General features: G+C 72.2%; 33 protein-coding genes and 1 pseudogene. 13 read left to right on the top strand and 21 right to left on the bottom strand.

What is annotated here, in order from left to right; translation table 11 throughout:
* Together VGZ32_RS19565 and VGZ32_RS19570 are read right to left on the bottom strand one after the other, a co-directional pair.
* A partial coding sequence (locus tag VGZ32_RS19565) for a carboxyl transferase domain-containing protein (protein WP_326887537.1) occupies nucleotides 1-802 on the bottom strand: 802 nt, incomplete at its 3' end.
* 238 nt (nucleotides 803-1,040) lie between these two features.
* Nucleotides 1,041-2,960 carry an AfsR/SARP family transcriptional regulator gene (locus VGZ32_RS19570; protein ID WP_326887538.1) on the bottom strand — a complete coding sequence of 640 codons (1,920 nt, stop codon included), beginning with the start codon at nucleotides 2,958-2,960 and terminating at the stop codon, nucleotides 1,041-1,043.
* Between the two features lie 252 nt (nucleotides 2,961-3,212).
* Here VGZ32_RS19570 and VGZ32_RS19575 point away from each other — a divergent pair, with 252 nt between their 5' ends.
* Entirely contained in the window at nucleotides 3,213-4,133 is a 921-nt protein-coding gene (locus VGZ32_RS19575; RefSeq protein WP_326887540.1) for a TetR family transcriptional regulator, read from the top strand.
* Here the strand turns inward: VGZ32_RS19575 and VGZ32_RS19580 are convergent.
* Nucleotides 4,105-4,728, bottom strand: coding sequence for a ScbR family autoregulator-binding transcription factor (locus VGZ32_RS19580; protein ID WP_326887541.1), 624 nt, complete (start codon nucleotides 4,726-4,728; stop codon nucleotides 4,105-4,107). The two genes, VGZ32_RS19575 and VGZ32_RS19580, sit on opposite strands and share 29 nt — an antisense overlap.
* Nucleotides 4,729-5,110: 382 nt before the next feature.
* Here VGZ32_RS19580 and VGZ32_RS19585 point away from each other — a divergent pair, with 382 nt between their 5' ends.
* Together VGZ32_RS19585 and VGZ32_RS19590 are read left to right on the top strand one after the other, a co-directional pair.
* Nucleotides 5,111-6,229, top strand: a complete 1,119-nt coding sequence (locus VGZ32_RS19585) for an AvrD family protein (RefSeq protein WP_326887542.1) — start codon at nucleotides 5,111-5,113, stop codon at nucleotides 6,227-6,229.
* Nucleotides 6,226-6,927 (top strand): AAA family ATPase, encoded by a 702-nt coding sequence (locus VGZ32_RS19590; protein ID WP_326887543.1) that lies wholly within the window; start codon nucleotides 6,226-6,228, stop codon nucleotides 6,925-6,927. The genes VGZ32_RS19585 and VGZ32_RS19590 overlap by 4 nt, the downstream gene beginning before the upstream one ends.
* A gap of 220 nt (nucleotides 6,928-7,147) precedes the next feature.
* Here VGZ32_RS19590 and VGZ32_RS19595 read toward each other — a convergent pair whose 3' ends face one another.
* From VGZ32_RS19595 to VGZ32_RS28805, 5 genes and pseudogenes are all read right to left on the bottom strand, one after another.
* The gene (locus VGZ32_RS19595; RefSeq protein WP_326887544.1) at nucleotides 7,148-8,095 is read right to left on the bottom strand and encodes an NAD(P)-dependent alcohol dehydrogenase; all 948 of its coding nucleotides are present in this window, start codon (nucleotides 8,093-8,095) and stop codon (nucleotides 7,148-7,150) included.
* Between the two features lie 401 nt (nucleotides 8,096-8,496).
* The gene (locus VGZ32_RS19600; RefSeq protein ID WP_326887545.1) at nucleotides 8,497-9,363 is read right to left on the bottom strand and encodes an Fpg/Nei family DNA glycosylase; all 867 of its coding nucleotides are present in this window, start codon (nucleotides 9,361-9,363) and stop codon (nucleotides 8,497-8,499) included.
* Between the two features lie 200 nt (nucleotides 9,364-9,563).
* Nucleotides 9,564-10,358 (bottom strand): hypothetical protein, encoded by a 795-nt coding sequence (locus tag VGZ32_RS19605; protein WP_326887546.1) that lies wholly within the window; start codon nucleotides 10,356-10,358, stop codon nucleotides 9,564-9,566.
* Entirely contained in the window at nucleotides 10,352-11,362 is a 1,011-nt protein-coding gene (locus VGZ32_RS28800) for a PmoA family protein (protein WP_349263668.1), read from the bottom strand. The genes VGZ32_RS19605 and VGZ32_RS28800 overlap by 7 nt, the downstream gene beginning before the upstream one ends.
* A gap of 72 nt (nucleotides 11,363-11,434) precedes the next feature.
* A pseudogene (locus VGZ32_RS28805) lies at nucleotides 11,435-12,535 on the bottom strand (Gfo/Idh/MocA family protein); the annotation flags it as partial.
* A gap of 337 nt (nucleotides 12,536-12,872) precedes the next feature.
* Here VGZ32_RS28805 and VGZ32_RS19615 point away from each other — a divergent pair.
* The 4 genes from VGZ32_RS19615 (at nucleotide 12,873) to VGZ32_RS19630 (ending at nucleotide 18,773) form a co-directional block, all read left to right on the top strand.
* Complete coding sequence (locus tag VGZ32_RS19615) at nucleotides 12,873-13,676, top strand: YqcI/YcgG family protein (protein ID WP_326887548.1); 804 nt, start codon at nucleotides 12,873-12,875, stop codon at nucleotides 13,674-13,676.
* Nucleotides 13,677-13,710: 34 nt separating this feature from the next.
* Nucleotides 13,711-15,123, top strand: coding sequence for a hypothetical protein (locus tag VGZ32_RS19620; RefSeq protein ID WP_326887549.1), 1,413 nt, complete (start codon nucleotides 13,711-13,713; stop codon nucleotides 15,121-15,123).
* Nucleotides 15,124-15,235: 112 nt separating this feature from the next.
* Complete coding sequence (locus VGZ32_RS19625; RefSeq protein WP_326887551.1) at nucleotides 15,236-16,537, top strand: MFS transporter; 1,302 nt, start codon at nucleotides 15,236-15,238, stop codon at nucleotides 16,535-16,537.
* Between the two features lie 13 nt (nucleotides 16,538-16,550).
* Entirely contained in the window at nucleotides 16,551-18,773 is a 2,223-nt protein-coding gene (locus VGZ32_RS19630) for an ATP-binding protein (RefSeq protein ID WP_326887552.1), read from the top strand.
* Between the two features lie 50 nt (nucleotides 18,774-18,823).
* Here the strand turns inward: VGZ32_RS19630 and VGZ32_RS19635 are convergent, their stop codons facing one another.
* From VGZ32_RS19635 to VGZ32_RS19650, 4 genes are all read right to left on the bottom strand, one after another.
* Nucleotides 18,824-19,048 (bottom strand): MbtH family protein, encoded by a 225-nt coding sequence (locus VGZ32_RS19635; protein ID WP_326887553.1) that lies wholly within the window; start codon nucleotides 19,046-19,048, stop codon nucleotides 18,824-18,826.
* 56 nt (nucleotides 19,049-19,104) lie between these two features.
* Nucleotides 19,105-24,645 carry a non-ribosomal peptide synthetase gene (locus VGZ32_RS19640; protein WP_326887554.1) on the bottom strand — a complete coding sequence of 1,847 codons (5,541 nt, stop codon included), beginning with the start codon at nucleotides 24,643-24,645 and terminating at the stop codon, nucleotides 19,105-19,107.
* Between the two features lie 79 nt (nucleotides 24,646-24,724).
* Nucleotides 24,725-25,990 (bottom strand): ATP-grasp domain-containing protein, encoded by a 1,266-nt coding sequence (locus tag VGZ32_RS19645; RefSeq protein ID WP_326887555.1) that lies wholly within the window; start codon nucleotides 25,988-25,990, stop codon nucleotides 24,725-24,727.
* Nucleotides 25,991-26,064: 74 nt separating this feature from the next.
* Entirely contained in the window at nucleotides 26,065-26,376 is a 312-nt protein-coding gene (locus VGZ32_RS19650; RefSeq protein WP_326887556.1) for a phosphopantetheine-binding protein, read from the bottom strand.
* A gap of 219 nt (nucleotides 26,377-26,595) precedes the next feature.
* Between VGZ32_RS19650 and VGZ32_RS19655 the strand changes: the two genes are divergently transcribed.
* Nucleotides 26,596-27,882, top strand: a complete 1,287-nt coding sequence (locus VGZ32_RS19655; protein ID WP_326887557.1) for an AMP-binding protein — start codon at nucleotides 26,596-26,598, stop codon at nucleotides 27,880-27,882.
* Nucleotides 27,883-27,939: 57 nt separating this feature from the next.
* Here the strand turns inward: VGZ32_RS19655 and VGZ32_RS19660 are convergent, their stop codons facing one another.
* Nucleotides 27,940-28,662 carry an MOSC domain-containing protein gene (locus tag VGZ32_RS19660; RefSeq protein ID WP_414642568.1) on the bottom strand — a complete coding sequence of 241 codons (723 nt, stop codon included), beginning with the start codon at nucleotides 28,660-28,662 and terminating at the stop codon, nucleotides 27,940-27,942.
* 113 nt (nucleotides 28,663-28,775) lie between these two features.
* Nucleotides 28,776-30,047 (bottom strand): glycosyltransferase, encoded by a 1,272-nt coding sequence (locus tag VGZ32_RS19665; protein WP_326887559.1) that lies wholly within the window; start codon nucleotides 30,045-30,047, stop codon nucleotides 28,776-28,778.
* Nucleotides 30,048-30,552: 505 nt separating this feature from the next.
* Between VGZ32_RS19665 and VGZ32_RS19670 the strand changes: the two genes are divergently transcribed.
* Complete coding sequence (locus tag VGZ32_RS19670) at nucleotides 30,553-31,602, top strand: 2,3-butanediol dehydrogenase (protein ID WP_326887560.1); 1,050 nt, start codon at nucleotides 30,553-30,555, stop codon at nucleotides 31,600-31,602.
* Nucleotides 31,603-31,733: 131 nt separating this feature from the next.
* Here VGZ32_RS19670 and VGZ32_RS19675 read toward each other — a convergent pair whose 3' ends face one another.
* Complete coding sequence (locus VGZ32_RS19675) at nucleotides 31,734-32,585, bottom strand: isocitrate lyase/phosphoenolpyruvate mutase family protein (protein WP_326887561.1); 852 nt, start codon at nucleotides 32,583-32,585, stop codon at nucleotides 31,734-31,736.
* 180 nt (nucleotides 32,586-32,765) lie between these two features.
* On the opposite strand from VGZ32_RS19675, the gene VGZ32_RS19680 reads away from it, so the two are divergent.
* Both VGZ32_RS19680 and VGZ32_RS19685 read left to right on the top strand, forming a co-directional pair.
* Entirely contained in the window at nucleotides 32,766-34,301 is a 1,536-nt protein-coding gene (locus VGZ32_RS19680) for an AlkA N-terminal domain-containing protein (RefSeq protein WP_326887562.1), read from the top strand.
* A gap of 210 nt (nucleotides 34,302-34,511) precedes the next feature.
* Nucleotides 34,512-35,186: a TetR/AcrR family transcriptional regulator gene (locus tag VGZ32_RS19685; RefSeq protein WP_326887563.1), complete on the top strand. Its 675-nt coding sequence runs from the start codon at nucleotides 34,512-34,514 to the stop codon at nucleotides 35,184-35,186.
* Between the two features lie 55 nt (nucleotides 35,187-35,241).
* Here VGZ32_RS19685 and VGZ32_RS19690 read toward each other — a convergent pair whose 3' ends face one another.
* The 6 genes from VGZ32_RS19690 to VGZ32_RS19715 all read right to left on the bottom strand — a co-directional run bounded on the left by VGZ32_RS19690 (nucleotide 35,242) and on the right by VGZ32_RS19715 (nucleotide 42,252).
* Entirely contained in the window at nucleotides 35,242-36,666 is a 1,425-nt protein-coding gene (locus VGZ32_RS19690; RefSeq protein WP_326887564.1) for an AI-2E family transporter, read from the bottom strand.
* Between the two features lie 434 nt (nucleotides 36,667-37,100).
* Nucleotides 37,101-37,565 carry a hypothetical protein gene (locus VGZ32_RS19695; RefSeq protein ID WP_326887566.1) on the bottom strand — a complete coding sequence of 155 codons (465 nt, stop codon included), beginning with the start codon at nucleotides 37,563-37,565 and terminating at the stop codon, nucleotides 37,101-37,103.
* 112 nt (nucleotides 37,566-37,677) lie between these two features.
* Nucleotides 37,678-38,268, bottom strand: a complete 591-nt coding sequence (locus VGZ32_RS19700) for a TetR family transcriptional regulator (RefSeq protein WP_326887567.1) — start codon at nucleotides 38,266-38,268, stop codon at nucleotides 37,678-37,680.
* A gap of 27 nt (nucleotides 38,269-38,295) precedes the next feature.
* Nucleotides 38,296-39,294, bottom strand: coding sequence for an aldo/keto reductase (locus tag VGZ32_RS19705; RefSeq protein ID WP_326887569.1), 999 nt, complete (start codon nucleotides 39,292-39,294; stop codon nucleotides 38,296-38,298).
* A 268-nt stretch (nucleotides 39,295-39,562) separates the two neighbouring features.
* Entirely contained in the window at nucleotides 39,563-40,321 is a 759-nt protein-coding gene (locus VGZ32_RS19710) for a response regulator transcription factor (protein WP_326887570.1), read from the bottom strand.
* Between the two features lie 131 nt (nucleotides 40,322-40,452).
* Nucleotides 40,453-42,252, bottom strand: a complete 1,800-nt coding sequence (locus tag VGZ32_RS19715; protein ID WP_326887571.1) for a sensor histidine kinase — start codon at nucleotides 42,250-42,252, stop codon at nucleotides 40,453-40,455.
* 326 nt (nucleotides 42,253-42,578) lie between these two features.
* Here VGZ32_RS19715 and VGZ32_RS19720 point away from each other — a divergent pair, with 326 nt between their 5' ends.
* Nucleotides 42,579-43,118 carry a CrcB family protein gene (locus tag VGZ32_RS19720; protein ID WP_326887572.1) on the top strand — a complete coding sequence of 180 codons (540 nt, stop codon included), beginning with the start codon at nucleotides 42,579-42,581 and terminating at the stop codon, nucleotides 43,116-43,118.
* Nucleotides 43,115-43,486 carry a fluoride efflux transporter CrcB gene (gene crcB, locus VGZ32_RS19725; RefSeq protein WP_326887573.1) on the top strand — a complete coding sequence of 124 codons (372 nt, stop codon included), beginning with the start codon at nucleotides 43,115-43,117 and terminating at the stop codon, nucleotides 43,484-43,486. Before VGZ32_RS19720 ends, crcB begins: the two co-directional genes overlap by 4 nt.
* Nucleotides 43,487-43,732: the final 246 nt, after the last annotated feature.

Genomic DNA, 43,732 nt, shown 5'->3' on the forward strand with positions numbered 1-43,732 from the left:
CGACGCCGGAGACGCGCGCGTGGGTGTCGGCGCCGCCGAGTTCGTCCATCGAGATCTTCTCGCCGGTCACCGCCTGCACCACGTCGGGGCCGGTGATGAACATCTGCGAGGTGCCGCGCACCATGAACACGAAGTCGGTCAGCGCGGGGGAGTAGGCGGCGCCACCGGCGCAGGGCCCGAGGATCACGCTGATCTGCGGGATCACCCCGGACGCGCGGGTGTTGCGCTGGAAGATCCCGCCGTAGCCGGCCAGGGCCGTGACGCCCTCCTGGATCCGGGCTCCGGCGCCGTCGCTCAGGCTGACCAGCGGCGCTCCGGCGGACAGCGCCATGTCCATGATCTTGTGGATCTTCGCGGCGTGCGCCTCGCCCAGCGCCCCGCCGAAGATCCGGAAGTCGTGGGCGAACGCGAACACCGTGCGGCCGTGGACCCGCCCCCAGCCGGTGACCACCCCGTCGCTGTCCGGCCGGTTCTTCTCCAGCCCGAACCCGGTGGCGCGGTGCCGGCGCAGGGTCTCGATCTCGGTGAAGGTCCCCTCGTCGAACAGCAGCTCGAGCCGGTCGCGCACGGTCAGCTTGCCCTTGGCCCGCTGCCGCTCGGACGCCTTGGGGTCTCCCTCGTGCACCGCCGCGATCCGCGTGCGCAGCTGGGCGGTGGCAGCACGCAGGCTTCCGGGCTCCCCCGTGTCCGGCGCGGGCGGCCGGGGCGGGATCGGCTCGGGCGAGCCGGCCTTCCCGCCAGCCTTCCCGACCGTGGGCTCCAGCTCGTCGAGGACCTCGGGAGCTTGGGAGAGGACCGTCATCCTGGCTCTCCGATCGTCGCGGTTGACCGGCCTGATCACCAGGGGCCGGGCGATTGCGTCATCAGGGTGCGTGGCTGACCTTGTGAGCCCCTTAAGGGCTCATCGGGCCTGACCAGTGTTGATAGCTCTTCGACCTTGACCGGGGCTTTGGGGCGGCTGTAGATCGCGCGGCGGGGAGAAAAGCGTTCCCCGCCGCCCCGGTCAAGGCCGAAGAGTGCAGTGTCAGAGGAGGTGCGTTCTACAGGTGGCGCTTGGCCAGCCGAGTCGAGCAGGTGCAGCGGGGCACGATCGCGGTGTTCGTCATCGGGCGCGCCTGATGCCGGCAGCGCACGTGGTCGGGCTCGCGCGGCGATTCGTGCGGCGCCGCCCCGTCGGCCCACGCCAGGCGCAGCAGCGTCGGCACCCGGTACCGCCGCGAGAGCCAGGGCCAGGTGTCGTCCTGGCCGGTGTAGATCTCCTCGAGGAGGTTCAGCTCGAGCAGCCGGTTGACGATCTGCTGCGCGGGCCGCTGGTCGGCCGACAGGGCCTTGGCGGCCTGCTCCTGTCCAAAGCCGGCCGGGCCGATCTCGCCGAGCCGGCCGAGCGCGCGCCGGTCCGACCGGTCCAGCCGGCGGCACGCCTCGCGCAGCCGCTGGCGCACGTCCAGGCCGCCGATCCGCAGCTCGCCGAGCCGGTCCTGCTCCGGGCGCATCGCCGCGGCCAGCTCCGGCAAGCCGAGCATCGGGTGCGCGGCCAGCTTCTCCGCCGCCACCCGGATCGCCAGCGGCAGGTTGTCGCACAGCTCGAGCAGTTCCAGCGCGGCCTCGGGGTTTTTGAGCACCCGGGCCTCCCCGGCGAGCGCGGCGAGCAGCTGGAAGCCGTCGCCGGGGTCGAGCGCGCCGAGCCGGACCGTCCCGGCGGACGGCAGGCCGGGCAGCGGCCCGCGGCTGGTGACCAGGGCGGCGCAGCCGAGGCCGTTCGGCAGCAGCGGGGCGACCTGGGCCGGGGAGGCCGCGTCGTCCAGCACGACCAGGACCTTGCGGTCCGCGGTCCAGCTGCGGAACCGGCAGGCGGCCGCCTCCAGCCGGGACGGGGGGTCGGCGTCGGACACCGCGCGCAGGAAGTCCCGCAGGACGCGCAGCGGGTCGGCCGGGGCGCCGGCGCCGGTGTGCAGCGCGGCGTAGAACTGGCCGTCCGGGAACCGGTCGCGCAGCCGGTGCGCGGCGACCAGGGCCAGCGCGGTCTTGCCGACGCCGGGCGCCCCGCTGATCACCGCCAGGCCCGGGGAGGCCGAGTCGGGGCGGCGGCGCAGCGCGGCCCCGATCCGGGCCAGGTCGTGCGCCCGCCCGACCAGGGTGTGCGGGCCGGCCGGCAGCTCGCTCGGCGCCCGGTCCTTGGCCGGCGCCGGCGGCTCCTCGAACCCGAGCGACGGCGCGTCGATCAGCACGTCGTGGTGCAGCCTGCGCAGCCGCTCGGAGGGCTCGAGCCCGGTCTCGTCGACTACGGTGCGGCGCAGCCGGTCGTACGCGGTCAGCGCCTCGTCGCGCCGTCCGCACCGGTAGGCGGCCAGCATCAGCTGGGAGCAGAACTCCTCGTGCGCCGGATACCTGAGCACCAGGGTCTTGAGTTCCCCGATGAGGTCGCGGTGCCGGCCGAGCCGCAGGTCCGCCTCGATCCGGCGCTCCAGCGCGTCGCGCCGCACGTCTTCGAGCCGGCTGGCCTGCGCGGAGAGCACCGGCCCGGGCAGCAGGTCCATCAGCGCGTCACCGCGCCAGAGTGCCAGGGCGTCGCGCAGCGCGGACGCCGCGCGGGTCGCGTCGCCGCCGGCCAGCGCCTCGCGTCCGGCCCGGGCGCGGGTCTCGAAGACCGCGGCGTCCAGCTCGTCCGGCTCCAGCAGGATGCGGTAGCCCTGCGGGCGGGTCTCGAGCAGGTGCCGAGACCCTCCGCTCGGCCCGGACGCGAGCGCTTTTCGCAGCTGGTAGACGTAGGTCTGCACGGTCTTGCGGGCCAGTCGCGGCGGATCGGCGTCCCACAGTTCCTCGACCAGCGTGGGGATGGACACGACCCGGTCCTTGTTCAGCAGCAGGGTGGCCAGCACCCGCCGCGGCATGGCAGCCGCCGGAGTGACGTCGACGTGCTGGTCACGGACCTCGATGGGTCCGAGTACGGAGAAGTCCACGGTTCCCCCTCGCCGTCGAGCGTCTAGAAAAAACCAGATGAGTGGTTTTTTATCACTGAGTGCGAGGCTAGGCAAGCATCCTGCCTGTTACATACCTGTTGCAGGGCTGGTGAGATCAGTGTCCCGCGCGGGCTTGCCAGGAAAAACCGCTTGGGTGGTATGATTTCTGTGAAGGCGGTTATCCCGACACCACGTCGGAAAATATCCCGCGGTGGGGCAGTGCCGCCCCGCCGGGCGAACTCGGAGAGGGCCGTGGCGAGACAGGAGCGGGCTGAGCGCACACGCGAAGCGATCATCCACGCCGCCGCTCGGGTTTTCGAGCGCGAAGGCTACGAGGCGGCGCCGCTGGCCGACATCACCCGCAGCGCCACCGTCACCAAGGGAGCGCTCTACTTCCACTTCCCGTCCAAACGCGATCTGGCATACGCCGTGGTCAGCCAGGCCCGGGGCAGCCTCGACGCCCTGATCGGCCCGCTGCTCGCGCGCCGGGGCGGAACCGAGCTGCCGGTGCAGCTGCTGATCGACCTCAGCCATGTCGTGCTGCTGCGGCTGGCCGCCGACCCGGTCCTGCGCGCGGGACTGAGCCTCGGCGCCGACCCGGCCCTGTTCCCCGATCCGGGCTCGGGCCTGGCGATCGACTGGCCGGGCCTGATCGAGCAGCTCGCCACCGGCGGCCCGGACGACCCGCCGGACTGGCCCAGGCCGCTGGGCTCCCTGCTGACCGGGCTGGAGCTGGTCTTCCGCAAGTACCCCGAGCACTACGACCAGGCCCTCCTGTCCTCGGTGTGGCGGCTGATGCTGCCCGGGGTGGTCCCGGCCGACGAGGCGGGACTCTACGAGCCGGCCGGCCGGATCGCCCCCGCGCCGGACCGCGACACAAGCCCGCCGGCGGCTGACGCAGTGTCAGACATGACTGACGCGGTGTCAGAAAAAACTGACGTGGCGTCAGAAACCGCCGAGGCGGGCGGTGCAGTCGTTCAGGGTGATGTCACGCGGGGCGCCGACATGAGCGCGGGGACGGACCAGGGCCGGGCGCTGCTGCCCGCCCAGACCCGCGAGGAGCGCGAATCCGCCGAGCGCGGGCGCGGAACCGCGGGCGGAGCCGACCGGCATCCGCCGAACACCACCCTGCGCGGGCCGGACGTCAGCGATAGGGACGCGAGAAGAAGATGATCGGATTGCCCTGCGGCACCAGCCCGACCAGCAGCAGCTGCCACATGTTCTCGACCCGCCTGACCAGGTCTTTGTAGCCGGAGGTGGCGTACGAGACGATCTGCGCCCCGGTGAAGGCCGCGACGATGAACTCGGCCAGCGCCTTCACGTCGACGGACCGCTCGAGCTCGCCGCGCTCCTGGGCATCCTTCAGCAGGAGGCTGGCGACCTGCTCCCAGGGATCGTACGAGTTCGGCACGTCCCGGCTGTATGTGCCCTGCTCGACGATCAGGCGCACGTTGGCCCGCACGATCGGGTCGGTCTGGATGTACGAGGCCCAGCGGATCGAGATGTCGATGAGTTTCTGCAGCGGGGGAGCATCGCTGGCCAGCACTTCCTGGACCACCACGTTGCCCAGTTCCTCGCCCGCGCTGATGACGGCGAACGCCAGCTCCTCCTTGGAGGAGAAGTGGAAGTAGAGCGCACCCTTGGTCACCCCCGCCCGGGCGAAGATGTCCGCCATGCTCGTGCCGAGGAAGCCCTTCTCGGCGAAGGCCTCACCGGCCGCCCGCAGGACGGTGTCGCGGGTGCGCTGTGCTCGCTCTTGCTGTGGCATCAGGTCAGGGGCCGCCTTAGGGTGTCACGCGGTCTTCAAAACCACGCACGCGGTATGTCGAGTGGGTGAGGGCTCACCCCCGTGATGCGCTCCTACCCGGTTACCTGTCTTGTCAAAATGCTAGCGCTCTTCGGCCCGACCAGGCCAGGGCGCAGAGGGTGTCCGAGCACCCTTGCCACAAAAAAATCCTACTGGTAGGTTTGTTTGCTGTAGGCGCCACCAGCCAAGACACGGGGAGGCTTTATGCGGCGGCTACTGCGAATGGCACAAAGCACCATGAACTCCTTCGCCGCGGCCTGTGTTCACGTGTCCGCTTCTTGACCCGAAGGGTCAATCCTCCCGCACCACCGCAGTATCCGATTGGTCAGGGAAGGAAAGTTCGATGCTCTGTTCCTCCACCCATGGTCTTCTCGGCGGCGTCAGCCGTCAAACATCAGTCACCGTCGATGCGATCGACGACCTGCTCGGCCCGGCCCGCGACCGCTTCTTCGGCAGCGGCTACCGGAGAGTGGACCACCGCCTGCGCGACGTCGAGATCGAGACGGCGGGGGATTCCTCCGCCCGCGTCAGCGCGTCGGCGACGGTCGGCTACCCCGGCGACTGGGCCCGCAAGGACGCGACCGCGGTCCACGCCCCGCACGTGAGCTCCGTCGACACCCTCGTGCTCGGCGTCTCGCTGTGCGAAGCGTATCTGGCCCACCGCTACGGCCTCGACGACGCACAGCGCGCCCGGATGTGGCTGCGCCGCGTCGACATCCGGGCCGGCTCGCGGCCCCAGGAGAACCTCGCCGGGTTCACGGTCAACGCCAGGCTCAAGGCGACCGGACCGGTCGAAGGCGGGAGGCACCGGATCCGGATATCCGTGTTCGAGTGCGTCATCGGCACCATGAAGCTGCGCTGCGCGGTCATGCACGAGGTCACCGACCGGTCGCCGGCCGACGCCTCGTACCGCGACGTGGACGACTTGCTGGGCCCGGCGGACGACCGCTACTTCGGCAGCGGCTACCGCAACAACCAGTACGACGTGCGCGATGTCGGGCTCGACACCGCCAACACCTACGCCGAGGCGGCGGTGCGTTCCGCGCCCGAAGCCGGGCGCGAACCGGTCGGCGGCCTCGAGGGGGCGTACCAGCCCGCTGTCTCGATGATCGACAGCATCGTGCTGACCGCCCAGCTGGCCGAGGTGATCCTCTACCGCACCGACGGGCTCCAACGCGGCCAGACCGACACGATGTGGTTGCGCTCGATCTCGATGGAGAGCCCGGACCCGTACCGTCCGGCGCCGGGACAGTTCTCCGGAGCGCTGGCGGTGACCAAGAACCGGACCGTCGAGCTCGACGGCGCGCGGTGGCGGATCCTCGACACCGTCGCGTTCTGCCACGGCATCGAACAGACCGGCTCGGTCGCACACCGGCTGCCCGACTGGGTGTCGGATCGCGCAGAGGCAGAGCGGTCCGCCAACCCGCACCGGGCTGTGACCCTCATCGGGAATTCCCGATGAGACTGGCCGTTTCCGGTACCTACTCCTCCGGCAAGACGACGGTCGCGGTCGGACTCGAGATCCTCACCGGCATTCCGCGCACCCAGGCCAAGACGATGCGGGAGATCCTCCCGTACGCCGTGCCGGGCAAGCGGCTGGAAGAGTGCGACGCCGGCGAACTGGTCGAGCTGGGCCTGCGCCGCCTCGTCGACCGGGTCGCGCGCGAGAGCCAGCTGCCCGGCGACTTCATCTCGGACGGCTCCTCGCTGCACGAGTGGGTCTACGGCAAGGTGCGGGTGCGCTTCGGCCTCAACCCGGAGGGCGCGCTGCCGGCCGACGAGCCGCCGCAGATCGAGAACGGCTTCTTCGAGCAGGTCATCGATCACATGGGCGCGGTGATGAAGGACCACGCGGTGCGGTCCTACGACGCCTTCGTCCATCTGCCGATCGAGTTCCCGCTGGTGGCCGACGGCCACCGGCCGATCTCCGAGGGGTTCCGCCGGTTGTCCGACGAGCTCCTGCTGGCCACGCTCGAGCAGCTGGGCATCCGGTACGACCTGGTCGGCGGCACGATCGAGCAGCGGCTCGACACGATCGCGCGGATCCACGGGCTGCCCCGGCTCATGCCGGTCGAGGAGGCCGCACGCACCGCGGTCGCCCTCGTCGAGAAGATGGGCATCCCCCAGGAGACCGGCCGCGCACCCGCTGCGGCACAGTGAACCCGGCGCTCGTCCGCGAGACCGGCAGCAACGCGGTGTAAGACCAGGAACGGTGTAAGACCAGGAACGGTGTAAGAACAGGAACGGTGTAAGAACAGGAACAGAATGTAAGACAAGGAACACGGCGTGAGGCACGAAATGAAGGCGTTGCGGCACCCCCGGCCGGTTCCGGCCGCCGACCGTTTCCCCACGACGGCGGCCCACCGGCGCCGCGCGCGCCTCATTCGTGGCTGACGACCACCCGGCCGAAGCGACGTCCGGACAGGAAATAGTCGCAGGCCTCGCGGGCCTCCTCGAACCCGAAGACACGGTCGAGGACCGGCCGCAGCAGGTGCTCCTCGACGGCGAGGTTCATCGCGGCGAACTGGCTGCGGCTGCCGATCGCGACGCAGCGGACCAGGCAGCCGGAGAAGAACAGGGTCGCGCAGTCCACCGGCCGCGCGTCCGGACCGGCCAGCCAGAACCCGATGTACGACACCTGGCCCTCCAGAGCCACCGCGCGTAGCGACCGCCGCAGGTCGCCGGCGACCTCGACGACGTGGTCGGCCCCCCGCCCGCCCGTCAGGGCTCTGACGACATCGGGCCAGTCCGGCACCTTGTGGTAGTCGACGGTCGCATCGGCCCCCATCTCCCGCAGACGCTCGGCCCGCTCCTCGCACGAGGTGGTGACGATCACCCGCGCCCCGGCCAGCTTCGCGAACTGGAGTGCGAACAAGCTCACGCTGCCCGAGCCCAGGATGAGCACGGTCTCGCCTGGGCCGGGCGCGCGTACTCCGGTGAGCGCGTTCCACGCCGTCAGCGCTGCCAGCGGCAGCGCGGCGGCCTCCGTGTAAGAGAGATGCTCCGGGATGTGCACCAGGGCGTCCTCGTCCAGGACCGCGTACTCGGTGAGCAGCCCGTCGACGCTGCTGCCGAGCTGGTCGGTCACCTCCCAGCGCAGCGGCCCGTCGATCCACCTGGGGAAGACGTTGGCCGCCACGCGCTCGCCTGGGCGCACCCGGCGCACCTCCTCGCCGACGGCGACCACCTCCCCGGCCCCCTCGCACAGCGGCACGAGCCCCGGCTTGACCGGCAGGGGGTAGGTGCCGGACAGGATCATCCCCTCCCGGTGCGAGATCGCGTTCGCCCGGACCCTGATCAGCACCTGTCTCGGCCCGGGTCTGGGCACGTCGTGCTCCCGGATCACGAGCCCCGAGGGACCTATACAGGTATCGAGGTGATAGCTCTTCATGCGAGTCCGCCCCCTGGTCTGGGTTCGACTGTTCGAAGACATGTTTGAGCCCGAACCGTCGAATGTCATCGCTGGGCCACGGCACGCCGTGGCTCAGCAGTGCCGTGGGCGGTGCTGAAGTGCGTGTGAGCAAGGATGAGCCGTCGCGCGCGTGCTCGGCGGTCTCTCCCAAGACCTCCGGGCGCCCGCGCTGCGCGAGCTTGGATGTTATCTCGTCACATCCGCGCCCTGGGTCACACGCGTATGAACGGCAGCGGTCCCTACGGTGCGCCCGGACGGGGCGTCAGGCGGATGCGGGGCGCCGGGACAGCGCCCTGACGACATAGTGCCGTGGAACGTCAGTCCCGGATGCCGAATTTCGACAGCCGCCGGTCGGCCAGCGGCACGCCGCCGGTCTGGCAGGTGGGGCAGTACTGGAGGGCCGAGGAGGCGAAACTCACCTCGCGGATCGTGTCGCCGCACACCGGGCAGGCCTCGCCGGTGCGCCGGTGCACTCGCATCCCGGACCGCTTCTCCTCCTTGAGCGTCGCGGCCTCCTGACCGATGCTGCGGTCGATCGCCTCGGTCAGGATCGCGATGATCGCCGCGTGCAGCCGCTCGGTCTCCTCGGCGGTCAGCGTGTCGGCCAGCTTGAACGGGGAGAGCTTGGCCATGTGCAGGATCTCGTCGCTGTAGGCGTTGCCGATCCCGGCGATCGTCGTCTGCTCGGTGAGCAGCCCCTTGAGCTGCTTGCGCCGTCCGGCCACGATCCCGGCGAGCGCCGCGACGTCGAACGCGGGGTCCAGCGGCTCGGGCCCGAGTTTCGCGATCCCGGGCACCTGCTCCGGGTCCGCGACGATGTAGACGGCCAGCCGCTTCTCCGTGCTCGCCTCGGTCAGGTCCCAGCCGGAGTTGTTCTCCAGGCGCACCCGCAGCGCGAGCGGGCCTCTGCCGAGGCGCGGGGGAGTGGTCGGCAGGTCGTCGCGCCACTGCAGCCAGCCGGACTTCGCGAGGTGGAAGATCAAGTGGACGGTGCCGAGGTCGACCGTGACGAACTTGCCCCGGTGCCCGGCGCCGACCACGGTGAGGCCGGACAGTGCGGAGGCCGGCGGGTCGAAGGTCTTCATGGCGTAGAAGGCGGCCGGATCCACTCGCGCCACGGCGAGTCCGGCCGCCCGCCGGTTCAGGAAGTCGGCGAGCGCGGTCACCTCAGGAAGCTCGGGCATATCCCAAGTCTGCGCACATGGCGCGATCCGGTCCAGCCGGGGCGGGCCACCGGTCGGCCGTCCGCGTCGGCCGGTTTTCCGCAGGGGCGCCGGTTAGCCGCGAAACTTTCACCCAGCGTGAGCTTCGCCGCTGTGAGCTTCACGCAGTGTTGGCTTCACTGCTGTCAGCTTTACCGCTGTTGCCTTCACCGGTGTCAGCTTCACCCCGCGCTCGGGACCGTCCGCAGTTCATAGGTGTCCAGCCGTCCGCACATCCCGAACGCCCGATCCTCTGGCTCAGGGGCCTGCCGGACCTGCATCGCCGCGGCCATCAGGTGCGCGACGTCGCCGCGTTCGAGGGCGCCGAAATGCTCTGCGGTGCGGTCGACCGCCTGGGCCGGGCCCTCGCGCCAGATCTTCCACCACGCCTCGATCCGATCCCGGCGCAGCGCCACAGCCTGCCGATAGAAATCCGCGAGGGCGGAGGCGTCGCCCGCGCTGGTGCGTTCCACCAGCCGGCCGAATCCCTCGACCGCGAGGTCTCGCCGCGCGCGGGCGGACGTCTCGTCCACCGCGTGCGAGACGCCGCCTGCCGCGAGCGCGGCGGCGCGCCGGTAAGCCTCCGGGTCGGCCAGGATCTCCGGCGGAAAGGTCAGGACCGCGTCGCCCGCCTCGGGCAGGCCCGCGTTCTGCATCACGACGATCGCGCGCAGCCGGCCGTCTCCGTTCACGGCGCGGTGGATCGTGCCGGGTCCGAACCAGGCGACGGTGCCCGGCCGCAACGGAGTCTCGGTCAGCCCGGCCGCGGTGAGCGTGTGCAGCGTTCCCTCACCCTCGACCACCACGTATGCCTCGGTGCAGGCCAGGTGCGCGTGCGGGGAGCCGCCGCACAGGTCGTCGGCGGCGGGCCACGGGTAGACCTGAAGGCCGGAGACCGCTGTGCCGCCGGGGAAGATCGGCACCTGCGTGGCGAGGCCGGCGGTTCCGGACCGGTCCTGATCGGGCTGGCTCACCATGGGTGCTCCGCGACGTAGGCTTCGATCCGCTCGTGATCCCATTCTCCGTCCGCCACGACCAGGCGGTAGCGGCGGCTCAGGGTCTCGCCCGCGGCCAGTTCCAGGGGCGTGTAATACGCGAGCGACGGGTTGACCACGGGGAACGGCTCGGTGCGCACGAACCAGTACGGCTCGCCGCCGGGATTGTCCGGGTCGGGGACGAACAGCAGCGTGGCCGATCCGTCGATCTGGTCGAACCGGCCGGTGAAGGCCAGCCACGGCGAGGTCTGGCCCATGGCGGTCGGCTCGCCTTCCCGCCCCTGGGCGGCGCGGACCGTCCCTCCGGTGAACGAGCGCGGCCCGCGCCAGAAAAAGCCGCAGTAGCCGGCCAGTTCGCGCCCGAACACGGTCGGGCTGCCGAACTCCAGCGCCGAGCCGCGCACATTGCGCAACTCGGTCGCGAACTCCAGCGCCCAGCTGCCGTCGCGCGGGTCCACGTCGCGGATGCGCGCCCGGCGCCGTTCGGTGATCCAGAGCTCGCCGTCCGCGGCCCGCCAGGCGACCCGCTCGGCGAAGCCGTCGCGCGGCCCTGTGTCATCGAATGCTGCATCATCGAACACTGCATCATCGAGCGCTGTGTTTTCGAGCGCTGCGTCGGCTGGGGCTGAGTCCTCGAAGCCGTCCTCGAAGCCCACGTGGTCGAGCCGCCCGACGTTCGGCAGGTCGACGTAACCCGAGCCGGACGCGTCGTGCACATAGGTGCCGCCGCCCCAGAAGTTCTGGCCCGTCAGGTGCGACGCGGTCATCGCCAGGCCCTTGTGCCACCGGTGGTCGTGCGGGCGATTCGCGGTGACGACGCCGCCGGACAGCGTCCGCAGCGGATGGAAGTAAGGGCTCGGGCATTCGGACTGGGGGAGGTCGGGCCGGTAGTGGTAGCGCAGGATCTCCACCTCGCCGACCCTGCCGCTCAGCACCGAACTCGGCTCGCGGTGCAGGACTGCGGCGCCGTCAACACTGGAGACCACGCCGCCGTCCGCAGCGCCGCGCCGCGGCAGTTCCGGCTCTGATTCCCGCGTCGCGTGCGCCGACGCGGTGTGCGGCGCCCAGCCGGGGATGTCGCCGTGCAGCCGGTGGTAGAAGGGGTCTGACGGTCCGATCTCGCCGCGAAGCACCGGCGTCCCGGTAAACGCAGACCGGTAAAGCGCGGTGATCAGCTCCAGCGCCGCCCGCCCCGCGTGACCGCTCGTCGGCGGCCGCTCGCCGCGCTCCAACGCGTCCAGGACGTATGTGAGCTGCGCCGCGTGCGAGCTGTCGACGCTCCGGTCCGGCGCGGTCCACGCGGCGACGCGGTCGGTGTCGGCGGCCACACGCGGGCTCGGCGTGTACTTCCAGTCGGCATCGGTGTAGCCGTAGAGGTGGGTGACCTCCACCGTGGCGTCCTCGAAGTCGAACCGCAGGAGGCTCTCCTCCCGCGGCGACAGCACGCTGTTGACCACCGACGCGAGCGCGCCCGACTCGAAACGCACCGACGCCAGCGACACGTCCTCGGTCTCCACCGCCCGGTCCAGCCGCCCGGCCATCGCACGCACCTCGGCCCAGTCGCCGAGGATCGCCAGCAGCAGATCCATCTGGTGGATCCCGTGTCCCATCGTCGGGCCGCCGCCCTCGCTCGCCCACGTTCCGCGCCACGGCACCTGGTAGTACGCGGCATCGCGATACCAGGCCGTCACGCACTGGGCGACCAGCGGCCGCCCCAACTGTCCCGCGGCCGCCAGCCGGGCCAGCCGAAGCGCCCCCGAACCGAACCGGTGCTGATACACCACGCTCGCGTACGGGCCGCCCGGCCGCTCAGACCGCTCGATGCGGTCGTATTCGGCCAGCGACAACACCGGCGGCTTCTCCACGAGAACCCACGCCCCGGCCTGTAGGCACTCGATCACCGCGTCCACGTGCGCCGCGGGCGGCGTGCACACATGGACCAAATCAGGTTTCTGCTTCTCCAGCATCTCGGTGAGCGACCTGTACGCGCCCGCGACGCCGTGCTCCCGGGCGAACGCCGCGACCCGCTCCGGGTCGACATCCACCGCCGCGACCAACTCGACCCGCTCCGCGTGCGCGCGCAACGCCGGCAGATGCGCGGACTCTGCGATCGCCCCGGCGCCCACGATCGCGACCCGGAATCTGCGCGACTGGCTCAAGGATCCTCCCGGTGGGCGGCCTTGCGTGACGGGCGCGGCCGACCCCGCGGTGGCCCGCGCCCCGAAGCACTGCGCCGATCCCCGCTCGCCCGCGCCGATCACGCTAAGGCCGCCCGCCGGGGCCGTCAATCGGGACCCCGCCCGCCGCCGCGGCCCGGCTGCTGTCCTGACCAGCGCGTTGCACTAAGCCGTCCGCATGCGCGACTTCAGCGCCTCTATGACTCCCGTTCGTACCTTCTCTTGACAACTCCCTAGAAAAAGTCCTCGTCGCCGGCCGGCCGGAGGGGACTTGGACATGGTGCGCACCCGCGCACGACGGCGTGACTTTGGAGGCGCCATGACGTCGATCACGCAAACACCGCTGCTCGATGCGGTGACCAGGCTTGAGAACTATCGCGTCCGCATGGTGGACACCACGACCGACGAACGCCCCGCGGACGAGCCGGAGTGGTACAAGCGCGCACTGGCCTCCTTCCGGCTGAACGTCGGCCAGGTGGAGTACCCGTGCCACTTCGGCCGCAACGCCATGGAATGGGGACTGCTCTACACCACCTGGCTGGAGACGGGGCGGCACGACGACCTGGCCCCCGCGCTCGCCGCGTTCCTGGACTACGCGCAACCGGAGGCCGAGCTGCGCAAGGTGTTCGCGATCTTCGTCGAGCCCGACGGGATTCCCAGGACCCACAAGGAGTACGGGCAGCAGTTCTGGCGGCTGCTCAGCAGCCTGAACGCCGCGGACACCCAGCCCTGGCCGCACGACGTGCCGAAGCTGCCCGAGGACCCCAACTGGGAGTTCAGCTTCCACGGCCACCCCCTGTTCGTCTTCGGCGCGGCGCCGACCCACAGCGTGCGCCGCTCCCGCAACCTCTGCGACACCCTGGTCCTGCTGTTCCAGCCCCGCACCGTGTTCGAGGGCATCGAGGGCGGCACACCGGCCGGCACCGTCGCCCGCCGCCGGATCCGCAAGCGCCTGCTCGCCTGGGACAACGCCCCCGCGCACCCCTCGATGGGCGACTACGGCGACCCGTCCAACTTCGAGTGGCGCCAGTACTACATCGCGGAGGACGACTCGGACGTCTTCCCCACCTGCCCCTTCGGCTTCGGCGCCGCCGCGGCCGCCGCCCGCCCCAGCACGTCCTGACCTGAGCCAAGTCCTCTAGGAGAGGCCACCTTCGATGACCACCGCAACCGTTGTCGGCGCGCCCGCGCCCGTCGAGCTGCCGGACCCGCACGCCCTGGTCCGCGCCTTCGCCGCGAACCCGGCCTTCCGCGCGGCCGAGTGGAGCGAACTGTCCACCCCGGACGTCCCGTTCCGCCGCCCGGTGCGGCCCGACGATCTGTCCTGGCTGGACTACAGCGTCCCCATGCCCGAGGCGGACTGCCTCAAGCTCAGCGCCCTGCTGGGCCACCGGATGCTGCGCAACGTCCACGACCTCGACCAGCTCATGGTCCCGGCCGGCGACAGCGCCGCCGCTGCCGCCGAGCACCCGTTCTTCTACAACGAGTCCAACCGGCTCAACGCGGTGCTCGCCGGTCCCGTGCTCGAGCGCCACCTGTTCACCTTCCTCGAGGCGCGCCGCCCCGAGAGCGCCGGCATCACGGCCGCCGGCCTGAAGCAGCGCGTGCTGGCCGAGTACGACCGCCGCACCGCCGAGCCCGGCCGCGCCTTCAAGGCCGCGCTCTCCACCAAGGGCCGCCGCGAGTCCGCCACGTTCACCATGATCCAGTACAGCGCCTTCGCCCCCGCCGCCTGGGCGGCAGTCGGCCGCAACGCGGTCGGCGAGCACGGCGCCGTCCCCGGTGCGCTGCGCACCTCCCTGCTCAAGCCGTACCTGGACCGCGCCGAGCTGTCCGCCCAGTACGCCGACCTGCTCGACCTGGCCGGCATGACCACGACCCCCGGCGGCTACTGGCAGCTGAACCTCGGCTCCTCGCTGGCCCGCGGCAACCACCTGCACACCCTGGCGGCCAAGCGGGAGAACGCGTTCGCCTTCCTCGGCGCGTACCTGCACCTGCTGGTCGACGAGGCGGCGACGGCCGCGCGTTTCGCAGAGGTCTTCGAGGACGGGCTCGGCACCCGCCCGGCCTACTTCGACAAGCTGCCGGTCCTCTCCCGCGCCGGGATCGGCGACCTGACCGACACGATCTTCGGCGCCGTCGCCGCCTACGGCGACGCCGCGGCCGAGCAGGCCGCGGCCGGGTTCGCCGACGCCGCCTCCCTGGCCGAGATCTGGGACGGCGACCTGGCCGACCAGCTGGAGTGGGCCGACGACATCCCCGCCTGCAAGGACCTGGCCGAGCGGCTGCACGCGCACATCGAGGCCGAGAAGATCGAGATCGACCTGGACACCTTCGTGGAGAGCCACGAGGAGACCTCCACCACCCACGTGCACGACGACCACCGCCTGGTGGTGATCGAGGCCGGCCAGATGCACTTCTGGAACAACATCACCCACCGCATCGACCTGGCCACCGGCGACAAGGTGTTCATCCCGCTGTCCCGGCTGCACGGCTCGACGGTGCTGTCCGGCGAGTGCACCTACCACCAGCCGATCATCCCCGAGGAGATGTACCAGCGGTTCAAGTGAGCGGATCCGGGGCGGCGGCGCGTGAGCGCTCCGCCGCAGCTCCACCGGCCGACGACGGGGGCGTGCGCCGACGCGGCGCACGCCCCCGCGAGGCCATCACAGGAAGGCCATCATGAAACTGGGTTCACTGGCGATCGACGCCACGCCCCTCAAGCGCAACCGCGACTTCCGCTACCTGTTCTTCGGCCGGCTGGTCTCGATCGTCGGCAGCAGCATCACCACGGTCGCGGTCGCCTACCAGGTCTACGTGCTGAGCCACTCCTCGCTCCAGGTCGGCGCGGTCACCCTGGTCGGCGGCCTCACCGCGGTGGTCGGCATGCTCTACGGCGGGGTGCTGGCCGACCGGCTCAACCGCCGCGGCATGCTGCTGATCACACAGTTCCCGCTGGCCATGTGCTCGGCCGGGATGGCCCTGAACGCCATGACCCACCATCCGGCGGTGTGGCCGCTGTACCTGCTCGTCGGGATCCAAGACCTGCTGTTCGGGATCGGCGCGCCGGCCCGCATCGCGATGGTCCCGGCCATGGTCGGCCCCGAGCTGTACCCGGCCGCAGCCGGCCTGTCGTCGCTGGTCAACACCCTCGCCGGGCTGCTCGGCCCGGCCGTCGGCGGCCTGTTGATCGCCCGCGCCAGCCTGCCGGTGGCCTACTGGTCGGACACCGCCGCGTTCTTCGTCTACGCCGCGGGCATCGCCGCGCTCTCCTCCCCGGAGCAGCCGGCCGCCGCGGCGGAAAAGCGCTCGGTCCTGCGCTCGCTGGGCGACGGCCTGAAGTACACCCGGCAGAACCCGGTCATCGGCTCCATCCTGCTCATCGACATGAGCGCCACGTTCTTCGGCATGCCCAAGGCGCTGTTCCCCGCACTCGGCATCGGGGTGTTCCACGGCGGCGCGACCGCGGTCGGCCTCCTGTACGCCGCCCCCGGCGCGGGTGCGCTGATCGGCGCGGTGGCCAGCGGGTGGACGAGCCGGGTGCGCCGCCCCGGATTCGTGGTGCTGCTGTCCGTGTGCGCATGGGGCATCGCGATCACCGTGTTCGGATTCGCCCGCGCACTGCCGTTCGCCCTCGTAATGCTCGCCGCGGCGGGGATGGCCGACGTCTTCTCCGAGATCCTGCGCAGCACCCTGCTGCAACTGCTCACCCCCGACGAGCTGCGCGGCCGTATCAGCGGCCTGTGGCTGGCTCAGGCCAACGCTGGACCCGCGTTCGGAAACGCCGAGGCGGGCGCGGTCGCCGGGGCGCTGGGCAACCAGTTCTCCATTGTCTCCGGCGGCATCCTGTGCATCGTCGGTGCGCTGCTCGTGGTCTGGCGCGTCCCGCAGTTCCTGCGCGTCACGATGCCCACCTCGCAGCCCGAGACCGGGCAGGAGACGCAGACGGAGGCCGAACCGCAGTCGCAGCCGGCCGCGGCGTGACGGACCGGGACCGATGGACCGTGAGCGAACCACCGAGCACGACCGGTACTTCGGCTACCAGGAGCAGCTCGAGCAGATCTGCCGGCTGACCGCGCAGCGGCGCCTGGTCACCGTCGTCGGCCCGGGCGGCGCGGGCAAGTCCCGCGCCGCCCGCCGGGCCGCCGCGGCCCTCGTCGCCGCGCGCCGGTTCGCCGCCGCCGGCCGGGTCGCCCCCGGCCGGCGCACCGGCGCCCAGGACCTGGAGAGCGCCGCCCGCGGGATCGCCCGCGGCGGCGCGCCGGTGCTCCTGGTCGTCGACGACTGCGAGAACGCCCTGCCCGGCTGCGCCCCCGCGTTCTCCCGCCTGGCCGCCGCCGAACCCGGCCTGCACCTGCTCGTCACCAGCCGAGAACCGCTGCGCGTAGTCGGCGAATCGGTGTTCGTCCTCAGGGGACTGCCGTGCCCGCCCGCCCCGCACAACCTGCCCGACGTCGCCGTTGTCTCCGCCTCCCCGGCGGTGCGCCTGTTCCTGGACCGGGCCGCGAGCGCCGGCTGGCCGGTAGCCCTGACCGAGCAGGATGCCGCGGCGATCGCCCGCATCTGCCGCGCCCTCGAAGGCAACCCGCTGGCCATCGAGATGGCCAGCGCCCTGACCGCGGTCCTGGCGCCGCAGGAGATCGCCGCGCGGCTCGAGCAGAGCGTCGACCTGCTCACCCGCGGATACCGCACCGCCCGGCTGCGCCATCACAGCCTGCGCGCGAGCCTCGTGCACAGCGTCTCGGCCCTGTCCGGCCCGGCCCGCGCGCTGCTGCGCAGCCTCGGCGTGTTCCCCGGCGAGTTCACCCTCGACGCGGTCGAGGCGGTGTGCGCCCCGCCGCGCGCGGAGACCGGCGGCCGCCCCCTGATCGACGTGCTCGCCGAACTGGTCGACAAGCATCTGGTGCTGCGCTCCCACGACTGGTTCCGGCTCACCGCCCCCGCGCGCCTGGACGCCCGAGCCCGGCTGTGCCGTGACGGCGGATGGCCCGAGGCCGTCGCCGCACACGCCGCCTGGTGCGCACGGCTCGCCGACCGGATCGGCGCGTCGCTCGGCACGGGCGCCGCCGCGGCCACCCTGCCGCTGCTCGACCGCAACAGCACGAACCTGCTCGCCGCGCTGCGCGCCGCCGACGAAACCGCCGACCCGGCCGGGCCCGCCGCGATCGCCGCGGTGCTGGTCCGCTACTGGCTGCGGCACGACTGCGCGCACCGCTTCCGCGGCGGCCGCGGCCCCGCCCTGCCGTCGCAGGCCGACAGTCACACAGTCGACGATCACACGGCTGACGGTCAAACACGCGACTTCACCCTCGCCCGCCGCTGGATCGAGCGCGCGGCGGATTCCGGGCTGCTGCCCGACGACAGCCGGACCCCCGAGCGCCTCGGCGTGTTATCAGCGCTCGAGGGTGACTTCCCGCGGGCCCGCTGGCTGCTGAACATCGCCGTCGAGCGCGCGGGCGCGTCCCGGCGAGGCCGCGAGGCCACCTCAGTCCGGTGCTCGCTGGCCGTCGCCGTCCTGCTGGACCCGGCCCCCGCCGACCCGCCGCTCAGCCCCGAGGCGGAACTCGAGGCGGCGCGCACCCAGTACCGGGCCCGCAGAGACGCTCTCGGCGAGGCGTTCGCCGCCGTGTGGCTCGCGCTCGCCGCCGCGCGCACCGACCCGGCCGGGCGCGCCCCGGAGGCGATCGCCGCCGCCTGCGGCCTGGTCGCCGACAGCGGTGACGAGGCGCTGGCCGCCGCGCTGACCGGCGCCCGGGCCACGGTCGAACTGGCCCGCGGCGAACCGGCGCGGGCGCTGGAGCTGGCCGGGGCCGAGGCGGCGGCGTGGGAGCGGATCGGCGTGGGCGCCGTCCGCAGCGGCCCGGTTCTCGATCCGGCTCTCGCAGAGGCCTGGCAGGCGCTCGGCGCTGCCGCGGCGTTGCGGCACTGGGAGCGCGGCATATCCGGTTCCCCGGCCGAGGCGGGGTTGCCGGTCCGGGAGGCGCACGACACCGCTGGCGCTCGCCCCCGCTCGGAGCGGGAAGCCCTCGCCCTGCTCAGCCCACGCGAACTCGAGGTGGTGCGCCGGGTGGCCCGGGGCCAGACCAGCGCGCGGATCGCGAAGGAGTTCGTCATCTCCCCGCGCACGGTCGACACCCATGTCGACCACGTGCGCACGAAGCTCGGCCTGCACTCGCGCGCCGAGGTGGCGGCGTGGGCCGCCAGCCTCGGCATCGCGTGACCGCAACGCCCTGAATCCCAGAACCCCTTGAATCCCCGGCCCGCCCGCCGTTACCGCGCGGGCGCCGCAGACCCCTGCTGGGCCCGCAGCGTCGCGGGCCGCAGGTCGGTCCACGAGCTCTGGATCCAGGCCAGGCACGTGTCCCGGGCGCCCGAGACGCCCGCGTCGCGCCAGCCCGGTGCGTTGCCACGGTCGGCCGGCCAGAGCGAGTACTGCTCCTCGCCGTTGACGACCACCTTGTAATCCTGCCCGGCCTCGTCCCGCACCGCGCTCACCTCGTCCCCTTCCCTGTCAGTTCACGTTCTTGCTCGGTAGCCGTTCTATCGGTACGTCAGCGAGCTGCGTCGGTCCGCGGACCCAGGCCCAGGTGGGGCAGCAACAGGTCGGCCAGCGCCTGCACGTTCGGCGGCTCGACGATGCTGTAGTGGTCGCCCGGTATCACGTGCCGCGCGGTGCGCCCGCCGACGAACTCCGGCCATCCGAGGGTGCGGTCCGCCGCCGACTTGGTCTCGCACGCGATGGACAGCAGGTCGCCCGGATAGCCGCCGGGCTCCGGCCGGTACCCGGCCGCCGCCCGCATGTTCGCCCGGAAGACCAGGTAGAGGGCGTGCACGTGCGGGATCCAGTCCGCCGCGCGGTCGCCGCGCCGCCGGGCCAGTTCACCCGCGACCAGCTCGGCGACGCCGTCCGGTCCCGCGCCCGCCAGGTCCTCGGCGGTCAGCTCCAGCGGGCCGCGCGGCTCGGTGCGGCCCACCTCCGCCGCGAACAGCACCCCGAGCAGGTCCTCGCTGGCCAGGGTCCTGCCGCCGGGCGCCGCTGAGTCGATGACGCCCAGCAGCTCCACCTTCCGGCCCTGCCGGGTCAGCCGGGCGGCCATCTCGTAGGCGACCAGCCCGCCGAACGACCAGCCCACCAGCCGGTACGGCTCCGCCAGGCCGCGCGCGTCCATCGCGGCCAGGTACGCCTCCGCGAGTTCGGGCACTGACTCGAGCGGCGTGGCCTCCCCGGACAACCCGGGTGCCATCAGGCCGTGAACTGCCGCCGTCCCGCCGAGGAGCCGCGCCAGGTGCGTGTACCCGCGCGGGCTGCCAGTGACCGGGTGCACCAGCACCAGTTCCGGCGCGTCCGTCGCGCCGGCGGCGAGCAGGAGCAGGGGGTCCTCAGCCGCTACCGCCACCGAGGCGGCACCGGCGGTCTGCCGCTCCTCGGCGGCAACTGGCGCCGACTGCTGCGGCGGTCCGTCGACCACGCGCCGCACCGCCTCCTGCCACGCCTCGGCCAACCCCCGCACCGTCTCCGGGCGGATCAGGTCGCTGCGATACGTCCAGGTCGCCGTCATCTCGTCGTCGACCGCGGCGACCGCCAGGCTCAGCGGGTACTCGTGGTGCGCGGCGATCAGCCGGTCGCCGTCGTCCGGCAGCGGCAGCTGGCGGACCAGCGGCGGGCGCCCGTCCCCGGACCGCGTCGCGGTGGGGGAGTCGAACCGGCCCAGGTAGTTGAAGCTGAGCTGCGCCGGCGCGGCCGCCTCCAGCGTGCGGGAGACCGTGTCGTCGCGCAGGTGCCGGATCACCCCGTAACCGATCCCGGTCTCGGGCACGGCCTCCGCCCGCTCGCGCACCGCCCGCACCCGCTCGTCAGGGCTCTGCTGCGGGTCGACGTTCAGGTGCAGCGGGTAGACCGCGGTGAACCAGCCGACGGTCCGGGACAGATCCAGGTCGTCGGCGATCTCGGTGCGGCCGTGCGAGTCCAGGTCCACCTTCAGTTCAGCGGCGCCGGTCCAGCCGGACACAGCTTCGGCGAACGCCGCCAGCAGCACGTCGCGCGCCCCGAATCCCTTGGCGGCGGGGATGCCGTGAAGCAGGGCGTCGGCCATGTGCCGATCGATCGCGCAGGTGAGAGCGTCGACGCGAGCTCCGCCGTCCCCGGCCGCAGTTTCCAAGGGGAGCGGCGGGACGGGCGCCGCCTGCTTGGTCCAGAACACTGCTTCGGACCGCAGCCGCGGCGAGCGCGCGTAGTCGGCGACCGTCGCGGCCCACTTGGGGTACGAGGTCGTCTTCCCCGGAAGCTCCGGAGTGCGGCCCGCGAGCAGCGCCTCCAGCGCCGACTCCAGGTCCTCCGCGAGCACCCGCCAGGAGACGCCGTCCACCACCAAGTGGTGCGCGACCAGCAGCAGGACCGGCCCGGCCGCGCCGCCGCGCCGGCACACCGCCGCGCGCAGCAGACCGCCGCCGAGATCCACCTCCTGCCGCAGCTGCGCCGCCAGCTCGCCCAGCCGGGACGAAAGCTGACCGTCCGTCACCTCCGTGAGGTCCGCCTCGCGTACCGGCACCTCCCGGCCGGGCGGGGCGATCTCCTGCCGCCACGAGCGCCCGGCGCGGGTGAACCCGGCGCGCAGCATGTCGTGGTGGTCGGCGAGCGAGTTCACCGCGGCGCGCACGTGCTCCGTCGTGGCGGCCGGATCCAGCTCGAACGCCTGCTCCTGGGTGTAGCCGGACAGGTCGTCCAGCCGCTGGTCGAACCACCGGTGCTGGATCGGCGTCAGCGGCGCCTCACCCGAGACCGCCTCGCCCGAGACCACGGACGCTGCCTCCGGCTTCGCCCCGTCACCCAGGCTCGCGGCCAGTTCCGCGACCGTCTGGTGCTTGAACAGTTCCCGCACGGTGAACTCCAGCCCGACCCGCCGGGCCCGGGAGACCACCTGGATGCTCAGCAGCGAGTCGCCGCCGACGTCGAAGAAGTTGTCGTGCACCCCGACGTCGGCCACACCCAGCACCGCGCACCAGATCGCGGCCAGCCGCCGCTCGGCGTCGGTGCGCGGCGGGGCCTTGACCGCCGCGCCGGTGCGCCACTCCGGCTCCGGCAGCGCTCCACGGTCCAGCTTCCCGTTGGACAGCCTCGGGAAATCGTCCATCACGACCACCGCGGCCGGCACGAGGTAATCCGGGACGCGGGCGCGCAGAAACTCGCGCACCGACTCCTGAGTCACCGTCACGCCCGCGCCGCGCCGCGCATAGGCGACCAGCCGCACGGCGTTCGCCCCGGACCCGCCGGTGCGTACCAGTACGGCGGCCTCGTCCACCCCCGGGCAGCCCGACAGCACCGCCTCGACCTCGCCCGGCTCGATCCGCAGGCCCCTGATCTTCACCTGGGCGTCGATGCGGCCGAGGAACTCCAGCTGCCCGTCGTGCCGCCACCGGGCCAGGTCGCCGGTGCGGTAGAGCCGCCCGCCGGGCGTGCGGGAGAACGGGTCCGGCACGAACGCCTGCGCCGTCTTCACCGGGTCGCCCAGGTAGCCGCGGGCCAGCGGCACCCCGGCGATGTGCAGATGCCCGGGCACCCGCGCCGGCACCGGCTCCATCTTCTCGTCGAGCAGGTAGATGCTGCAGTTCGGCATCGGGCCGCCCAGCGGCACCCGCTCCTCCTCGCTCTCGCCGCTCGACAGCCACGCGGTGACCGCGATCGCCGCCTCCGTCGGGCCGTACAAGTGCAGCAGGTCCGCGCCCAGCAGCCGGAAGAACTCGTTGTGCGTCTTGACCGGCAGCGCCTCCGCGCCGCACATCACCAGGCGCAGGCTCCGGCACTGCGCCACCCCCGGCTCGGCCAGGAACGCCTGCAGCATCGACGGCACGAAGTGGGTGACCGTGATCCCCTCGTCCCGGATCAGGTCCCGAAGATACGCCGGGTCCCGGTGCCCGTCGGGGTGCGCCAGCACCAGCCGCGCGCCCGCCAGCAGCGGCCAGAACAGCTCCTTGACCGACACGTCGAAGGTGAACGCGGTCTTGTGCAGCAGCCGGTCCGCCGCATCAAGCGGCCAGTCCCGCTGCATCCACAGCAGGTTGTTGCAGATCGCGCCGTGCCCGACGACGACGCCCTTGGGCCGCCCGGTCGAACCCGACGTGTAGATGACGTACGCGGCGTTGTCCGGCAGCACCGGGACTTCCGGGTCGGTGTCGGGCAGGTCGCCGTCCGCAGGGTTCGCGCCATCGCGCCCCACCGTCAGCAGCGGTACCTCCCCGGACAGCCCGTCGAGCAGCTCGGCGAACTGCCCCTGCGCCACGATCGCGGCCACCTGCGCGTCCTCGATCAGGTAGCCCAGCCGCTCCCGCGGATACGTCGGGTCAAGAGGCAGATACGCGCCGCCCGCCTTCAAAACTCCCAGCGTGCCGACGATCATCGCTAGCGAGCGCTCGGCGCAGACCCCGACGATGTCGTCCGTCTTGACGCCCGCCGCGATCAGCCGCCGCGCCACCCGGTTCGCGAGCACATCCAACTGCTGATACGTCAGCGTCTCGTCCGCGAACTGCACCGCGACCGCGTCCGGCGTCGCCCGCACCTGCTGCCCGATCAGGTGGTGCAGGCAGGACAGCGGCCCCTCCAGCACGCCACCCGAGTCGCTCCACTCCCGGGTCAGGCGGCGCCGCTCCGGCGCCTCCAGCATCGGGATGCCGCTGATCGGCTCCTGGGCCCGGTCGGCCATCGCGCCGAGGACCGTGCCGAGGTGGCGGGCCATCGCCGCCATCGTCTCCGGGTCGAACAGGTCCGCGTTGTACGCGAGCGCGGCCGAGCCCGGGCCGTCCGAGCCGGCCTGGAACCGCAGCGTCAGGTCGAACTTCGCCGAGGCGTCGGTGTCGGAGTCGTTCGCCAGGCGCACCCGCAGCCCCGGGAACTCCGGCTCGGCCGAGTCGCCGCCGAGGAACGAGAACAGCACCTGGATCAGCGGCGTGTAGCTCAGATCCCGGGTCGGCGCGATCTCGTCCACCAGCCGCTCGAACGGCACCGCCTGGTGCTCCAGGGCGCTGAGCGACGCGTCCCCGACCCGGTCGAGCAACTGCTCGACCGTCGGGTCGCCGCGCAGATCCGCCCGCAGAACCAATGTATTGACGAAGAAGCCGATCAACCGGTCAAGCTCCGGCACCGCCCGGTTCGCCGACGGCACCCCCACCAGGAAGTCGTCCCGCCCGGTGTACCGGGACAGCACGACCTGGAACGCCGCCAGCACCGCGCTGAACATGGTCACCCCGTGCGCCCGGCTCAGCACGCGCACCCGGCCGACCACGTCCGCCGGCACTTCGAACTCGTACAAGCCCGCCCGGAACGTGCGCTCCGCCGGACGCGGCCGGTCCGTCGGCAGCTGCAGCACCGGGTCCACCCCGGCCAGCTGCGCCCGCCAGTAGTCCATCGACTCCTCGAGCGCAGAACCCTGCTCCGCCCGCTGCCAGACCGCGTAGTCGCCGTACTGGATCGGCGGCGCCGGCAGCCTGGCCTCGACACCCGAGACCCGCGCCCCGTACAGCGCCCCCAGCTCGTCGAAGAAGACCGAGCGGGACTTCGCGTCGAACACGATGTGGTGCAGGCACAGCAGCAGCAGATGCTTGTCGTCCTCGATCCGGATCAGCTCGGCGCGCAGCATCGGACCCTGAGCCAGGTCGAACGGCGTCCGGGTGACCCGCTCCACCGCCCGCGCCACGACCGCGTCCGCGTCCTGCGTCCCGCGCACGTCGAGCACCGGCACCGGCAGCCCGGACCAGGGCAGCACGAACGCGCGCGGCCCGTCGCCGTTCTCCCGGAACACCGTGCGCAGCACCTCGTGCCGCCGCACGATCTGCCCCAGCGCCCAGGTCATGGCCGCGGTGTCCAGCGCGCCCCCGAGTTCGAGCACGAACGGCACGTGGTAGGTGTCGGTGTCCGGTTCGAGCTGGGCGAGGAACCAAAGGCGGTCCTGCGCGTGAGACAGCGGCAGGTCACCGCCGCCGCCGCGCGGCCCGATCACCTGCCGCGCGGCGGGCAGGGTGAACCCGCCGCCGGGCATCTCGATCAGGGCCGTCGTCGCCTCGGCCGACGGCGCCCCGACGCTCCGGCTGAGTTGATCCATGCGCTTACTCCTGTTCCTCGACGGCGCGCGGCTGTGGCCGCCCGCCCCCCTTATGTCAGATCCCTGCCAGTGCGCCGCGTCAGTCCTCGTCGAACTCGGCCCAGTCCAGCGACGCGACCCGGCCGACCAGCGCCGCCAGCTCGTCGTGCGAGGCCGCGACACCCGCGACCGCGGCGACCGACCCGGGGTCGGTGCCCAGCCGCCAGTCCACCCGCTCGCCGGGCCGCTTGAGCACCGTCACCCGCTCGACGCCGTCCAGCTTCCGCAGCTTGGCCAGCCCCGACAGCGCGCGCACCCGCGTCGCGGCGACCGGCGAGGCGGCGACGTAGTTGTACGCGATGCGCTGTGCCTTAACCACCGGTACCGCAGGCAAGCCGAGCACCTGGCTCAGCACCGCCTCCGCCAGACGCCCGATCCCGCTGCGCACCGCCAGGTCGTCCACCCAGCCGCCGAGCCGCCCGTTGACCTCGATCACCCGCGGACCGTTCGGGGTCAGCTTCATCTCCACGTCCGCCGCGCCGTGCCGGATGTTCAGCGCCTGCACGGCCCGCACCGCCAGCTTCTCGACCTGCGCCAACTCGGCGGCGGGCAGCACCGGCGGTCCGTAACCGCCGCGTTCCCGGAAGGGCTCGGCCGGCGCGAACTTGCCCGTAGCGAAGATGGGCTCGACGACCCCGTCGCGGGATAGCGTGTCCACCGCGACGTAGTCGCCCCACGGGCTCGGCGTCTCGCGCCCGACGAACGCTTCTTCGACCACGACCTGCGCCTCGCGGGCGCCGCCCTCGTGGTCGTCCAACAGTTCCGCGATGATGCGGTGGAACTCCTCGGCCGTGTGCACCAGTACCGTGCTGCGGCTCCCGACGCCCAGATCCGGCTTGACGATCGCGGGCAGGCCGACCCGCGCCAGCGCCTCGTCCGCCTGGTCGGCCCGCTCGACGCGCACGCACCGCACCTCGTCGATCCCCGCGTCGCGCAGCCGTTCCCGCTGCGCCGCCTTCGTGGTGATCGCCGGGATGTCGGCGACATCCTGATACGGCAGGCCGAGGGCGGCCGCCAGCTCGGCCGTCGCGCCGACACGCGACTCGGCGAAGGTCACGATGCCGGCCGGCCGCAGCGGGGCGACCAACGCCGCGGCCTCGCGCGCATCCGCGTCCTGCGGCACGTCCACGACCGCGCCGCACATCTCCAGCAGCGGCCGTATCTGCTCCACGTGCGCCGAAAAGGGCCGGGAGCACACGAAGACCAGGGAACAGCCGAGCCGCCCGGCGGCCTCGGCCAGCCGGGTCGGCGGGGTGCTCCCCACGTCGTAGACGACCAGCACCGTCGGCTTGTCGGGGTTGTCCACGGCACCTCCTCCCACCGCGCGGCGCCGCACGGCACGGCGCGCGTCAGTACGCGAACTCGGCCGGGCGGCGGGCGTCAGGACCCGCATCTGCCCTCCAGCCGCAGCGCGTCGATCCGCGCGGCGAGCCCCGCCACCGTCGGCGCCTCGAACACCGCCTTCACGGTGATCCGCACGCCGAACACCGCGGTCGACCGCGCCGCGGTCTCCACCGCGAGCAGCGAGTGGCCGCCCAGGTCGAAGAAGTTGTCGGAAAGCTCGATCGCGTCGTCCAGGCCCAGCACCGCGCCCCAGATCTGCGCCAGCGCCCGCTCGGTCTCCGTGGCCGGGGCCCGCGTCCCGTCCGCGCCGCCCGGAGACTCGGCCACCAGGGCTTGACGGTCACTCATCGACTCACGTCCCTCGCGTCGGCGGCATGCATGTCAGCATCAACAGAACCGCCTGACCGGCCGCCGCCACATCCGTAAATCGCCGTATGGCCGCCCCCGGGCGACGCCGTATCCGGGCCGTACCGCACCCCCGCCGGACACCGCCGACCGGCGGCCGCGCCGGATAATCGGCGGCGGAGCGCGACCCGGTGCGTCCGGCGCGCGGGAAGGGCGTTCCCAGTGAACGATCGACACGCGGGCAACGGCGCCCACCCCACCCCCCTCGACCTGTTCGACGAGGCTGCCGCGGACCTGTCCGACCAAGCTCGCGCCCGCCCCACCCCCGTGGACCTGTTCGACCAGGCCGGCGCCCACTCCACCCTCCTGGACCTGTCCGACCAGGCCGCCGGCCGCCGAACCCTCCTGAATCTGTTCGACCAAGCCGCCGCGGCGCGGTGCGACGCCGTCGCCGTCGAATACGCCGGGGCCACGACGAGCTACGCCCAGCTCGCCGCCGCCTCCCGGAGAGTCGCCGACCGGCTCGCGCGGCTCGGCGTCGGACCGGGCGACCGCGTCGCTGTGCAACTGGAGCCGGGAGTCGACCTGATAGCCGCGCTGCTGGCAGTTCTGCGCCGCGGGGCCGCCTATGTCCCCCTCGACGCGCAGAGCCCACCCTCCCGTAACCGCCTCATTCTCGACGACGCAGCCCCCCGCGCCGTCATCGGCGACGTCCAAACCGGGCCTCACCGGACGGCCGCGGTGCTCAGCCGCACTGACCTCAGCACCCTGATCGAAGCGGGCGGGCCAGAAGCAAACGGAACCGAGCCCGCTCCCGTGGCAGCACCTCTCGCCTCGACCTTCGACGCGGCTCCGCCTATCAACCCGCCCTTTGACGCGGCCCCGCATCTCGCCCCGACCCCCTACGTGGCAGCACCTCTCGCCCCGACCTCCGATGACGTGTGCTACGTGATCTACACCTCGGGCGCAACCGGCCGCCCCAAAGGCATCCCGATCAAGCACCGCAATGTCACAGCCCTCTTCGACGCGACCGGTTCACTGTTCGACTTCACCCCCGACGACGCCTGGCTGCTCTACCACTCGGCCGCAGTCGCCCTCTCGGCCTGGGAGCTGTGGGGCGCGCTGATCCACGGCGCCCGGCTAGTCATCGCCGACCCGTGGACGAAGCTGTCCCCGGACGCCTGCGCCGACCTCGTCCTCGCCTCCGGCGTCACCGTCCTGAACCAGACTCCCACTGCGTTCGAAACGCTCGGCCCCGCGATCATCGACCGGGTACGCCAGGGCGCCCGCATCGCCGTGCGCTACGTCGTGTTCGGCGGCGAACCACCGGCGCCCGCCTCGCTCGGCCCGTGGGCGGACACGTTTGGCTTCGAATACATCGCCGTGATCACCATGCACGGACTGGCCGAGGCCACCGAGCACGCCACCTACCACCGCGTCACCGCGGCCGACCTGTCCGGCGGCACCTGCGCCCCGCTGCCCGGTTTTACCGCCTCCGTGAACCTGTAGGACGACCAGTCATCTTGAGCGGCGCGTGCATGGCTTGGACCGCTCCGACGCCGCCACTTAGGCGGCGGCGCCCGCGTCGTCCTCGCCCGCTTCGTCCGCGGCGCCCGCTCCGGGATCCTCCTTGTCAGCGTCATCCGGCTCAGGCGACCTCAATCTCCGGAGCGCGTACTCCCGCAGGTTGTCCACCTCAAGCAGCCGACTGAGCAGCCCTGACTCGGTCGTCATTGCCTTGAAGGCGACCCGGACGCTCACCCCGTGATCCGGCCGCTCGACCACCTCGATCCGGTCGCCGGCCCGCACCGGACCCGCCTCCAGAACCGCCATGTACGCCCCCGGTGAGGCGGCGCCGGTGAACCTCTTGACCCAACCCTGCTCGCCCAGCCAGCCGGCGAACGTGCGGCAGGGCACCCGCGGCTCGGTGATCCGCAGCAGCGCCGACGGCCCGACCCGCCAGGTCTCCCCGATCAGCGCGTGCGAGACGTCCAGGTGCCGGGTGGTCAGGTTCTCTCCGAACACCCCGTCGGTCAGCTCACGACCCAGGGCCGCGGACCACAGGTCGAGATCCTCCCTGGCGTAGGCGTACACCGCCTTGTCGGCGCCCCCGTGGAACCGGTGGTCGCAGATCACGTCGCCCTCGAGGGCGCTGCCGACCTCCGGCGGCCGCACGAACACGGGCCCTGCGACCGGGCGCTTGTCGATCCCGGTCACGCCCACGTCGCTGTGCGCGGTCTCGCGGGCCGCACCGATGTTGACGGACAGCACTATCGCCATACAGTCCATCTTCCTTTCCGGCGCCGGGCCCGAAACAGCCGCGGCGCCGTGCCCGCATCCGACCGGGCACGGCACTGTTCGATCGGTGGCTGTCTGACGGTCGCCGGACGCGGCGCCGCACGCTACGCGGCCGCCGGTTCAGGCTTCGCGTCGGCGTCCGCGTGCGTGAACACCTCTACCCGAGAGCCGATCCGCCGCGCCTCCTTCAGCACCTCGGCGCCCCACTGCTGCCACAGCCCGGCCAGCCGCGAGGTGATGATCACGGTGTCAACACACTGGTCGGGCAGCGTGGTGCGCATACCGACCTGGTGGTGGGCGGTGTGACCGCCGGACCGGGCGGCCTGGTCGAGCAAACTCCGGTCGAAGTCCGCGAGCACCGCGGGCGGCAGCCCGTCCGGGAGCGTGCCGCCGCAGCCGAAGACGGCGATCCGGTCTCCCAGCTCCGCCCGCAGGATCGCCCGCCCGATCTGCGCGGACACGTCGGCCAGCCCGCGCGCCTCGCGCGTCCACGCCTCCAACTCCAGATACCGCTCGCCCCACCGCATGTACTCGTAGTGCTCTGACACCATGATCCCGAGCTCGATCGCCGGCTCGGGGAACTTGCGCAGCAGATAGGCGAGGTTCTCCACGAACGTCGACCACTGCGCCAGCATGTCCCGCTCATGCGGCCACTCGATGATCCAGGCCTCCGGCAGGTAACGCAGCGGGACGCCCGTCCGGTGAAGCCGCAGCGCGAACTCCTGGTCCTCGATGCCCCACTTCGCGAAAGCCTCGTCGAACCCGCCGGCCGCCCAGAAGTCCTCCGCCCGCAGCGAACAGTTGATCGTGTAGAAATGCCGCCACGGCAGCGGCACCCGCTGCAGGTCGAAGCCGTACTTCGCCAGCTCCACATGGCGGATGTCGGTCAGCGCCGGATTCTCTCCGAACCGATCAAGCACTCTCTGCGGCGAGATCAGGCTCAGCGCCTCCGCCAGCACCGGGCCGGGCGGGAACTCCGGGTTGTAACCCCAGGCGTAACCGGCCACCGCCTGACGCGCCGCCGGGTCGGCGTGCGCGGCCAGGTGGCGCCTCACGAAATCAGGGCCCATCATCGCGCCCGCGTCGACGAACAACAGCAGCGGCGCCTTCGCCAGCCTCGCCCCGCAGTTGCGGGCGAGGCTGACCCGCATGCCCAGGTCCTCCTGGTAGTGGTACGTCAACCGCAGACGGCCGGCGAACGAGTCCACCATCGTCCGGGTGCCGTCGCTCGAGCCGTCGTCGGCGACGATCACCTCGAACTCGGCCGTCGGGACATCCTGTCGGGCCAGCTGGTTCAGCATCTTGCGGACCAGCTCGCGGCGGTTGTACGTGGGAATGATCACCGAGATGCTCGGCGTGCCCGCGCTCTCGCGCATCGGGGTGCGTCCCTCCTGGACAAGGCGCGTGAGTCCCGGCCGGTGGCAGGGCGCCCGCGCGGATGGGTGGAACGTCGCGTTGCCCCCAAGGAGGCGGCTGGCCGCACCGGCGATCATCCGCACCTGTCGGACACCGCCGCGCCGGACGGCCGTACATGGAGAGGCCACAACTCGGCGTGCACTCCCGGCGTCTCGCGGCGGCGTCCCCGAACGCACCGCCGCGACCGGAATCCTCGCTGCGCGCCGCAGACATTGTCTGAGGATGCAACATGCGCGCGGGTTGAGCGCCGCATGCGCCACGCATGCGCCACGTTTCACAATCGGCCCACAACGCGAACAGTGTCAGACGCACGTCGCCGCAAGTGCTTCGCGCAAGGCTCGCTAAAGGCTGCGAACTAACCGTGAGCTCCGCACGTGTTCTCCATACCAAAGCGCAAATCCGGCTCCACCGTGCCGCCCGGACGCGGCCCGCGTCCGGCTTCCCCGACCCCCGCGAGGAATGATCATGCGCGCACTCTGTCTCCATGGCGCTAGAGACCTCCGGCTCGACGAGATCCCCGAGCCCCAACTGCGCCCCGGAACCGTCAAGATCAAGGTCGAATGGTCCGGGATCTGCGGTTCCGACCTGCACAACTACGCCGATGGCCAGGTCCCGCCCGGGTTCGTGCACCCCCTGGTGGGCGAGAAGGGCCCGCACGTCCAAGGCCACGAGTTCGCCGGACGCGTCGTCGAATGCGCGCCCGGCGTCGAAGGCTTCCCCGAAGGCGCCGTCGTCGCCGTCGAACCGCTCATCTCCTGTGGGACCTGCGCCCAGTGCCAGCGCGGACACTACAACCTCTGCGCCGACTTCGGCTTCATCGGCCTGATGGGCGGCGGCGGAGGGATGTCCGAGTACGTCGTCGTCCCGGCCGAACGCGTCCACCGCATGCCCGACGGCATCGGCACCGACACCGCGGCCCTCGTCGAACCCCTGGCAGTGGCCTGGCACGCACTGCGCCGCGCCAACCTGCGCAAGGGCGACAGCGTCGTGATCATCGGCGGCGGCCCGATCGGCCTGTGCCTGTTGCTCGCCGCCAAGGCGTGGGGCGCCGGCTTCACCGCGGTCAGCGAAGTACGCGCGGCCCGGCGCAAGGCCGCCCTCGACTTCGGCGCGGACCTGGTGATCGACCCCACCGAGCGCAACGTGGTCGAAGCAGTGCGCGAACACGTGCCCGGCGGCGTCGCAGCCTCCTTCGAAGCCTCCGGCATCGGCACCGCGGCGATCGGTCCGCTGCTGGGCGTGCTGGCCAAGGGCGGCACCGCGGTGAACGTCGCCCAGGGCCGCGCGGCCGAGTTCCACCAGAGCATGCTGATGGTGACCGAGATCAACCTCACCGGCAGCCTGGCCTACAACGGCCCCGACTTCCCCGAGGTGATCGCGGCCGTCGCCGACGGACGCCTGCGCCCCGACGCCCTGATCACCGCCCGCATCCCTCTCGAGGACGCCCAGCAGAACGGATACGAGGAACTGCTCAACGGCGACGGGTCGCACATGAAGATCCTGATCCACCCGTAACAGCCCGCGGTGGGCGCCGCACGGGGACGGCGCCCGCTCGTGGCTGCTCTTCGGCGCTGACCGCGGCTTCGGGGCGGCTGTAATTGCCGCCGCCCCGGCCGACGTCGAAGAATCCGGTCGGCCCAGCCGCGTCAGCCGCCCAGCAGCGAATTCAGCTCGCCGTAAGTCGCGTGGTCCGCGATCTGCGTGTACGTGCCCTGAGTGAACGCCTCCCGTGCCGCCCGCCGCACCAGTCCGTACGCCGCCTGTGCGATCGACGAGCCCAGACTCACCCGGGCCACACCCAGCCGCGCCAGTTCCGCGATCGCCGGCGACCCGGGACCCGCCAGCACGTTCAACGGCGCGTCGATCGCCTCGACCAGAGCCGCCACCGTCTCCAGATCCGTCGTCCCCGGCACGAACACCCCGGACGCCCCCGCGTTCAGGAACGCCGTCGCCCGCTGGATCGTCGCGGCCAGCCGGTCCTCAGGCGCGCCCACACCGCGCAGGAACGTGTCGATCCGGGCATTGATGTAGAGCGGCACGCCCGCCTCCTCGGCCGCCCGCCGGGCCGCCGCGATCCGCTCGACCTGCTCGGCCAGCGGCACCGGTGTCGCGCCGGCCGCCGGATAGGCGGTGTCCTCCAGGTTCACCCCGACCGCGCCCGCGCCCAGCACCGCGCGGATCGTCTCGGCCACCCCCTCTGGCTTGTCCGCGAACCCGTTCTCGACGTCCGCGGTCACCGGGACCGCCACGGCCGCCGCCACCCGGGCGACCAGGCCGACCGCCTGCTCCCGGGTGATCCGGTCGCCGTCCGGGGCGCCGAGGCTCCACGCGGCGCCGGCGCTCGTGGTCGCCACCGCCGCCGCGCCCGCATCCTCCACCACCCGCGCGCTGGCCACGTCCCACGCGTTCGCGAGTACCACCGGGGTGCCCGGCACGTGCAGGGCGTGGAACCGCTGAGCCTTCTCGATGAGCCTGCTCTTGTCTTCGATCGTCGTCATGCCACCAGTCCACCAGAACCCTCCGACGATCACGAGCCCCGATCCGACGAGAACGCCGCCCGACGCCAACGCCCGCGCCACAGTCCGGGTGACCTCGTCCCCGCGCCTACCCGCCGCCGCCCAACCGCCGTGTCGGATTCCCGCTGGACTCGGGCCGTGTCCCCAGGTGACCGTGGAGGGGTGTACCGAGACTTCGAGCGTTGCGTGCGCGCCGTGCAGTCCAAGGACTCCCGGTTCGACGGCTGGTTCTTCACCGCCGTGCTGTCCACCGGGATCTACTGCCGCCCCGGCTGCCCCGCCCGCCCCCCGAAGCCGGAGCACATGCGCTTCTACCCGAGCGCCGCGGCGGCTCAGCAGGCCGGATTCCGGGCGTGCAAGCGGTGCCGCCCCGACGCCAGCCCGGGCTCCCCGGAGTGGAACCACCGCGCCGACCTCGTCGCGCGCGCCATGCGCCTGATCGCCGACGGCGTCGTGGACCGCGAAGGCGTGCCTGGCCTCGCCTCCCGCCTCGGCTACAGCACCCGCCAGATCGAGCGCCAACTGGGCGCCGAACTCGGCGCCGGACCGCTCGCCCTCGCCCGCGCCCAGCGCGCCCAGACCGCGCGGCTGCTGATCGAGACCAGCACCCTGCCGATGTCCGACGTCGCCTTCGCGGCCGGATTCGCCAGCATCCGCGCCTTCAACGAGACCGTCCGCGAGGTGTTCGCCCTCTCACCGACCGATCTGCGCACCCGCGCCGCCCGCCGCGCCACCCCAGCCCCACCGAACACCCCAGACGCGGCGAGCATCGCGACGGCGGCAAGCGCCGCCGCCCCCGCACCCGCCGGCACGCTCACCTTCCGCCTGCCGTTCCGCGCCCCGCTGTGCCCCGAAAACCTCTTCGGCCACCTCGCCGCGACGGCCGTCCCCGGCGTCGAAGAATGGCGCGACGGCGCCTACCGCCGCACCCTGCGCCTTCCCCACGGCAGCGGCATCGTCGCGCTGAGGCCGATGCCCGACCACATCTCCTGCCGCCTTTCCCTCAGCGACTTCCGCGACCTGGCCCACGCGATCAACCGCTGCCGCCGGATGCTCGACCTCGACGCCGACCCGGTCGCCGTCGACGACCTGCTGCGCGCCGACCCCGTCCTCGCCCCGCTGGTCGCAAAGAACCCCGGCCGCCGGGTGCCGCGCACCGCCGACCCCGACGAATTCGCCGTCCGCGCCGTCCTCGGCCAGCAGGTCTCCACGGCCGCCGCGCGCACCCACGCCGCCCGCCTCGTCGCCGCACACGGCGAACCCGTCGACGACCCGGCCGGCGGCCTGACCCACCTGTTCCCCTCCCCGCAGGCCCTGGCCGCCCTCGACCCCGAGACGCTCGCCTTCCCCCGCTCCCGCCGCACCACGCTCACCGGCCTGATCGACGCCCTGGTCCGCGGAACGGTCGACCTCGGCATCGGCGGCGACTGGGAACGGGCCCGGGCACGCCTCGCCGAGCTGCCCGGATTCGGACCCTGGACGGTCGAGGTGATTGCGATGCGCGCCCTCGGCGATCCCGACGCCTTCATCCCCACCGACCTGGGTGTGCGCACCGCCGCACGCGAACTCGGCCTGCCCGCCACGCCGGCGGCACTCACCGCGGCGTCCGCGCGATGGCGCCCTTGGCGTTCATACGCCGTTCAGTATCTGTGGGCGACGGGCGACCACCCGATCAACCGCCTGCCCTCAACCCGCTGAACGCGCGGCGCGAATCAGACCACTTCATCAGGTCGCGCGCGCCGCCATACCGTGCACCGTCACCGCATAAGCGAGGAAACAGCCCACTTAATCACTGCCGCCGCAGGCTGCGCGGCGGCACGCGAATGCCTTCCTTTACAGACAAGGCGATCATGTCCGGCCTGTTCACTATTCTATTCAATACCCACGGCCTGACGAAGGATCCGCCACATGCCACAGCACCCGCGCAGTGACCGAGGCGGAGCCGCGACCAGAACCAGGATCCTGGAAGCAGCCGAGCGGGTGGTGCGCGAGCGCGGCCTCGCCCGCGCCACCACCAAGGAGATCGCCCGCGCCGCCGGCTGCTCCGAGGCAGCCCTCTACAAGCACTACAAGGACAAGGCCGACCTGGTGATCGCCATGATCATGACGATCGTCAGCCGCCCCGGCGCCCTGTGCCGGCATCTGGCCGAGCTGCCCGCCCGCGCGGAGACGCAGAGCCTCGAGGAGATGGTCACCGGCCTGGCGCGGTGCGCGATCGGCGACTACACCCAGGCCATGGGGGTGTGCAGCGCGATGTTCGCCGAACCGGAGCTGCTCGACCAGTACCGCAGGCGGCTGATCGAGCTCGGCGTCGGCCCCCGGATCCCGCTGCGGGAGTTCGCCGACTTCCTGCGCGCCGAGCAGGCCGCCGGACGCGTCAACCGAAACGCCGACCCGGACGCCGCGTCCGCCCTCCTGCTCGGCGCCTGCTTCTACCGCGCGTTCCTCGACTCGCTGCTGGGGGACGGGGCTGAAGATGTCCCGGAATTCATCCGGACCACGGTCGGCGGCCTGCTACCCATGCTCGCCCCGGCCCCGCAGCCGTCCGTGCTGCCCGCCGGGCAACGCTGCGCCACGGCCTGACACACCATCCGTCGCCGCCCCGCTACCGACCCCGCTGTCACCGCGAACGCTACGGTCATCCGGCGTCGGCGATCGCGTCCGCATCCGGGTCCGCTTCCGGCGTCTCATCCGGCCCGCCCCCACCCGCGTCCGGCGGCGCCCGCAACTCCCTGACCACCGCCCAGCCGATCGACACCACCGGCACCGCCACCACCGCGCCCAGCAGCCCGGCCGCGATGCTCCCCGCGATGACCGACACCGCCACCACCACCGGATGCAGCCGCACCGCCCAGCCCATCACCAGCGGCTGCAGCACGTGCCCCTCGATCTGACCGATCACCACGATCAGGATCAGCACCACCGCCGCGATCGCCACCCCGCGCCCGGCCAGCGCCACCACCGTCGCCACGGCCATCGCGATCGGGGATCCGATCAGCGGGATGAAGCTGGCGAGGAACTCCAGCACGGTCAGCGGCAGCGCGAGCGGCACCCCGAGGAAGTACAGCGAGATCCCCACCATCACCGCGTTCGCGCCCGCGACGATGATCACGCCCCGGGCGTACCCCGCGAACGTGTTCCACGCCGCGCTGCCCGCCCGGTGCCAGGTGGGCCGCGCACCCTCGGGCAGCTGCTGCTGGAACCAGCGCCACATGCGGTCGCCGGAATGGGTGAAGAACAACGAGCAGAACACCGCCAGCGCCAGGACCGTCAGGATCTCCACGGCGCGGGTCGCCCCGCTCAGCGCCTGGCTTATCAACGCGGAGCGGTGGGACTCGAGGAACGAGGTGATCTTCCCCTGCAGCCCGGTCGCGGTCGCGTGGCTGACGTGGAACGGCGGCCCCTGCAGCCACCGCTCGATCCGGGCCAGGCCGCCGCCGAACTCGCTGGCCAGCCGGCTGGACTCGCCCGCGACCGAATTGCCCACCACGTAGAACAGCCCGGCGATCAGCGCGATCGCCCCCAGTATCGTCACCAGCACGCTCAAGCTGCGCGGCAGGTAGCGGGACAGCGCGTTGACCGGGGGCCGCAGCAGTGAGGTGAACACCAGCCCCAGGAACACCGCGATGCACACCAGCTCGAACCGCAGCAGCACGAGGTACGCGACGTAGATCGCCGCGCACACGATCAGCACGCGCCACGCATACGCCGCCGCGACCTGCAAGCTGTACGGCACCCGCGGCGGGCCCAGGGCCCCCGGGGGACGCTCGGCCGCGACCCGCACCGTGCGCGTCCCGGCTACCGAACTCCCCGTGCTCGCGCCGACCGCGCCCGAGCGCGGCCGGGTCCGCCCGGCCACCCGCGGCCCCGCACCGTTGCCGCCCGCGGCGGCGCCACCCTTGCCCTGCGGACTCCTGGCCTCGGGGACCGTGTTCTCGACGCCCTCGACCGCGCCGTCGCGCCCGCCGTCGGCAGCGTCGCCCGGCGCACCGGACGCGCCGCGCCCGGCCCTCGCGAGGCGCGGCAGCCTGCGCCGCCACGACTCGAGCGGTCCGCCGTTCACGTGGACACCGCCACTTCCCGCATCGTGAGTCCGTGCGAACACCGGGCCGGAACGGGTTCCGGTGAACCGACACCCTCTAACCGGCCGCGCACTTGATCAAACGGACACGCCGGGCGGCCCGCGTTCGATTCAACCGGCATGCGACTCATCACGCGTCATTCAACACTGTGTCGGAACAACACTGTGCCGGAATTCACCGGTGGCGTCCGATTCAACCGGGCGGACCCAACCTGGTGTCCCGCGCCTGGACAACGTTCCCGTGCGCGGTCGCGTTCCCCGACACGACGTCCGCCGTGTCCTGACGGACCCATCGTAGAGGCACCATCGCCGTCGGTAGCGGGTCGCAGTGAAGCGGCGCGCCTGATTCCTCCGCCGCCGGGTCGGCCAGCCGGACGAACCGGCTGGCCGACCCGGTCGACGTCAAAGAACGCGGATCAGCCGACGCCGGGTCCGGGGAACGCCTCTGCCGCGACCAGCCCGTCCCGCACAGCCTCCCGCTGCACCGCGTTCACCGTCCGCCCGTGCAGGTCTGAGATCCGCCGCCACGTGAAGCCCTGCCCGACTTCGTCCGACAGCTGGGTGCGCTCGTCCTCGGACCACCGGGTATGCGAGTTCGGATACTGCTTGCGCCGCGCCTTGAGCCAGTCGCCGAACGTCGGCCGGTCCACGAACCACGTCAGCGCCCGGAAATAGCGCCGGTCCAGCCGGAACACCACCTCGTCCGAACAGAGGAACACCAGGTGCTCGTCGTCCACGGCCACCCGGTCCGCGCGCAGCACCAACTCACCCTCGGTCAACGCGATCCCGCGCGGCCCGCGCGGATCCTGAGGCGCCGTCAACCGCACCCGCACCCAGCCCGCGGTCATCGCACGCCCGTCGTCGAAGCCCCTGTCGGCCATGGAGCAACCCTCCCCGAGTTGTTCGCCGTCATACCGACACCTACCCGCGCAGCATTCGAACAAACGTTTCCTGCGCTCGAAAAACCGGCTCTGGCCTGGACAATCGCTTGATTCAGCGGGCCGCGAGACCCTGCAGAACCAGCCGCCACACCGGGTCGAAGGCGGCTGTGTCATTCCACTGCGCGTCCTCCCACTGCGCCGCGAACGCCGGATGGTGGAACCTCGTCGTGGCGTCCAGCACGGCCGCGGCTGTGACCTCGGCGTCTTCGGCCGCGAACTCCCCGCTCGCCATGCCGTCCGCCACGATCGCCGCGATCATCCGGGTCATGTGCGCGAGATGCGCCACGACCACCCCGCGCGCCTCCTGCGACAGCTGCGCGTAGGCCGCGAACAGATCCGGGTCCTCACGCGCTCGCTGACGCTTCTGCCCGATCAGCGTGAGCAGCCACCGCCGCAGCCGATCGCCCGCCGGACCGTCCTCCCGCGCCACCGCCTCGAGCGGCGGATTCATCCGCTCCAGCCACCGCTGCAGCACCGCGTCCCGCAGCTGTGCCTTCGACGCGAAATGCCGGTACACCGTGCCATGGCTGACCCCGAGCGCCCGCGCGACGTCCACGACCGTCGTCTTGGCCGGGCCGAAGCGGCGGAGCGTATCCTCCGCCGCGTCGAGCACCCGGTCCCGCGTCAGCGGTTCCGCCGCCATCAGACCCCTGTCAACTCGTGCGCCCGGCTACGCCCGCTCGCTGTCGAGCGACCTCATCTGCTCGGCAGCGTACCGATCCCCGCTCGCCGCCCCGGCGGGAACGGCGGCCTCGATCCGCGCCAGGTCCGCCGGCGTCAGCTCCACGTCCACGGCTCCCAGCGCCTCCGCCAGCCGCTCCCGGGTGCGCGCCCCGACCAGCGGCACGATCAACTCGTCCCGCGCCGCCACCCACGCGATCGCCAGCTGCGCCACGCTCACGCCCTTCTCCCGCGCCACCTTTCGCAGCGCCTCCACCAACGCCAGGTTCCGGTCCAGGTTCTCACCCTGGAACCGCGGCGCGCTGCCGCGGAAGTCGCCCGGCCCGGTCGACCGCGCCGGAGTCCAGTGGCCCGACAGCAGCCCGCGCGACAAAACCCCGTACGCCGTGATCCCGATGCCCAGCTCACGCACGGTCGGCAGGATATGCGCCTCGACACCCCGGCTGAACAGCGAGTACTCGATCTGCAGATCCACGATCGGGTGCACCGCGCGCGCCCGCCGGATCGTGTCCGCGCCCACCTCGGACAACCCGACGTGCCGCACGTACCCCGCCTCGACCATCTCCTTGATCGCGCCGACCGTCTCCTCGATCGGCACCGCGGGGTCGAGCCGCGCCGGCCGGTAGATGTCCACGTAGTCGGTGCCCAGGCGGCGCAGCGAGTACGCCAGCGCGGTCTTGACCGCCGCGGGCCGCGCGTCGTAGCCGACAAAGGCGCCGTCCGGACCGCGCTGGGCGCCGAACTTCACACTGATCAGGAACTCGTCCCGGCGCCGCCCGCGCAGCGCCTCGCCCAACAGCATCTCGTTGTCGCCCATGCCGTAGAAGTCGCCGGTGTCCAGCAGCGTCACCCCGGCGTCAAGCGCGGCGTGGACAGTGGCGATCGACTCGGCCCGGTCGGCGTGACCGTACATCCCCGACATGCCCATGCAGCCGAGGCCGATGACGGCGGTCTCCGGACCGGTGCTTCCCAGCCTGCGCAGCTTCATCGCGTCTCCTCCGCTCGGCGGCACGCCCCTGCGCGCCTGCCGCGGAGTCTACGGGTATCGAATGACAGATTTCAATATTTGTCAGTCGAAGACCCGGCGGATGGGGGAGCGGATTGGAACGGTGCCGCGGCGGACTGCTCTCGCGGGCCGTGTTGGCTGGAAGCGCGGATCGGTAGGTGCGGCAGCGCGCGTCACGCGGACCTCGCGCCGCAGCAGTAGTGGTCCCCGGACTACACGGGCGGATCGGTAGGTGCTGCGGCAGCGCGCGTCACGCGGACCGGTAGCGGTGCTCCGGCCTCCCCGTCGCGCCGTACCGCAGATCCAGCCGCGCGACCCCCTGCTTCACCAGCAACGCCAGATACCGCTGCGCCGTCGGCCGCGACACTCCCGTCAACTGTGCCACCTCCGCCGCCGACAGGTCCCGCCGCGCCTCCATCAGCACCGACTGCACCAGCGCGAACGTCGGCGCCGAGTGCCCCTTCGGCAGCGACTCCGGCCCCGGCTGCGCCTCCGCCGTCGGCGCCGCCCCCGGCCGCGCCGCGCCGAACAGCGCGTCTACCTCCACCTGGTCCGCCTCGGCGTCCCGCTCGAACGACTCGACCCGCTCCCGCAGATCCCGATACGCCGCCAGCCGCTGCGCGAACACCGGGAACCCGAACGGCTTGACCAGGTATCCGACCGCACCCAGCTTCATCGCCCCGCGCACCGAGCCGATGTCCCGCGCCGCCGTGATCACCAGGACGTCCGGCGGATCCTGCGCCGCCAGCAGATCCCGCACCACGTCCAGCCCGTTGCCGTCCGGCAGGTACTGGTCCATCAGCACCAGGTCCGGTTTCAGGCCGGCGGCCATCCGCAGCGCGTCCGCCGCCGTGTGCGCCTGCCCCACCACCTCGAAACCCTCGATCCGGCGCGTATACGCCGCATGGATCCCGTTCACTCGGAAATCGTCGTCGACCACCAGCACCCGGATCGGCTCGCGGGGTGTCCCTTCGCCGTCGCCGAGCCGGTCCTCGTCGTGCCCGGTCATTGCGTCCACACCGTCGCCGCCCTCGTCACTCCCACAGCCACCGTCACAGCCACTGTCACCGCCACAGCCGCCGTCACCGCGGTGATCACAGCCGTCACCGCCCGTTGCTCCCGCCATCATCCCGCCCCCGGTCACGCCGGCACCTCCCCGAGCACCCGTGGCGGCACCGTGAACAGCGGACCGTCCGGCAGCGGCCGCGGATCCGGAATCGGGAACGTCACCTCGAACACCGCCCCCGGCCCGCGCGACACCGAGATCGTCCCGCGGTTGCGCTGCACCAGCCGGTGCACCAGCGCCAGCCCCAGCCCGCGCCGCGCGGTACCCCGGTCCGGGCTGGTCGAGTATCCGTCCTCGAAGATCGGCGCGCCCTCCGGCACCCCGGCACCGTTGTCCGCCACCCGCACCGTCAACCGGTCCGCGTCCTGCACGATCGCCAGCGAGACCCGGCCGCCCTCCACCCCCGCGGCCGCCTCGATCGCGTTGTCCAGCAGATTCCCCACGATCGTCAACAGCCTGCGCAGATGCGGCGCCTCCTCGCCCAGCCGGGTGTCCGGCGACACCGCCAGCTCCACCCCCCGCTCGGCCGCCACCGTCGCCTTCGCCACCACCAGCCCCACCAGCAGCGGATCCCCGATCCGGGCCCGCAGCGACTCGGCCAGCGCCGGCCCCGCCCCCGCCGTCTCGACCGCGTACTCCAACGCCGCGTCCTGGTCGCCCAACTCGAGCAGACCGGCCAGCGTGTGCATCCGGTTGGAGAACTCGTGCTGCTGCGCCCGCAACGCGTCGGTCAGCCCGCGCATCGTGTCCAGCTCCCGCAGCAGCCCCACCAACTCCGTCCTGTCCCGCACCGTCACCACCGCACCGAGCGCACGCCCTTCGAGAACCACGGGCATCCGGTTCACCGAAAGGCAGTGCTCGTCCGTGAGCACCGTGATGTCCGGGCCGCTGACCGTGCCGTCGAGCGCGTCGCGCAGCCGCCCCTCCGGCACCAGCACAGGCAGCGGCTCGCCGAGCGCGGTGCCGAGCCCCAGCAGCCGCCGCGCTTCGTCGTTGACCACCGTGACCCGCTCCTGCGGGTCGAACGCGACCACGCCCTCCCGCACCCCGTGCAGCATCGCCTCCCGCTCCTGCAACAGCCCCGCGATCTCCTCCAGCTCCAACCCGAACGTCGACCGCTTCAGCCGCCGCGCCAACGCGAACGACGCCGCGACACCGACGCCCAGCGCGATCGCCGCATACAGCGCGAACACCGGCAGCTCACGCCACAGCTGCGACCAGATGTCCCGGTCCGGGATGCCCACGGACACCTCGCCGACCAGATTCCCGGCCGGCCCGTACAGCGGCGCGAACCCGTTCGCCGACCGCCCCGTCGACCCGTTGTCGATCCTCGTGTACCCCTTGCCGTCGAGCACGAAGATCGGCTCGGACACCTTCTGGCCGATGAGCGACGGGATCGGATGCGAGTGCCGGACCTTGTCCATGTCGATCACCACGATGTACGAGGCGTCCGTGGCCCTGCGGATCCGCTCCGCGACGCTCTGCACCACGCCGTGGTCCTGGCCGTTCGCCATCACTGTGCGAATCTCCGGCTCCGCCGCCACCGTCGCCGCGATGTCCAGCGCCCGCTGCTCGTTCTGCATGTCCAGCTGGCTGCGCTGGGCGAACGCGAACAGCACGAACCCGATCACGCTCGTCACCAGCAGGATCGCCAGCTGCAACGCCAGGATCCGGGACGAGAGCCGGTGCGTGCGCCGCCGGGCGCGGGGAGTGCGCCTGCGCAGCATGCGCCGCGCTGCGCGCGGATCCCCTCCGCGCGGCCCCGACCCCGACGCTCCCTGGGCACCCCCGGCCGAACCCGGGCCCTCCGCCGCCGTTCCACCGATCCCCGGTGCCGCCGCAGGAGCCGTCACCGTCCCGACCTCGCCTTCCACCGCGCCCGGCCTCCTCGCCCGACGCGACCACACTGCTGAATGCCCCCAGTCTCAGCCGCCCGTCCAGCCGCGCAAAGCCCCGACGGCGGATCGTTATCTGATGAAAACGAGCACAAGCCGAGCAAAACCAGCAGAACCCGCGAGCCGATCGCCAGCCCGGTCCGGTACCTCGTCCGCTCCACTAGCCAGGCTTCGCGGTCCGTCGGTTAGACTGTCGGTTCCGGCGGAGGGGCTCGCCGTCAACCGCCGCACGTCGCGGCCAACGGTCCCTACTCGATGCAGTCCCCGCCTCCCCAGGAGCGGGCGAGTAGGAGGAGAACACCGCGATGACCTCTGAGACCGAGGCGATCGACGCCGACGGCACACAACTCGCGGACGCCGCCCCCGCGACGTCCGCGCCCCACCTGGCACCGCAGCCCGCAGCCAAGCCCAGAACCGGCGTACAGCCGACGGTGCTGGCCGCCATCGCCGCCGGAGGATTCGCCGGCGGCCTCATCCGCTACGAGCTGGGCCTGGCCTTCCCCACCGCACCCGGCGCCTTCCCCGCCACCACGTTCGCCGTCAACGTGTCCGGCTCGTTCGCGCTCGCGCTGCTGCTCGTCTTCGTCCTCGAGATCTGGCCGCCGACCCGCTACGTCCGGCCGCTGCTCGCCGTCGGATTCTGCGGCGCCTACACGACCTTCTCGACCTGGATGGTCGACGCCGACCGTCTCTTCGCCGCCCACCACTACGCCACCGCTGCCTGGTACCTGCTCGGCTCCCTGGCCACCGGGCTCGCCGCCACCAGCCTCGGACTCACCGTCGGCCGCGCCGTACTCGCCCGCCGACGCCGCACCCCCGTCCCCGACCCGAGGACGGCTCCTTGATCACCGCGGTCGCCGTCGGCGCCGCCGCCGCGCTCGGCGCGATCGCCCGCTACCTGCTCGACCAGACGGTCACCCGCCGCCTGCGCACCGTGTTCCCGCTCGGCACCTGGCTGATCAACATCACCGGGTCCTTCGTCCTCGGGCTGATCGCCGGAACCGCCGCGCACCACGGCCTCTCGCCGCGGGTCGTCGCCATCGTCGGCACCGGCGTGTGCGGCGGCTACACGACGTTCTCCACCTTCAGCCACGACACCATCCGCCTCATGGAGGACGGCTCTGGGCTCACCGCCCTCGGAAACGCCGTCGGCAGCATTGCCTCCGGACTGGCCGCCGCCGCACTCGGCCTCGGCCTCGCGCTGGTGCTCTAGACCGGGCCGAAAACACTCGGCGCACTGCGGCGAAAAGATCAGGGCCCCACGGCACGCGCCGCAGGGCCCTGAGAAAATGGCGAGCTACCGCCCGCCGCGATCCGAAGAACGCGGACCGCTGCCGCGCCGGTCGTCCCGGCCGTAACGGTCGCTGTGCCCGGGGCGGTCGTTGTTGCGGTCGAACCCGCCGCGCCGGTCGTCCCGGTTGAACCGGCCGCCGTCACGCTGCCCGGGGCGGTCACTGCT

The sequence above is a fragment of the Actinocrinis sp. genome, assembly GCF_035938995.1.
In the GTDB taxonomy this organism is placed as follows: Bacteria; Actinomycetota; Actinomycetes; order Streptomycetales; family Catenulisporaceae; genus DASZGI01.

Bases quoted from the DNA above. Each gene is read 5' to 3' on its own strand.
- VGZ32_RS19700 (WP_326887567.1), bottom strand. From the start codon at position 38,268: ATGGCGGCGGAACCGCTGACGCGGGACCGGGTGCTCGACGCGGCGGAG.
- VGZ32_RS19600 (WP_326887545.1), bottom strand. From the start codon at position 9,363: ATGCCCGAGCTTCCTGAGGTGACCGCGCTCGCCGACTTCCTGAACCGG.
- VGZ32_RS19640 (WP_326887554.1), bottom strand. From the start codon at position 24,645: ATGGATCAACTCAGCCGGAGCGTCGGGGCGCCGTCGGCCGAGGCGACG.
- VGZ32_RS19615 (WP_326887548.1), top strand. From the start codon at position 12,873: ATGACGTCGATCACGCAAACACCGCTGCTCGATGCGGTGACCAGGCTT.
- VGZ32_RS19710 (WP_326887570.1), bottom strand. From the start codon at position 40,321: ATGACCGGGCACGACGAGGACCGGCTCGGCGACGGCGAAGGGACACCC.
- VGZ32_RS19720 (WP_326887572.1), top strand. From the start codon at position 42,579: ATGACCTCTGAGACCGAGGCGATCGACGCCGACGGCACACAACTCGCG.
- VGZ32_RS19585 (WP_326887542.1), top strand. From the start codon at position 5,111: ATGCTCTGTTCCTCCACCCATGGTCTTCTCGGCGGCGTCAGCCGTCAA.
- VGZ32_RS19705 (WP_326887569.1), bottom strand. From the start codon at position 39,294: ATGAAGCTGCGCAGGCTGGGAAGCACCGGTCCGGAGACCGCCGTCATC.
- VGZ32_RS19695 (WP_326887566.1), bottom strand. From the start codon at position 37,565: ATGGCCGACAGGGGCTTCGACGACGGGCGTGCGATGACCGCGGGCTGG.
- VGZ32_RS19580 (WP_326887541.1), bottom strand. From the start codon at position 4,728: ATGCCACAGCAAGAGCGAGCACAGCGCACCCGCGACACCGTCCTGCGG.
- VGZ32_RS19630 (WP_326887552.1), top strand. From the start codon at position 16,551: ATGGACCGTGAGCGAACCACCGAGCACGACCGGTACTTCGGCTACCAG.
- VGZ32_RS19665 (WP_326887559.1), bottom strand. From the start codon at position 30,047: ATGCGCGAGAGCGCGGGCACGCCGAGCATCTCGGTGATCATTCCCACG.
- VGZ32_RS19660 (WP_414642568.1), bottom strand. From the start codon at position 28,662: ATGGACTGTATGGCGATAGTGCTGTCCGTCAACATCGGTGCGGCCCGC.
- VGZ32_RS19605 (WP_326887546.1), bottom strand. From the start codon at position 10,358: ATGGTGAGCCAGCCCGATCAGGACCGGTCCGGAACCGCCGGCCTCGCC.
- VGZ32_RS19620 (WP_326887549.1), top strand. From the start codon at position 13,711: ATGACCACCGCAACCGTTGTCGGCGCGCCCGCGCCCGTCGAGCTGCCG.
- VGZ32_RS19590 (WP_326887543.1), top strand. From the start codon at position 6,226: ATGAGACTGGCCGTTTCCGGTACCTACTCCTCCGGCAAGACGACGGTC.
- VGZ32_RS19670 (WP_326887560.1), top strand. From the start codon at position 30,553: ATGCGCGCACTCTGTCTCCATGGCGCTAGAGACCTCCGGCTCGACGAG.
- VGZ32_RS19685 (WP_326887563.1), top strand. From the start codon at position 34,512: ATGCCACAGCACCCGCGCAGTGACCGAGGCGGAGCCGCGACCAGAACC.
- VGZ32_RS19675 (WP_326887561.1), bottom strand. From the start codon at position 32,585: ATGACGACGATCGAAGACAAGAGCAGGCTCATCGAGAAGGCTCAGCGG.
- VGZ32_RS19625 (WP_326887551.1), top strand. From the start codon at position 15,236: ATGAAACTGGGTTCACTGGCGATCGACGCCACGCCCCTCAAGCGCAAC.
- VGZ32_RS19650 (WP_326887556.1), bottom strand. From the start codon at position 26,376: ATGAGTGACCGTCAAGCCCTGGTGGCCGAGTCTCCGGGCGGCGCGGAC.